Below are 54,648 nucleotides of genomic sequence, written 5' to 3' on the forward strand. Positions count from 1 at the left end.
CCTCACGCTGGATGATGCCGCTAGGGGGGCTGGGCATGGCGCTGCTGGCCGGTTTCGTGCTGAACAGCGAGACCTTTCGCGACGAGCTGAATCTCGGCCCGCGCTGGTATGCCCTGTGGCTGTTCATGGTGCGCTACGTGAGCCCGCTCGGCATCCTGTTGGTCTTCGTCGATGCCCTGGGCATCGCGCGTATCGAGTTCGGTGCCCATTGGCCGTGGCTGTTGGCGCTCCTGGTAGCGACCACCGTGATTGGAGAGTGGGTCAGCCCGCGTTTGAGACGCCAACTGGCTGGTTGAGCATCGCTGCGTGTGCTTGCCGATACGCCAGGCCTTGGTGACAGCACCAACCGCTCCGCCATCCGGCCAGTAACGCCAGGGATGCCGTTGAGCGGCAGTGGGGTCAGGGATGAGGCTCGGGGCGGCGGGACCAGCGGCGATATTCTCGGGTCCAGCGGGACAGCAGGGCCTCGCGCTTGAGCTCGTCGAGGGTGGCGAGCAGCCCCGGGCCAAGAGCGATGGGGCGCAGGGCATCGCCCAGCCGTTCGCGCAGCGCGGTGGCAGTGCCGGGGCCGTCGAGTGCTGGATGCAGGGCGCCGAGCTGGGTGCGTTCGGCGATCGTGCGCTGGCCGGTCTCGCCGATCAGGTAGTCGAGAAACCGCTGGGCCGTTTCCGGGTGAGGTGCCTGGCGGGGGATGAATGCCAGGCGTTGGGTCACCAGGGTGTAGTCCTCGGGCATCACGATGGAGAGGTCGGGATGGTCCGCCACCTCGTCGCGCACATAGCTGCCCAGCAGGTTGTAGCCTACCAGATAGCGACCGGATTCGAGCCCATCGAGCATCTCGCCGGTGGTGTCGGCGAGCGCCGTGCGCGCCTGGCCCAGAGCGGCCACCAGATCCCAGTAGCGCGGTGAAAGACGCGATTCCTCGATGGCGTAGGTGTAGCCCGCCCCGCTGCGCTCGGGGTCGTAGGTGATCACGCGGCCGGCCAGCTCGCGCGGGTGATCGGCGAGGAGTTCGAGTAGATCGCCGTGGCTTTCGAGCTCGCCGAAGCGTTCTCTGAAGTCGCGGTGCACCACCATGACGATGGGTTCGAAGGTGAAGGCGAAGAGCTCGTATCGCCAGCGTGCCCAGCCAGGCCAGGTACGGGCTGCTCGGCTGTCGAGCGGCTGGGCGTGGCCGTCGTTGGCCAGACGATACTGCCAGGGCATGGCCGAGGAGAGAATCACGTCGGCGGCGTCAGGCGCGTCGAGGAAACGCTGGTGAAGTTCGAGCGTGGTCAGGTTGCGATAGGTGAGTTCGACGTGTGGATGGCGACGGTGAAAATCCTCGAGCAGCGGGCGTGCCTGGGGCAAATCCAGGGCCGCATGGATGACCAGCGGTCGTGCCTGTCCCGCATCGGGTTCGGCGGGCAAGTGCAGGGTTTCTTCGCCGCTCGCTGTGAGGCTCCACCAGGTGAGTAGCAGGGCGCTCGTCAAATGCCGCAGGGCCGTGGCGGTCATGGGGCCTCCCGGGGAAAGATCAGCGATACGATCAAGCCATGCCCTCCTTGTCCGTCGGTCAAGCGTAGCCGGGCGCCATGGGTGCGGGCGATGCCGTCGACGATGGCCAGGCCCAGGCCGGAGCCCTCGCTGTCATGCTGACCGCGGTGAAAAGGGCGTAGCACCAGCAGGCGGCGCGATTCGGGGATGCCGGGGCCGTCGTCCTCGACTTCCAGTGTGGGCGGCTGGGCCCGGGTGCGTACGGTGACGTGCCGGGCGCCGTAGCGCCGGGCGTTGTCGATCAGATTGCCCAGCGCTTCGTCGAGCTGCCACGTGACACCGTGAACCGGTATCGGCCCGCTGTCGCCTTCAAGGCCCAGGTCGATGCCGTCCCGGTGGCAGTGTGCCCAGTGGTCGCGCACCGCCTGGCGAGCCATGGCGGCGAGGTCGAGTTCGCTGAGTTCGGGCGTGTACTCGGGATTGTCCAGCCGGGTCAACGATAGCAGCTGCATGGCGAGCCGCGCGGTACGTGCGCTGGTGGCCTGCATGGTGACGAGTGCCTCCCGCCAGCGTCGTGGATCGTCGTGGCGTAGCGCCAGCTCGGCATGAGCCGAGAGCCCGGCCAGTGGCGTGCGCAATTGGTGGGAGGCATCGCCGATGAAGCGTTCCTGGTTGGCGCGCACCCGGCGCATGCGGGCCAAGAGGTCGTTGAGGGTTTCGCGCAATTCGGCGAGCTCGCGGGGCAGCGTCAGGTCGAGTGGTGCCAGCGTGCGCGGATCGCGGGTGCGGATGGCGCGCCGCAGTCGCGTCAGAGGCGTCAGCGCGGCGCGAATGGCTAGCAGCAGTACGACCACGGCGAGTGCCGCCATGGCCAGGATATAGGCGAGATTGCCACGTAACAGTTCGTGAGCCAGGGCATTGCGTCCTTCGCGGCTGTGCGCCACGCGAACTTCGAAAGGTTCGCTCTGCCGCCAGTCCTCCAGCTGCGAGCGGCGTATGCCCTGACGTAACGTCAGCCCTTGCCACTCCAGGTTTCGAAAGAGCAGGGTATCGTCGCTCTCGCGGTTGCTTCGAGGGTCGTCGGGCAGTTCGGCGTTGCCGGTGATGAAACGCCCTTTGCGATCCACCAGACTGTAGAACACTCGTTCTTCGGCATCGGTGGCGAGCATTTCCAGGGCGGCCGGGGGCAGGTCGAGCCACAGGCGCTCGTCCTGCCACTGCACCTGCTCGGCAATGGCCAGACTGGCAGCTTCGAGCAGCCGGTCGAAGGCTCGGTCGGCGGTACGCCGTGCTTCCAGCCAGGCCTGTGCCACCATCAGGCCTCCCAGAATGAGTACGGGCACCAGCAGCCAGGTGAGCAGCCGGCGATAGAGGCTGTCAGCGGGCTTCACATGCCCTCCAGCAGATAACCCAGGCCGCGCACCGTGCGCAGCGCTACCCCGCTGTCGGCGAGACGCTTGCGCAGGCGGTGCACGTAGACCTCGATGGCATTGTCGCCCATGGGTTCGCCCTGAAAGGCCTCTTCGGCCAGACGGGTCTTGTCCACCGGTTCGCTGGCGTGGCGCATCAGGCAGGCCAGCAGGCGCTGTTCGCGGGGAGGCAGGGAGAGCGAGTCGCCGTCGAGGGTGAAGCGCTGGGCCAGGCCGTCGAAGGTCAGCGGCCCGACCTGCAATATCTGGCCCCGCTCGCGGCGGCGTAGCAGGGCGCGCACCCGCGCCTCGAGTTCGTCGAGCGCGAAGGGTTTGGCCAGGTAGTCGTCGGCGCCCAGGTCGAGGCCTTGCACGCGGTCTTCTATGGCCCCTCGTGCGGTGAGAATCAGCACCGGAGTGTCGCGGTCGTGGCCACGCAGTGCGGCCAGGACTTCCAGGCCACCGACGCCGGGCAGGTTGAGGTCGAGCAGTATCAGCTCATGGCCGTGCTCGCGCCGCAGGAGCCGCCGATGGGCGGTGTGGCCGTCGGCCCAGTGCGTGACGGTATAACCGGCCAGCGTCAGGGCATCCACCAGCGTCTCGGCCAGCAGCGGATCGTCTTCCACCAGCAGCAGGTTCATGTCGTGGCCTCGGCGACGGGCGTCTCGCCAGGATGGGCGATCAGTGCCCGCTCGGCAGCCGTCAGAGCGATGGTGGCTTGTTCGGCCACCAGACGCCCGGCCGGGCCGGAGAGCGCCAGCCAGCGCGATGGTTCGCCGGGCGGCATGGCCAGCCTTTGCACGATCATGGTGCCGCCGGGTAGGTCGGGGCAGGGGGTTGACTCGTCGAGCAGCGGCCAGCGGCTGCCGGGGCGCAGGTCATGGCGCAAGGGGGTGTCGGGCAGTGCGGCGAGACGGACTTCGACGTGCCCACCCAGGGCTTCGAGCAGGGCGGCAGTCTCGCCCGTCGTGGCGGCCAGACGGTCGAGCAGTGGTTGCACTCGTGCCGCGAGATGACGGCTGGGCGGATGGCGGCGTGCCAGGCGCAACGGCGTGGGGCCGAGTTGCCAGCGGCCGTCGGCCGCACGCTGCACGTAGTCGAAGCGGGCGAGCGAGCCGAGCAGTCGCAGCAGGGTGCTCTTGTAGAAGCCGGTAGTCTGGGCCAGCTCGGCCAGGCTGAAGGTTTCCTGGGGAGAGTCGAAGGTGTCGAGCACCGTGAGTGCCCGTTCCACGGCTTCCACGCGATCCTGTGCCATGGCGTGTCGTGTCTCCTGCGGGTGAAGAAGCAGCGTTGAACTTTCGTCGCAATTTACGGCAGGGGCGTTGACGCTGGTGAGCCCGGCGCCTAGCTTTCCATCCTGAAGAACGTTGTTCTGCCTTACAGAATTGTAAGGTAGGTGACAGCGACCCGCAAGTCGAATCTTGCATTTCATCACGACCGACCAAGAGGACGACAACAATGTCCATGAGAACGCCGCTCAAACTGATCGCCATTGCGACCCTCACCGTGAGTGCCGGCACGGCCGTGGCTTTCGAGCCCCAGGGCAAAGTGGAGTGTCTGGCACCCGCCGATCCGGGCGGTGGCTGGGACTTCACCTGCCGTAGCGTGGGCAAGGTGATGGAAGACCTCGACATCGTGCCGCGCAGCGTGCAGACCGTGAACATGGCCGGTGCGGGTGGCGGCGTGGCCTACGGCCATACCGTCAGCAAGCGAGCTGGCGACGAGCAACTGCTGGTGGCGGCATCCACGGCCACCACCACGCGTCTGGCCCAGGGGCAGTTTCCGGACATGACCGCCGACATGGTCAACTGGATCGGTGCTCTGGGAGCGGACTACGGCGTGATCGCCGTGGCCGCCGATTCCGAGTACGACGATCTGCCCGAACTGATGGAGGCGCTGCAGGACGATCCGCGTAGCGTCAAGTTCGCCGGTGGCAGTGCCAAGGGCGGCTGGGATCACCTCAAGGTGCTGATCGCGGCGGATGCCGCCGGGGTCGAGAACCTGCCACGCATTCCCTATCTCTCCTACAACAACGGTGGCGAAGCCATGACCCAGGTGGTCGGTGGCCACGTGGATGCCTTTACCGGCGATATCAGCGAGGCCCAGGGTTTCATGGACTCCGGCGACTTGCGCGTGCTGGCCGTGCTTTCCGAGGAGCGTCTGCCGGGTGAGTTCAACGAGATTCCCACCGCCATGGAACAGGGCATCGAGGCGCTGGGCCCCAACTGGCGCGGCTTCTACATGCCGGCGGAGATCTCCGACGAGGCCAAGCAGTACTGGATCGACGCCATGGACACCATCTACCAGAGCGAAGAGTGGCAGGAGGTGATGACCAACAACGGCTTGATGCCGTTCCACATGAGTGCCGGTGAGTTCGAGACCTTCGTGACCGAGCAGATCGAAGACATCGAAACCCTCTCCAAGGACATCGGGCTGATCCAGTGATGACCTTCAACGACCGCATCTTCGGGGTGCTGATGCTCGTCCTGGCCGTCGCGTACGGCTGGGGCGCCAGCCAGTTTCCCGAGCCGTTCGGCGGGGCCGAGAGCATTGGCCCCGAAACCTTTCCCTATCTGCTGGCTGTGGTATTGGGCCTATCCAGCCTCTATATGATGGTGCGTCCCGACCCGGATAACGCCTGGCCGTGGAGCCGTACCGGCCTGGAGTTGGTCGTCGCCGTGGTGGTGCTGCTGCTCTATGCGGGGCTGCTTCAGCCGCTGGGCTTCATCGTCAGTACGGCGCTGGCCGTGGGTACCCTGTGCTGGCGCATGGGGGCGGCTCCGCTCAAGGCCTATGCCACGGGCTTGGTGTCCGGCGTGGTGGTGTTCCTGTTGTTCAGCTTCGCCCTCGACCTCTCGTTGCCGCTGGGTGTGCTCTCGTTCTTGGAGGTGAGCTGATGGAAACCCTGGGCTTTCTGATCGACGGCTTTGGCGTGGCGCTCGCTCCGCACAACCTGATGTTCGCTCTGATGGGCGCTTTTCTCGGCACTCTTATCGGGGCACTGCCAGGGCTCGGGCCGGCCAACGGCGTGGCCATACTGATCCCGCTGGCCTTCACCCTGGGGCTTGCTCCGGAAACCGCGCTGATCATGCTTACCGCGGTCTACGCCGGGGCCATGTACGGCGGACGCATCTCATCGATTTTGTTGAACATCCCCGGTGATGAACCGGCGATGATGACCTGTCTCGACGGCTATCCCATGGCGCAGCAGGGCAAGGCCTCCGAAGCGCTGGCCATCTCTGCCGTGGCTTCCTTCATCGGCAGCTTGGTCGCCACCATCGGGTTGATTCTGCTGGCGCCGCTGCTGGCAGATTTCGCCCTGACCTTCGGCCCGGCCGAGTATTTCGCGCTCTTCCTGCTGGCCTTCGCCACCCTGGGCGGCATCACCGGCAAGAATCCCATGAAGACCGTGGTGGCGGCCGCCATCGGCCTGATGATTTCCACCGTGGGCATCGACTCCACGGGTGTGCAGCGCTATACCTTTGGCACCATGGAGCTCTACGAGGGCATCGACTTCATCATCGCCATCGTTGGGCTCTTCGCCATTTCCGAGCTGCTGTTCTTCATCGAGGAGAAGGCCGGGGGCGGGAAGGAGAAGATGGCCGTCAACAAGCTTTCGCTCACCTGGAGGGACATTCGCAACATCCTGCCGTCCAGCTTCCGGGGTGGCGTGCTGGGCTTCATCGCGGGGGTACTCCCTGGCGCTGGGGCTTCGCTGGGGAGCTTCATCGGCTATACCCTGGAGAAGAAGGTGGTCGGCAATAAGGGATACTTCGGCAAGGGCGATCCGCGCGGCGTGGCCGGCCCCGAGGCGGGCAACAACGGTGCTTCGAGTGGGGCGCTGGTACCCATGCTGACGCTGGGCGTGCCGGGCAGCGGCACCACCGCGGTGCTGCTGGCGCTGCTGATCTCGCTGAACATCACGCCCGGGCCGCTGATGTTCACTCAGAACGCCGACATCGTCTGGGGCGTGATCGCGGCACTGCTGATCGGCAACTTCCTGCTACTGGTCCTCAACATTCCGCTGGTGGGCATCTTCGTCAAGCTGCTGTCGGTGCCGCCGATGTACCTGCTGCCGATCGTCACCATGATCGCCTTCGTGGGCATCTATTCGATCAGCAACACCGTGTTCGATCTGTACTTCATGGTGGCATTCGGCGTTGCCGGGTACATCTTCCGCAAGTTGGAGATTCCGCTGGTGCCGATCATTCTCGGGCTGCTGCTGGGGCCGGAGATGGAGAAGAATCTGCGCCATGCCATGGACATCTCCGACGGTGACTGGACCATTCTGTGGAACAGCGGCCTGGCCATCGGGTTGTGGGTCTTCGCGGGGCTGGGGCTGATCCTGCCCTATATCGTGGGGCCCATCCTGCGTCGGCGTATGCGCGTCGCCACGGGCGCGGGCAGTTCCGGAAGCGATTGACCTCACGGCATGGCGACCCACTTGGGGAGCGTCGAGGCGATCGACGCTCCCCACTTTTTTTGCAGGCGTCAGGGCGGTGCATCCGGAACGGCATGGTGCGATGCCATGGTGCGAGTCGCGTCGGGTAGGGCGTTTTTTTGCACTGTGGGCGTGCGTCGGGCGGCGGGCCGACGATCGTGCGATTTTCCAGTACGTTGATGAAAAATGACTTTTACCTCCTCGTTGGAGCTGGTGGCGCAAACCTTGCAGTTGCCTGGGTGCAGTTCTGCGTTCGGTTCGTCGCGTCGACGTTTAGGACGCCATCACCACAACGAGCCCCTTCTTCGAGGAGGGAGCAAGGAGGTCCAAGTGATCACTTCCCATCGCAAGACACACCCTTCTCTCTGGTTTGCTGCTTCCCTGCTGAGCCTCGGCGTCGCTTCTCCTGCGCTGGCGCAGGAGGACGACCCGATCAAGGTCGGCGTTCTGCACTCCCTATCCGGGACCATGGCGATCAGCGAAACGGTCTTGAAGGACACCGTGGAGATGTTGATCGAACAGCAGAATGCCGAAGGCGGTCTGCTGGGCCGGCAGTTGGAGGCAGTGGTGGTCGACCCGGCTTCGGACTGGCCGCTGTTCGCCGAGCGGGCCCGCGAGCTGCTGGCCCAGGAGGAGGTCGACGTCATCTTCGGCAACTGGACCTCGGTGTCGCGCAAGTCGGTGCTACCGGTCGTCGAGGAGCTCAACGGCCTGCTGTTCTACCCGGTGCAGTACGAGGGCGAGGAGTCCTCCGAGAACGTCTTCTACACCGGCGCCGCACCCAACCAGCAGTCGATTCCCGCCATCAACTATCTCCACGATCAGGTGGGCGTGGAGCGTTGGGTGCTGGCCGGCACCGACTATGTGTTCCCGCGGACCACCAATCGCATTCTCTCCGCCTATCTCCAGGATGAGTTCGGCGTGGCGGAAGCGGACATCATGGTCAACTACACGCCCTTCGGTCACTCCGACTGGCAGAACATCGTCTCCGACATTCGCCGCTTCGGCAGCGAAGGCAAGAAGACCGCGGTGGTTTCCACCATCAACGGCGATGCCAACGTGCCGTTCTACACCGAACTGGCCAACCAGGGCGTGGATGCCGCCGATATCCCGGTGGTCGCCTTCTCGGTGGGCGAACAGGAGCTCACCGGAATCGATACCGGCCCGCTGGTGGGGCACCTAGCGGCGTGGAACTACTTCATGAGCGTCGACACCGATGCCAACTATGACTTCATCGACGCTTGGATCGAATACACCGACGATGAGATGGCGGTGACCAACGATCCCATGGAAGCCCACTACATCGGCTTCAACATGTGGACCGAGGCGGTCCGCAAGGCCGGCACGACCGATGTCGATGCGGTCAAGGATGCCATCATCGGCGTGACGGTGCCCAACCTCTCCGGCGGTTCTGCCGCGATGATGCCCAATCATCACATCACCAAGCCGGTGCTGATCGGCGAGATCCAGGATAACGGCCAGTTCGATATCGTCTGGCAGACTCCCTCTACGGTGGCTGGCGATGCCTGGTCCGACTACCTTCCCGGCTCGCGGGACCTCATCGCCGATTGGCGTGCACCGATGCGCTGCGGCAACTTCAACGTGGCCAACGGTTCTTGCGGTGGCAGCACAGCGGCCGAAGAAGCCGAAGCGGCCCTGGCGGAGTGATTGCCACCCCCTCGCTGCCCGGCCGGGCAGCGAGGGAGCACGCCTTCCCGACGATTTCAGAGGAAAGCCCGATGAGGAATTTCCCCTTGCCATGGGCGCCATCGACCCGAGCCGGTGGGGTGGTTGGCTGGCCCTGGCTGTTGCTCATGGGCCTGTTGTTGAGCGTTGTCCACTTCCCCGCAGCGCTGGCCCAGGAGACCGATGACCAGGCAGTGGCATTGCTCGAGGCGCTGGATGTGGATAGCTACGTTGCCAAGAGCGAGGCCGTCGAGGCCATCGTACGCAGCGATGACGAACGCGCCCGCGACTGGCTGCAAGCCCTGCTCGATGGACGCCTGCAGCGCTCCGATGGCGGACGCTTCGTGGTGGTGCTCGACAACCGCGGCCGTGACTGGCCAGTTGCGGATGCCCTGACCGGTGAAACGCTGGGCGAGATGTCGCGTCGCGAGCTGGATCGTATCGGTATCAACAATGCCCTGCGCAACCAACTGCGCAGTGCGCTGGCCGTGGTGGATCTCTACTCGCCGGATCTCGAGCGGCGCCGCGCTTCCGCCGAGCGCCTGCTGGGCGAGGTGGATGACGACCTGGCGGGGCCGTTGGCCGAGGTGATCGAGGAGGCCAGTGACGACCGGGTGCGTGAGCGCCTGAGCCTGGCGTTGGCGATCCATCGCCTCGAGCAGGGTGAGCTGGAAGCCGTCGCCGAACTCGAGGGTAGCCTGCATCCGCGGGTGCGGGTGGCACTCAATCGGGCTGCCACCGGCGACGATCCGCAAGTGGCCATAGCAGCCCGGGACGCGCTGGGCAGCATCGAGCAACAGCTCAAGCTCAACCGCGCGGCCGAAACCCTCTACTTCGGCCTCTCCATGGGCTCGGTGCTGGTGCTCGCCGCCATCGGCCTGGCCATCACGTTCGGGGTCATGGGCGTGATCAACATGGCCCACGGTGAGCTGATCATGCTGGGCGCCTATACCACCTGGGCGGTGCAGCAGCTGCTGCCCGGCCAGCCCGGGCTGGCGTTGATCCTCTCGATCCCCGCCGGTTTCCTGGTGTCGGCGTTGGCCGGCGTGGCCATCGAACGGGGGGTGATCCAGTTCCTCAAGGGGCGCCCACTCGAAACGCTGCTGGCTACCTTCGGCGTCAGCCTGATTCTTCAGCAACTGGTGCGCACGGTCATCTCGCCGCAGAACCGTACCGTGGTGACGCCGGAGTGGATGAGCGGTTCGCTGGCAGTCAACGATGCCCTGTCGCTGACCCTCAACCGGATGGTGGTGCTGGGCTTCGCGCTGCTGGTGTTCGTCGGCCTGATGCTGGTGATGCGCCGCACCCGGCTCGGCCTCGAGGTGCGCGCGGTGACTCAGAATCGTGCCATGGCTCGTTCCATGGGAATCCGCGCCACCCGTGTCGACATCCTGACCTTTGCGCTGGGGTCCGGGGTCGCGGGTCTGGCCGGCGTTGCGCTCTCCCAGCTCACCAACGTGGGGCCCAATCTCGGCCAGAACTACATCATCGACTCCTTCATGGTGGTGGTCTTCGGGGGCGTCGGTAACCTGTGGGGCACCCTGGTGGCGGGTCTGTCGCTGGGCGTGATCAACCAGATACTCGAACCCTGGGCGGGTGCCATGCTCGCCAAGATCATCGTGCTGGTCTTCATCATCCTGTTCATCCAGAAACGCCCCCGCGGACTCTTTCCGCAGAAGGGCCGTGCGGCGGAGGGCTGATCATGCAAGCGCGATCCTGGTTGCTGAGGCCCTTCAGCGAGCGCTCGACACAGCTGTTCTTCGGGGTACTCCTGGCGGCTCTGGTGTTGGTCACCGTGCTGCACTTGGCCGTACCGGCCGATCATCCCCTGCACGTCACGGCCTATACCGTCAATCTGTTCGGCAAGTATCTGAGCTATGCGCTGCTGGCCGTGGCGGTGGATCTGGTGTGGGGCTATCTGGGGATACTCAGCCTCGGGCACGGCGCCTTCTTCGCCCTGGGTGGGTATGCCATGGGCATGTACCTGATGCGTCAGATCGGCGATCGGGGCACCTACGGCGATCCGGTCCTGCCGGATTTCATGGTGTTCTTGAACTGGGAGAGCTTGCCCTGGTACTGGCAGGGCTTCGACATGGCCTGGTTCGCGTTCGTCATGGTGCTGCTGGCCCCGGGGGCGTTGGCACTGGTATTCGGTTGGCTGGCCTTCCGCTCGCGAGTCACCGGGGTGTATCTCTCCATCATCACCCAGGCGATGACCTTCGCCCTGATGCTGGCTTTCTTTCGCAACGAGATGGGCTTCGGCGGCAACAACGGCCTGACCGACTTCCGCGATATCCTGGGCTTCAGTCTGCGCAGCGATGCCACGCGCCTGGGACTGTTCATCGCCACCGGCGTGGCTCTGGCGCTGGGCTACTTGCTCTGCCGAGCCATCGTCGTCAGCAAGCTCGGCCGAGTGTGCGTGGCCACCCGTGATGCCGAGGCGCGCACGCGCTTTCTCGGCTACCGGGTCGAGCGCTTCCAGCTCTTCGTCTTCGTGGTCTCGGCGATGCTTGCCGGGGTGGCCGGGGCGCTGTATGTGCCTCAGGTGGGCATCATCAACCCGAGCGAGTTCGAGCCGATCTTCTCCATCGAGATCGTACTGTGGGTGGCGCTGGGCGGTCGGGCGACCCTCTATGGCGCCGTGATCGGGGCGATTCTGGTCAACTATGCCAAGACGGTGTTCACCGGGGTCATGCCCGATGCCTGGCTGTTCGCTCTGGGGGGCATGTTCGTGCTGGTCACCGTGTTTCTACCCCAGGGTGTGGCGGGATTGCTCGCCTATCGAATCAGGCGTCAGCGCCGCTCATCCGACGAGACCGCGACTCCCCAGGAGGCAAGCGCATGAGTCTTCTACGCTCTCTGGCCGACCGGGACCGGGTCTTTGACTTCCTGGTGCCGGTGGCCTCACCCGTGGACGTGCGCCATGGGCCGATCCTCTATCTGGAGGACGTGACCGTCAGCTTCGATGGTTTCAAGGCCATCGATAATCTCAATCTGACCATCGACGATGGCGAACTGCGCTGCATCATCGGCCCCAATGGCGCCGGCAAGACCACCATGATGGACATCATCACCGGCAAGACGCGTCCCGATACCGGCAAGGTGTGGTTCGGCAGCCGTCACGATCTACTTGCCATGAACGAGCCGGAAATCGCCAGCCTGGGGATCGGTCGCAAGTTCCAGAAACCGACGGTGTTCGAGGCGCTCAACGTGTTCGAGAACCTCGAGCTGGCCATGGCCGCCGACAAGCGCATCCTGCCGACGTTGACCGCACGCATGACCGGCGAGGTTCGCGATCGCATCGATGAAGTGCTCGCCACCATCGGACTGGCCGGCTTGCGATACCGCCCGGCGGGAATTCTCTCCCACGGGCAGAAGCAGTGGCTGGAGATAGGCATGCTGCTGATGCAGCGGCCGCGCCTGCTGCTGGTCGACGAACCGGTGGCCGGCATGACCGAGCAGGAGATGGAGCGCACCGCCGAGCTTCTCACCGGCCTGGCCGGCGAGGGCAAGCAGTCGGTGGTGGTGGTCGAGCATGACATGGGCTTCGTGCGCTCCATCGCCCGTCAGGTGACGGTGCTGCACCAGGGCAGCGTGCTGGCCGAGGGCAGCATGGAGCGGGTATCGAGCGACCCCGATGTCATCGAGGTCTACCTGGGCGTCGAAGAGGAGGCCGCCTGATGCTCAGCGTCGATGCCCTCAACCAGTTTTACGGCGAGAGCCACACCCTCTGGGATCTCGATCTCGAGGTGCCAGAGGGCCAGTGCACCTGCGTGATGGGGCGCAACGGGGTGGGCAAGACCACCCTGATGAAGGCGATCATGGGCGAAGTCGCTGTGAGCTCTGGCAGGATCCGCTATGCCGGCGATGTCGAATTGACCCAACGGCCCGTGGAGGCGCGCTCGCGGCTGGGCATCGGCTACGTGCCCCAGGGAAGACAGGTTTTTCCGCTGCTCACCGTAGAAGAGAACCTGCGTACGGGGCTTGCCGCCCGTGGTGACGGCTGTGGCGGCATTCCCGAGCGGGTCTTCGAGCTCTTCCCGGTGCTCGCGGAAATGCGCCACCGCCGCGGGGGCGATCTCTCCGGCGGACAGCAGCAGCAACTGGCCATCGGCCGGGCCCTGGTGCTCGAGCCGCGTCTGCTGATTCTCGACGAACCGGGAGAAGGCATACAGCCCAATATCGTTACCCAGATCGGCGAGGTGATTCGCAAGCTCATCGTCGAGGATGGCCTTACCGTGCTGTTGGTGGAACAGAAGCTGCCTTTTGCTCGCAAGTACGCCGACCGTTTCGTGATCATGGATCGTGGCCGCCCGGTGGCCAGGGGAACCATCGGCGAGCTTTCCGACGTGCTGATCAAGGAGCATCTGACGGTCTAGCCTCTGGGGCTGCGGGCCAAGGACTTCGAGACATGAGCCGTGGGTCAGAAGCACACGTCTCGGTGTCCGCCGCGTTCCATGGCGGTGCGCACGCTGCTGTAGCGCACCCCAATGGTGCGTATACCTGCCCTTCAATGGCGCCGTTGGTGCGAACGGGATGTCGCACAGCACCTTGTGTACAAAATAGGTCACTGATAAATCGACTGTTTGTTGCTTTTTCACCAGATTGGTACACGGCTTGCTGAGGGAGGGTTAACACCCTCGAATGCACAGGTTTCTCGTCAATGACGGCCATTCCGCGCGCCATCCCCTCCGGTTTCGATTCGGGTCACCGCTTCGATGTCGGTCGACACTGGGCGGCCTCCCTCGAACTCGGTTTTGCCGCCCGCCAGGGCGTCACGCGGATGGTCGCCGCGCGTCACCGAGGCCCGCTGCGGGTACAGCGCCCCTTTCATCCCGAGGGCCGCGTGGGCACTTGTCATGTCTACCTGCTGCATCCGCCCGGTGGACTGGTCAGCGGCGATGCCCTGGCCATCTCGGCGCGAGTCGAGGCGGGGGCGCAGGCGTTGTTGACCACGCCGGCCGCCAGCAAGCTCTATCGCGCCGACAGCCATGGCGTGTCCTGGTCCCAGCACACGCGACTCAGCGTCGCCGATGGGGGGCAGCTGGAGTGGCTGCCGCAGGAGACGATCGCCTTCGACGGCTCCCGCGGCGAGCAGGTCACCACTATTGCTCTCGAAGGTGACGCCCGTTGTCTGGGCTGGGAGATGCTGGCGCTGGGGCGGCCGGCCAGCCAGCTGCCTTACGCGTCCGGGCGCATCGAGCAGCGCTTTCGCTTGATGCGCGACGGGGCGCCGCTGTGGCTGGAGCGTCAGCCTCTGGACCCGGCCCACCCGCGTTTCCTCGGGCGCTGGGGTCAGGGTGGGGCCAGCGTCCAGGCCACCCTCTGGGCGGTGGGACTCATCGACGAGACCGAAGCCATCGAGGCCCTGCGCGAAGCACTGCCCGCCAGCCCGTGCTGGGCGGTCACGATACGCCACGGTGTGATGCTGTTGCGCTATCTGGGTCTGGAGCGTAACGAGGCTTGGGACCTCTGTGAGAGCGCTTGGCAGGTGCTGCGACCGCGGCTGATCGGTCGCGAGGCCTGTGTGCCACGGATCTGGAGAACATGACGGCACTCGTGCCGGCTACGGGCGACGAGCCGCGGGCTTCGAGCATCATGCCGAAGCCCGAAGTGCCGTTCTTACATCTTGAGGAGACCGCTGTGGAACTGACCCCTAGAGACAAGGACAAGCTGCTGCTCTTCTCGGCGGCCCAGCTGGCCGAGCGTCGCTTGGCGCGCGGCCTCAAGCTCAACTATCCGGAGGCGGTGGCACTGATCAGCTTCGAGATTCTGGAAGGCGCCCGCGACGGCCAGAGCGTGGCCGAGCTAATGAGCCACGGGCGCGAGATCTTGACCCGCGATGACGTCATGGAGGGAGTGGCGGAAATGGTCGACGAGGTGCAAGTGGAGGCCACGTTTCCGGACGGCACGAAGCTGGTCACCGTTCACGAACCGATCGTCTAAAACAGCCATGAGCGAAGGGGGAAAGAGCTCGATGATTCCCGGTGAATATCAGTTGAAGGACGGCGAGATCGAACTCTGCGAAGGGCGCGAGCGGATCGCCGTCGAGGTCGCCAACACCGGCGACCGGCCGATCCAGGTGGGCTCCCACTACCACTTTGCCGAGACCAACCCGGCGCTGCGCTTCGACCGCGACGCGGCGCGTGGTTACCGCCTCGACGTAGCTGCCGGTACGGCGATTCGCTTCGAGCCCGGCCAGACGCGTCAGGTGACGCTGATTCCCTACGTCGGGCGACGCCATGTCTACGGCTTTCGCGGCGAGGTGATGGGGGCGCTCGACGCCCAGGGAGGCCAGTCATGAAGATCTCTCGTCAGGCCTATGCCGATATGTACGGTCCCACCGTGGGCGACCGGGTGCGCCTTGGCGACACCGAGCTGTGGATCGAGGTCGAACGCGATGCCACTCACTACGGCGACGAGGTGAAGTTCGGCGGCGGTAAGGTGATTCGCGACGGGATGGGACAGAGCCAGCGCCATAACGACAGCGTGATGGATACCGTGATCACCAACGCGCTGATCCTCGACTGGTGGGGCGTCGTCAAGGCCGACGTGGGCATCCGGGGCGGGCGGATCGAAGCCATCGGCAAGGCCGGTAACCCGGATACCCAACCGGACGTGGAGATCGTCATCGGCCCCGGCACCGAGGTGATCGCCGGGGAAGGCAAGATCCTCACCGCCGGGGGCCTGGACGCCCACATCCACTTCGTCTGCCCGCAACTGGTGGAAGAGGCACTGATGAGCGGGATCACTACCATGCTGGGTGGTGGCACCGGGCCGGCCACCGGCACCAACGCCACGACCTGCACGCCTGGCGAGTGGCACATCGGCAAGATGCTGCAGGCCGTCGATGACCTGCCGATGAACATCGGCTTCCTCGGCAAGGGCAACGCGAGCCTGCCCGAACCGCTGGAAGCGCAGCTCGAGGCCGGGGCCATGGGGCTCAAGTTGCACGAGGACTGGGGCACGACACCGGCGGCCATCGATAACTGCCTCGCCGTGGCCGAGCGCTACGATGTCCAGATCGCCATTCATACCGATACGCTGAACGAGTCGGGTTTCGTGGAGGATACGCTTGCCGCTTTCAAGGAGCGCGGCATTCATACCTACCACACCGAAGGAGCGGGCGGCGGCCATGCGCCGGACATCATCACCGCCTGTGCCAAGGCCTACGTGCTGCCGTCGTCCACCAACCCGACTCGGCCCTATACGGTCAACACCATCGACGAGCATCTCGACATGCTGATGGTGTGCCACCACCTGGACCCCAAGATTCCCGAGGATGTGGCCTTCGCCGACTCGCGCATCCGCCGCGAGACCATCGCCGCCGAGGACATTCTTCACGACCTGGGCGTGATCTCGATGATCGCTTCCGACTCCCAGGCCATGGGCCGCGTGGGGGAGGTGGTGTGCCGGACCTGGCAGACCGCTCACAAGATGAAGGTGCAGCGGGGACTGCTGCCCGAGGATGAAGCCCTCGGCGCTGACAACTTCCGCGCCAGGCGTTATATCGCCAAGTACACCATCAACCCGGCGATCACGCATGGCATCGCCCACGAGGTGGGCTCGGTGGAGGTGGGCAAGCTCGCCGATCTGGTGCTATGGAAGCCCGCTTTCTTCGGTACCAAGCCGGCCATGATCCTCAAGGGCGGCATGATCGCTGCCGCGCCCATGGGCGACCCTAACGCCTCGATTCCCACGCCCCAGCCGGTGCACTACCGACCCATGTTCGGCGCCTTCGGGCGTGCGGCGAGCCAGACGCGGCTGACCTTCGTCAGTCAGGCGGCGCTGGATGCCGACATCAAGGAGCGGTTGGGCCTGCAGAGCGGGCTGGCGGCATGCAAGAACGTGCGCGGCGTGCGCAAGGGCGACATGAAGCTCAACGACGCCTGCCCCGATCTCAGCGTCGATCCACAGACCTACGAGGTGCGCTGCGACGGCGAGCTGCTGACCTGTGAGCCGGCCACTGAGCTGCCATTGGCGCAGCGCTACCACTTGTTCTGAGCTACGGGCTACGGGCTACGGGCTACGAGCCCGAAGCTCGCGGCTCGAAGCCCGCGACTGAGGTTGAACCATGCTGAAACTGACCGAACGCCTGGGGCCCATCGAAGCGAGCCAGGAGGCCGACACCCTGACGCTGCCCTATGAGCGGCGTGTGCTGGGTCGTCTCAAGGCAGTGAGCGACGCCGGGCGCGAGCTAGGGCTGTTCCTCGACCGTGGCCCGGTGCTGCGCCACGGCGAGGGTCTACGTGCCGCGAGCGGCGAGGTAGTGGTCGTCAGGGCGGCCGACGAGCCTGTGGTCACCGCCCGCATCGCTACCGGCCTGCCACTGGCGCGGCTCGCCTACCACCTGGGCAATCGCCATGTGCAGCTGGCATTGGGCGAGGACGAGAAGGGTGGCTTCGTACGCTTTCCACCGGACCACGTGCTGGAAGCGCTGGCCGAGATGCTGGGAGCGAGTCTGGAACGGCACGAGGCTCCCTTCGATCCCGAGCCGGGCGCTTATAACCAGCTTGGCCATTCGCATTCACACGCCCATGGCCACGAGCATGACCATGACCACGGCCATGGACATCACCATGCCCACTGAGGCGCTCCCATCGGGCATGGCGCAAGGCGACGACCTGGCACTGCTGGGGCTGCTGCAACTGGTCAGCCCGGCGTTGCCCATCGGCGCTTTCGCCTTCTCCCAGGGCCTGGAGAGCGCTTTCGAGCTGGGCTGGGTCAGCGACGAAGCCAGCCTCGGCGAGTGGCTCGAAGGTGTGCTGGACGACGGCCTGACCCGTTGCGAGCTGCCGGTGCTGGCGCGGCTGCAGGCGGCCTGGGCGAGCGGCGATGGGCTGGCCGTGGCCGAGTGGGACGCCTGGCTTGCCGCCAACCGCGAGACCGCCGAGCTCACTGCCGAGGATGCCCGGCTCGGCGCATCGCTCGTGCGTTTGCTGGGCAGTCTGGCGCTGTTGCCCGAGGACCTTGCAGAGGGGGCGCCGGCGTTGCCCGACAGGACCGGTTACGTGACGGCTTTCGCCTGGGCCGCTCATCGTCGCGGCATTCCGGTTCGCCAGGCGCTGCTCGGCTTCGCCTGGACCTGGCTGGAGAACCAGTTGGCGGTGGCCTGCAAGGCGCTGCCATTGGGCCATACCGCCGCCCAGCGGCTCGTCGAACGGCTACGGCCGACTCTGGTGGTTGCGGTGGACGAGGCCCTGGCCCTGGGCGATCACGAGCTCGGACCGGCACTGCCTGGCCTGGCCTTGGCCAGTGCCCTGCACGAGACCCAGTATTCGCGGCTATTCAGGAGTTAGCGGGAAGAACGGCGCTACGCGCCTGAAGAGGGAAGACGTCGCTTCGCGACTTGAAGAAGGAAGGTCGAGAAGAAAGACGTCGTTCCGCGGCTTCGAGAATGAGGATATGAGCTCCCTTCTTACATCTTCCTTCTTCTTTTTTCTTCTCTCATTCATTTTTTGGATTTTGAGTTCGTGCAAGGAGAAAGAATATGACGCATTGCCTACGCGTCGGCGTCGGTGGCCCGGTGGGCTCCGGCAAGACGGCGCTGCTCAAGCAACTCTGCCTGGCCCTGCGCGACCACTACGACATTGCCGTGGTCACCAACGATATCTATACCCGCGAGGACGCCGATTTCCTGCTGCGCCACGAGGCGCTGCCTGCGGAACGCATTCTCGGTGTGGAGACCGGTGGCTGCCCGCACACGGCGATCCGCGAGGACGCCTCCATGAACCTGGCAGCCATCGACGAGCTCCAGGAGCGTCACCCGGGCCTCGAGCTGGTGCTGGTGGAGTCCGGCGGCGACAACCTCTCGGCCACCTTCAGTCCCGAACTCTCCGACCTGACCCTCTACGTGATCGACGTTTCCGCCGGCGACAAGATCCCGCGCAAGGGCGGGCCGGGCATCACCAAGTCCGACCTCTTGCTCATCAACAAGATCGACATCGCCGAGCAGGTGCACGCCTCGCTCGAGGTGATGGAACGCGACGCCAAGACGATGCGCGGCGAGCGCCCTTTCGTCTTCACCAACCTCTATGACGGCGTCGGGCTGGAAACCGTCATCCAGTTCATCCTCGACCGCGGCATGCTGCCGGAGCGCCGGCCTCAGAGTACCGGCACGGCCGGTGCCGGCGTCTGACCTTTTTGGCATTCGACAAGGAGTTCACCACCATGAGACTGCGTTATTCCACCACGACTCGTGCTGCCCTTGCGGCGGCTCCAGCCCTGCTGCTGGTCGCCGGCCTGAGCGTTGCCCATCCCGGTCACGATGCCGCCCACGGCGGCGGTTTCGCCGCGGGGCTGACCCATCCGTTGCTGGGACTCGACCACCTACTGGCCATGTTCGCCGTGGGACTGTGGAGCCTGCGCCAGGCCCGGTCTCTGAGGCTGATGGCACCCGTGCTCGCCATCGGCGGCATGCTGCTGGGAGCCACCTTCTCCTGGGCAGGCCTGCAGCTGCCCGGCGTGGAGTTCGGCATTGCCATGAGCGTACTGCTGGCCGGCGTGCTGGTCGCTGCCTTGGCGCGCGTACCGGCGGTGCTGGGAGGTGCCGCCGTGATGCTGTTCATGATCTTCCATGGCCATGCCCATGGCGGTGAAATGCCGCATGGCGTCAGTGCGTTGGCCTATTTGGTGGGGTTCAGCTTGGCGACCCTGGCCATTACCTTGACCGGCCGTCTCGTCGGCGACTGGCTGATGGCCCGTGAGCATCGCGTGTTGCGCGGCCTGGGTGCTGCGATCGCCGCCATGGGGGCGTTATTCGCCTTCGGCTGAATTTAGGACAGTCAGTCCTGAAGCAGTGCGCCCGGCTCCGACCGGGCGCACTACGTTAGGGCCCGCCTTCGGAGTATGCTGGCGATGGGAGGTAGGATGCGCGCGCAGGGAGTAGGGCGGTTGGCCAAGGCGAGGAGGCAAGGAATGTGGCTATGGATCGTGGCAGCGGTACTGGCGGCCTGGTGTGCCATGGGGGTCTGGCAGCGTTTCAAGCCGCTGCCGGAAAGCGTTGGCCGTGCCTGGCCTGAGCGTGCCGCCGAGCGGGTGCGTTTCCTGGCCGACGTGACCTGGTATGACGCTGAGGGCGAGCGCCACATCGATCAGACCATCTTCGACGAGATCCTCGCGCTGATCGGTCAGGCCCGGCGCCTGGTGCTGGTCGATATGTTCCTGTTCAACGATTTTGCCGGCAGCGCCGACGGCGCCGAGTTCCGCCCGCTCTCTCGGGAGCTGACCGGGGCCTTGGTAGCGGCGCGGCGGCGCCATCCCGACCTTGAGGTCGTGGTGATCAGCGACCCGCTGAACACCCTCTACGGGGGGCTCGAACTACCCCATTTCGAGCGGCTGCGCGAGGCTGGCGTGCGGGTGGTGGAAACGGACCTGAACCGGCTTCGGGCCTCCAACCCGCTGTGGTCGGGGCTGTGGCATCTGGGGCCGCGCTGGCTGGGCAATCGTGCCGATGCGGGCTGGCTGCCCAACCTCCTGGGGCCCGGCCGGGTGACGCTGCGGAGCTATCTCGCCATGCTCAATTTCAACGCCAATCATCGCAAGACGCTGGTGGTGGATCGGGGCGATGACTGGGTCGGGCTGGTCACTTCAGCCAATCCGCACGATGCCAGCAGCTTGCACGGTAACGTGGGGCTGAGGTTTTCGGGGCCAGCAGCCCATGACTTGCTGGCTTCCGAGTGGGCGGTGGCGGCCTGGTCGGGAGTTGATCCGTCCGAGTTTTCGCCCCCCGTGGCCGAAGGCGGCGAAGTGGCCGAAGCGCGTATTCAACTGCTCACCGAGGGGGCAATCCGCGATGCCACGATCGCGGCCATCCAGGCCGCCGGTACAGGCGACCGGCTCGACGTAGCGGTGTTCTATTTGGCCCATCGCGGGGTGATCCGGGCGCTCGAACGAGCGCAGGTCAGGGGCGTGGCGGTGCGCGTGCTGCTCGACTCCAACCAGGATGCCTTCGGGCTGGTGAAGGGCGGCATTCCCAATCGTCCGGTGGCCCATGAGCTTCACGAGGCCGGCATTCCCGTACGCTGGTGCGTCAGTCGTGGCGAACAGTGCCACTCCAAGCTGCTGCTGCGCTGGCCTGCCGATGACGATGCCGAGGCGGAGATGATCCTGGGCTCGGCGAACTTCACCCGGCGCAATCTGGACGACCTGAACCTGGAGACCAGCGTGCGCCTGGCGGGTGCAGTGGATACGCCGGCGCTGGCCGAGGCGGCGGCCTTCTTCGAGTCGCGCTGGGCCAGCACGCCGGAGCATACGACCAGCGAGCCCATCGCTGCGCATGACGACGTCAGCCGCTGGCAGCACCTACGCTACCGGATCATGGAGTCGAGCGGATTGTCGACCTTCTGAGGCGCTCAGTCGACGCGGGTCACGGCCTGGTGCCGAGGGTCGACGTACCAGGGCAGGCCGAGTCGGGCGTTACGCTCCAGTTCGGCGATCACCTGGGCGCCGAGCAACAGGATGATGGCGCCGACCTCCAGACTCAGCAGTACCACGATCAGGGTGGCCAGCGAGCCGTAGACGGCGTTGACGAAAGAGAGGTTGGCGAAATAGTAGACCAGCAGCAGTCGCACGCCTTCCCATAGCAGCGCTGCCACGAATCCTCCCACGATGGCTCGGCGAAGGGCGATGCGCACCACGGGCAGCACCTTGTAGATGGCGCTGAACAGCGCGAACACCCCGCCGAAGCTGAACAGGTTGAGCGCTGTCTCCGAGAGCCCGGCCAGGGGGAGTTCGCGGTCGAACAGGGCGAGCCACAGACTGTTCACGGCTCCCGCCAGGGTGACCAGTAGCGTCAGGGCCAGCAGGCCGGCACCGAGCAGCAGCATGAACAGATCAGGCAGCAATACCGAGACCCAGACGCTACGCCCGCTGTGAACGTCGGTTGCATGGAAGATGAGTGCCAGGGCGTCCTCCAGCATGCGAAAGGCGAAGGAACTGAAAATCAGCAGTACCAGGGTGCCGAACAGTCCGATGACCTCCGGTGAATCCAGCAGTGTACGTACGGCATCCAGCAGAACCTCGGCGTGCGCCGGTGCCAGGTGACGCGCCTGCACGGAGAGCACGTCGAACAGAGCCCGCTCGTCCACGATCTGTGTGAGCAGGACTACCAGTAGGGCGAATAGCGGCACGATGGAAAGCAGAATGTTGTAGCCGACCCCGCCAGCCAGAAGGATGCCGCGGTTGCGCAGGAATGCCGTCAGCACTCGCCACAGGAAGCTGGCCACCCTTGGCAGCAGGACGAAGGCCAGGCGACTGGAAAGGTTCGACGGACGAAAGGCCATGCGCTATCCCTGTCGGGGCTCTATACGGCATGATACGTGCAGTTCGACCTCGGCGGTCAAACGAAGCCGGCATTGTCGTCGGCCATCGTCATCCCTATCCCTACGAGGAGCCCGGCATGAGCGAGGCGCCGCTACCCGAAAAGTCCCAACCCGGTACTCCACGTAGTCGTCTCGAGCGGCGTTTCGAGCAGTTTCTCTGGCAGTCGCGGCTGCTGGTACTGCTGGCGGTGATTCCTGCTCTGCTTGGCGCTTTGATGCTTTTCGTGATCGCTAGCCTCGATATCCTTGGCGTGGTGGTCGATACTTGGCGGCACTACCTGGCGGGCGGACCCGACATCCATAAGAGCGTGGTCACCGATATCATCGTCGCCGTCGACATCTACCTCATCGCGCTGGTATTGATGATTTTCGGGCTCGGGGTCTATAAGCTCTTCGTGTCGCGGATCGAGCCTGCCGAGGGACGAGACCCTGCCCATCCTTTCAACGTCCAGTCGCTGGATCAACTCAAGGACAAGATCGCTCGCGTGGTGATCCTGGCGGTGATCATCGAGTTCTTCCGTGCCGTCGTGGACATCCAGTTCGATTCGCCGCTGGATGCGATCTACCTGGCGCTTTCGGTACTCGCCCTCGCGCTGGCGCTGTACCTCATGGCGCTGGCACACAAGGCGGAGTGAGCCGAGCCGGCAGGGGCCGCTCATCGACCATACTGCTTCGCATCGACGATGGCGGGGCCGCGCATGTTGCCGATCCGATCAAGGTGGAGAGTCCATTGCCGCTGCGTGATCTGGACGGCGTCGTTGGCGCTGCTGGCTGGTTGCACCGGTCGGCTGGTGCCGCCCGCCGAGGTGGCCGATCCGGTGGACGTCTACCTGCTCGACCATGGCCGTCATGCCAGCCTGGTGATGCCTCATCACGAGGGGGGCGTGGTGCGCTACAGCTACGGCGACTGGCAATGGTACGTGGAAGGACGGCGGCACCTGCTGTCAGGGGCGGCGGCGATGCTGTGGCCGACCGCCGGGGCATTGGGGCGGCGTATCGACGAGGGACTGGAGCTTCCCGCCCAGCTCTCGCGCCTGTCCCCCGAAGGGGTGGCGGCGAGCCATCCGCTGGTGGTCGAACGCTCGCGCGCCGGGGCATTGAGCCGACGGCTGGATGCGCGCTTTGCCGCTGCGGGACCTGGCGTCGAGAGCCCTGAGTTCAACCTCGTCTTCGTGCGCGATCCGCGTGACTACTGGCTGGCGCATCAGTCCAACCTGGTCGTGTCCGGCTGGCTAGATGAGCTGGGGGTGGAGGTGAGTGGACTTCCCTGGCTGTCCTGTTGGCGCATGATCCATTGAGCGTTGAAAGCCTGATGCGAGTCATCTCTCGGGCGTGCAAGACTGTGTAAACGTATCAGTGTGTGTATGCTGAAAGATCGACGGCACGTGCTTGTCGCCATGTCGCGGCAAGCGTCATCGATCAACTGGAGGGTACAGCGCATGTCGGATAACTCCAACAGTCCCTTGTTCAAGGACAATCGCGTCAGGGCACTGGCGGCCGTGGCCGTGGTGGCCATCATCTGGGCGATCTTTGCCCACACCAGCGGCAGTTCCTATCGCGAACACAGCGAGGCGCTCGAGTCACAACTCTCGAGCATGGAAGCCGAGAATCAGGAGCTAAGTAGCCAACTCGAGGAGCATGAGTCGCAGCTTGCCGAGCAGCAAGAGGCGGGTGAGGAGCTGGCTGCCCTCGAGTCGCAGATCGCCGAACTCGAGGAAGAGCGCGAGGCCATGCAGTCGTCCATGACCCAGGAGCGGGAAGCTACCGAGGGCGAGCTCGAGGCGCTTCAGGCCGAGGTCGAGGACACCGAGGCTGAACTGGCCGATCTACGCGAGCAGCAGGAGTCGTTGCAGGCCGATATCGAGGCTCGCCATGACGAGCTTGCCGAGGCCGAAGAGAGCCTGGCGACGCTGCGCCAAGAGCGGCAGTCCGCCGAGGAGGCGCTCGACGAGGCCGTGTCGGAACGTGCAGCGGCCGTGCAGGAGCGCGAAGCGGCGGAAGTGGCGCGCGATGACGCCATCGAGGCGCAAGAGAGCGCCGAGGCGGCGCGTCAGGAAGCCGAGGTCGCTCGGGATCTGGCCGACAATGAGCTGGCCGCCATCGAGGACGAGATCACCGCTGCTGAAGAACGACTGAACGCCCTCGAGGCAGAAATTGCCGAGCGCGAGACCATGCGCGAAGCGCTCGACAACGACATCGCTGCATTGGAGACCTGGCGTGATGAGGTGGCCAATGAGGTCGCCTCCGTTCGCGAGGAGCGTGACGCCCTCCAGTCCGAGGTGGAGCAGGCACGCATCGATCTCGACGATACTCTGGCTGCCATGGAGATCGGCCGTGAGGAGCTGGCCGATCTCGACGCCCAGGTGGAGCAGCGGGAATCGCAGCTCGAACGTCTCGAGTCGCAGCTGGACAGCTGGCGTGACGAACTGGAGCAGCTTCAGCAGCGTACGGCGTCGGCCGAGGAGGAAACCGAGGCACAATGAAGTGATCCTCCATCGATAACGACAAACGGCGAGCCTCGCTCGCCGTTCGTCGTTTCGGGCCACTGGAAGGGCACGTTATACTGCCTACGACGCTTACCGTTGCGGCGTTCGCCGCTTCGCCATCAGCACGAGGAGTCAATCGTGATCGAAGGGGTCAAGCATATCGTCGCCGTGGCATCCGGCAAGGGCGGCGTCGGCAAGTCGACCGTCACCGTCAACCTGGCGCTGGCGGCAGCCGCCGAAGGGTATCGCGTGGGCATTCTGGATGCCGACATTCACGGCCCCAGCCAGGCGCAGATGCTGGGCGTCGGCGAAGGCGTGCGCCCTCAAGCTGCCGGCGAGAACCGCATGCGTCCGCTCGAAGCTCACGGCATCCAGGCCATGTCCATGGCCTTCATGGTCGACATTCGCGAGCCCATGGTGTGGCGCGGGCCCATGGTGGCGGGTGCTTTCCAGCAGCTGCTCACCCAGACGGTCTGGGACGACGTGGATGTGCTGTTCATCGACATGCCGCCGGGAACCGGGGACATCCAGCTCACCCTGGCGCAGAAGGTGCCGGTGGACGGCGCAGTGATCGTGACCACGCCCCAGGACATCGCTCTGCTGGATGCCCGCAAGGGCATCGAGATGTTCCGCAAGGTGAACGTGCCGGTGCTCGGCGTGGTGGAGAACATGAGCCTGCACGTCTGCTCGCAGTGCGGCCACAGCGAGCCGATCTTCGGCGAGGGAGGCGGCGAACGCATCGCTGGCGAGTACGACACCCGGGTGCTGGGGCAGTTACCGCTGACCCTTGCGATTCGTGAGCAGGCCGACGGCGGCCGGCCCACCGTGGTGGCCGAACCGCAAAGCGACGTCACCGCTACCTTTCGCGACATGGCCCGCCAGGTCGTTGAGCAGTTGGCCGAGCAAGGCTCCGAGGGTCCTTCCATCTCCTTCAGCGATGACTGAGGCTCGGCCGTGACGCCCGGCGCCGGGGTCGCTATCATATCGGGCCAGTGCCGTGAGGCATGTCGCCAACTCAGCAGGAACCGTCCCGATGAGCATCAAGTCCGACAAGTGGATTCGTCGCATGGCCGATCAGCAGGGAATGATCGAGCCTTTCGAAGCCGATCAGGTGCGTTACGTGAACGATCAGCGGGTGATCTCCTACGGGACGTCCAGCTACGGCTACGACGTACGCTGTGCCGACGAGTTCAAGGTGTTCACCAACATCCATTCGGCGGTGGTCGACCCTAAGGGTTTCGACGAGAAGAGCTTCGTCGACATCAAGGGCGATGTGTGCGTGATTCCACCCAATTCGTTCGCCCTGGCGCGCACCGTGGAGTACTTCCGCATCCCGCGCAGCGTTCTGACCATCTGTCTGGGCAAGTCGACCTATGCGCGCTGCGGCATCATCGTCAACGTGACGCCGCTGGAGCCCGAGTGGGAAGGGCACGTGACTCTGGAGTTCTCCAACACCACCAATCTCCCGGCCAAGATCTACGCCCACGAGGGCGTGGCGCAGATGCTGTTCCTGGAGTCGGACGAAGTGTGCGAGACCTCCTACAAGGACCGCGGCGGTAAGTATATGGGGCAGCGAGGGGTGACCTTGCCAAGAACCTGACCCCGGGCTGCGCCCGGGAGCTTCCAGCTTACCGCTCCTGATCCTCGTCGAGTTCTTCGGCGGCGTCGGCGTGGGACATGCGCAGCCCGTGAGGCGGCAGTGCGACGCCGTCGAAGGTGGCGCCACCGTTGGCGAATTTCAGTCGGCCTTCCAGGCACCACTTAACGGCAATGGGGTAGATGAGGTGCTCGCGGGCATGCACCTTGGCCTTGAGGCTCTCTTCGGTCTCGTCCTCGGCCACCTCGACCACGGCCTGGAGCACTACGGGGCCGCCATCCAGCTCTTCGGTGACGAAGTGCACGCTGCAGCCGTGCTCGGACACGCCGTCGGCGAGTGCCCGGGCATGGGTGTTCAGCCCCTGGTAGGCGGGCAGCAGCGAGGGGTGGACGTTGAGCATCCGCCCCAGAAAGCGTTGCACGAAACGTGGCGTGAGGATGCGCATGAAACCGGCCAGCACGATCAGATCGGGCTCGTGACGTTCGATCACCTTGATCAGGGCGCCATCGTAGGCATCGCGGCTGTCGTACTCGCGATGCGGGAGGACCACTGCCTCGATGCCGGCTTGGTGGGCACGGTGAAGGCCGTAGGCGTCGGGCTCGTTGGCAATCACGGCGACGATGTCACCGCCCAGGCGGTCGTGGGCCTGTTCGTCGATCAGCGCCTGCAGGTTGCTGCCGTTGCCGGAGATCAGCACCACGACCCGGCGAGCTTCGGCGGGCTGGGGTGCCATGTCGTTGAGGGTGTCGCTGGCGTAGTCGGTGTCGCTCATGCCGTGAGGTTCTCCAGCCGGACGGCTTCCCCGTCGCCGCGAGTGACGATCTCACCGATACGCTGGACGCTCTCGCCCTGCGCCTGCAGGTGGGCGCGCGCCTGGTTGGCCTTGTCGGCCGGCACGACCACCACCATGCCGATACCGCAGTTGAGCACGCGGTGCAGCTCGTGCTCGGCGACGTTGCCTTCGCGCTTGAGCCAGTCGAAGATAGCCGGGCGCTCCCAACTGGTGACGTCGATGCGTGCTGCAAGCCCGTCCGGCAGCACCCGTGGCAGGTTCTCGGTGAGCCCCCCGCCGGTGATGTGCGATAGCGCATTGACGGTCACGCCGCTATCGCGGATCAGGGACAGCAGCGGTTTGACGTAGATCCGAGTGGGGGCGAGCAGGGCGTCGGCCAATGGCTGGCCGTCGACGGCGGTATTGAGGTCGGCGCCGCTGACCTCGAGGATCTTGCGGATCAATGAGTAGCCGTTGGAGTGCGGGCCGGAGGAGGCGATGCCCAGTAGGACATCGCCCTCGGCGACCCGGCTGCCGTCCAGGATCTCGCTCTTCTCCACCACGCCGACGCAGAAGCCGGCCAGGTCGTAGTCGCTGTCCTGGTACATGCCGGGCATCTCGGCGGTCTCGCCGCCCACCAGGGCACAGCCGGCCTGCTCGCAGCCCTCACCGATGCCGGTGACCACGTCGGCGGCGATGTCCACGTCGAGTCGGCCCGTGGCATAGTAGTCGAGAAAGAACAGTGGCTCGGCGCCGGCCACTATCAGGTCGTTGACGCACATGGCCACCAGGTCGATGCCGATGCTGTCATGGCGGCCAAGGTCCATCGCCAGGCGCAGCTTGGTGCCCACGCCGTCGGTGCCCGCAACCAGCACCGGCTCGCGGTAGCCGGAAGGCAATTGACACAAGGCGCCGAAGCCACCCAGGCCGCCCATCACTTCGGGGCGGGTGGTGCGCTTGACCACGCCCTTGATGCGGTCGACCAGGGCGTTGCCGGCGTCGATGTCGACACCGGCGTCCTTGTAGCTGAGCGAGGGGCGGGAAGAGGAATCGGTCATCTCGGGTCCTGTCGTGAGTCGTCGGCGTGCTGCGCCGTTCGCTGGGCGAGCCGATGCAGTGGGCAAGATCGGGGTCGAAATTGTAGCATCATGGCACGCGACTGGCAGCCGCTGGTGGTGCTTCGACACAGGGAGAGCGGGATGCGCAGAGAGTGGTGGATAGTCGTTGGCGTAGCCGGCCTGGCGCTGTGGTTTCTCGTTAGCATCGAGCCGGTGCTGATGCCCTTCTTCGCCAGCATGATCCTGGCGTACCTGGGCGATCCGCTGGCCGACCGACTGGAGGGATACGGGCTGTCGCGGCGCCTGGCCGTCACCGTGGTGTTCCTGCTGCTGACCCTGGTAATCGCTCTCACGTTGCTGCTTGTGGTTCCCATTCTTGGCCGACAGCTCGGCCAACTGGTCGATGCCTTGCCGACAATGCTCAACTGGGCCGAGGCGAGCCTGGTGCCACGAATCCAGGCGCTCACCGGCATGGACCTCTCCACCGATGTCGGTCAACTCCGTCAGACGGTGGTCGATAACTGGAGGGAAACCGGTTCCTTTGCCGCCACGCTGCTGGCCCAGGTATCGCGCTCCGGCCTGGCCCTGGTGGGGTGGATCGGTAGCCTGTCACTGATCCCGGTGGTCACCTTCTACCTGCTGCTGGACTGGGACGTTCTCGTCGAGAAGGTGCGTGGCACTCTGCCGCGCCGCTGGGAGCCCGACGCCGTCCGGTTGGCCAAGTCATGCGATGAAGTTCTTGCCTCTTTCTTACGGGGCCAACTGATCGTGATGCTGTGTCTGGGCGTCATCTATGCCATCGGCCTGACTCTGCTGGGCGTGCGTTTCGGCCTGCTGATCGGCCTGCTCTCGGGCCTGGCAAGCATCGTTCCTTACCTGGGTGTGATCGTGGGGATCAGCGTCGCCGGGCTGGTGGCGTTCTTCCAGTTCGGTGACTGGCTGATGCTGCTCGGCGTGGCGGCGGTATTCGCCTTCGGCCAGGTGGTGGAGAGCGTGGTATTGCAGCCCAAACTGCTTGGCGACCAGATCGGTCTGCATCCGGTGGCGGTGATCTTTGCCGTTCTGGCCGGCGGCAACCTCTTCGGTTTCACCGGCGTATTGCTGGCGCTGCCGGCGGCAGCAGTGATCATGGTACTCTTGCGGGAACTCAACGACCGTTACAAGCGCAGCCGCCTGTACGATGCCAGACGGTCGGAGCCCCCCCACGACGAGGAGTCGACATGAGTCGAGCACCCGCGCAGCTGCCGCTGGGCGTGGGGCTGCGCGATGATGCCACCTTCGCCAGCTTCCATGCCGGGCCCAATGCGAGCCTGGTCGATCGCCTCGTGCGCCAGCTCGATGACGGGGGAGAACCGTTTCTCTACCTGTGGGGGGCGGCGGGCACGGGGCGCAGTCACCTGCTGCAGGCGGCCTGCCATGCGGCCTCGGACCGGGACCGGCGCGCGCTTTACCTTCCGCTGCGCGAGCTGGGCCATTTTCCACCGCTCATGCTGGAGGAGATTGAGCGCTTGGATCTGGTAGCCATTGACGATCTGGAAACCGTGGTGGGCCGCCGGCGTTGGGAGGAGGGGCTGTTTCACGCCTTCAACCGGCTGCGCGATGCGGGTCGGCGTCTGGTGATAGCGGCCGATGCATCGCCACGTCAGCTGCCGGTCGAGCTGCCGGATCTCGCTTCTCGGCTCACCTGGGGAATGACCTTCCACGTCAAGTCGCTTGACGACGAGGAGCGACTGGCCGCCTTGCAGCTGCGTGCGCGGGTGCGCGGTATGCAGCTGTCCGGTGAGGTGGCACGCTATATCCTGCATCGTGGCCCGCGCGAGCTGGGTGACCTGTGCGAAGCGCTGGCGGTTCTCGACCGGGCTTCGCTTTCCGCTCAGCGCAAGCTGACGATTCCCTTCGTCAAGCAGGCGCTGGGGTGGTAGATCAGCGGCTCAACTCGACCTGAAGGTGCTGGCTCCGGCCGAGCGATACCTGGCGAATCACGATGCCGGGCTCTCCGCTGCGAGGGTTCTCGACGTTGCCCGAAACATAGAATTCGCCGGATGGCAGGCCGGAGAGTTCGAAGCGTCCGCTACCATCGGTGCGCGTGGTGTGAGTGTATTCACGGGCCCGTGGATCGGCCGGTTCCACGGCGATGCCGGCCAGCGCCTTTTCGGCCGCTTCGGCTGAGTAGGTGGTGACGGGGGCGACGGCAATGGCGGCCTGGGAAGCGGCCCTGCCGCCAACGGTCAGACGACCGCTGATCGATGCCGTTCCGCGCTTTTCCAGCCGGGCGTACTCGGACTCGGGAAAAGCGATCTCGCGGGCTACCCGGCCGGATGGGGGAGAGGGCCGGGGCTCGGCTTCGCGCGGGGCCGGCTCGCTGCGGTCGATCACCTCGATGCGTTCGGGAGAGGGGGTGGAGCGCGGCTCCATCATCTGGCAGCCGGCCAGCGTCAGACCCAGCAGCGTGGCGATGATCCAGGCTTTCATGGTGTGCGGTCCTCGTGATCGTTGGCCCCGTGCGTGCATCTCGAGGATAGCCGATGCACCTCCCTGGCCGACAGGCCTGGCGACCTTGAAAGCCACGAGAGAGGGCACGATGCTGCAGAGAGGACTTACCAATCCCTGCAAGGAGACGGTCATGAGTGAGCAGCGAATCGAACGTGACAGCATGGGCGAGCTGGCAGTGCCGCGTGACGCGCTCTATGGCGCCCAGACGCAGCGTGCCATCGACAACTTTCCCGTTTCCGGCCAGTCGATGCCGGCGTCGTTCATCCACGCCATCGCTCGCATCAAGCTCGCTGCGGCGCAGGTCAACGCCGAGCTCGGGCTGTTGGATGCCGAGCGTGCCGAGGCCATCGTCGCGGCGGCCCAGGCCATCGTCGATGGGCGGCACGACGATCAGTTTCCGGTCGACGTGTTTCAGACCGGCTCGGGGACCTCGAGCAACATGAACGTCAACGAGGTGATCGCCAATCTGGCCAGCCGCGACGGTCATCCGGTCGGGGCCAACGATCATGTCAACATGGGGCAGTCGAGCAACGACGTCATTCCCACGGCGCTTCACCTTTCCACGGCATTGGCGGTCACCGTGGCGCTGCGTCCAGCACTGGATCAGCTACGCCAGACCATCGATGCCCGTGCCGCCGAGCTCGACGGGGTGGTGAAAACGGGACGCACCCACCTGATGGATGCCATGCCACTGCGCATGAGCCAGGAACTGGGCGCCTGGTCGAGCCAGGTGGGGCAGGCGATCGAGCGCTTCGACGGCGCCATGCTGCGTCTGACACGCCTGGCACAGGGGGGCACGGCCGTGGGCACCGGCATCAATGCCCATCCCGAATTTGCCACGCGCATGGCGCAGAGGTTGAGCGACCAGACCGGCCTGGCCCTGCGCCCCAACGACAGCTTGTTTGCCAGCCTGGGCTCCCAGGATGCGGCGGTGGAGCTGTCGGGGCAGCTGCGGGGCCTGGCCTGCGCGATCATGAAGATAGCCAATGATCTGCGGTGGATGAATTCCGGGCCGCTGGCGGGGCTCGGCGAGATCGAGCTCGAGGCGCTGCAACCCGGCAGTTCGATCATGCCGGGCAAGGTCAACCCGGTGATTCCCGAGTCTGCCGCCCAGGCGGCAGCCCAGGTCATCGGTCTGGATACGGCCATTACCGTGGCCGGCCAGAGCGGCAACTTTCAGCTCAATGTGATGTTGCCGTTGATTGCCAATAACCTGCTCACCCAGATTACCCTGATGACCAATGCGTCGCGATTGCTCGCCGACCGAGCCATTGCCACCTTCCAGGTGCGCGAGGCGAATCTGGCGGAGCCTCTGTCGCGCAACCCCATCCTGGTGACGGCGCTCAACTCGGTGATTGGCTACGACGCGGCTGCCGCCATTGCCAAGTCGGCCTATCAGGCTGGGCGACCGATCATCGACGTCGCCGAAGAGCAGACGGACCTGTCGCGTCAGGAGCTCGAACGGCTGCTCGATCCCGCCGCTCTGACACGGGGCGGAATCCCGGAGTAGCCCTTGTCGGCCTCTCAGGCGGCGCGTTCGTGGCGCCGCCGCGCAAGGTAGGCGTCGACGCGCTCGCACTGAACCGGGGTCAGGCGCAGGCCGAGTTTGGTGCGACGCCACAGGATGTCGCTGGCTTCACGTGCCCATTCCCGGTCGATGAGATAGTCCACTTCGGCCCTTGTCAGGCCGGCTCCCAGAGATTCTCCGAGATCGTTCTGACAACGGGCATCGCCCAGGAAATGCAGGCACAGCGAGCCATAGGTGCGCGAAAAACGGCGAATCTGGTCTTCGCTCAAGAAAGGGTATTCGTGTCGCAGCCGCTGCTGGAAGGCCGCCTGGCTTTCGATGTCGCCTCCCGGCAAGGGGGTAGCGCTCGTCCAGGGGGCGCCCATGGCCGGCAAGTGCGGGGCCAGGCGCTCGAGCGCCGACTCGGCGAGCTTGCGGTAGGTGGTGATCTTGCCGCCGAATACCGACAGCAGCGGGGCGCCCTCGTCATCGAGATCCAGAGTGTAGTCGCGAGTCATGGCGGTGGGTTCGGCCGACTCGTCGTCGCACAGGGGGCGCACACCGGAGAACGTACGCAACACGTCGTCGCGCGTGAGCGGTATTCGGAAGTGATCGTTGACCACCGACAGCAGGTAATCGATCTCCACATCGCTGGCTGCGACACGCGCGGGATCGTCGTCATGGCGGCAGTCGGTCGTGCCGATGAGGCTGAAGTCGTCCTCGTAGGGCAGTACGAAGACGATACGCTTGTCGGTGTGCTGCAGGATGTAGGCGCGGGAGTCGGTGTTGCGGCGAGGCACGATGAGATGGCTGCCACGGATCATGCGTACCGTGTAGCGCGAGGGGCGGTGGGCCCGCTCGCGTACGACTCGGTCCACCCAGGGGCCGGCTGCATTGATCAGCACGCGGGCGTATCGGTGGGTCAGTTGGCCGCTGGCGACGTCTTCCAGCGCGATTTCCCAGCCCCCCTCGACCTCGCGAGCGTTCACGCAGCGGGTGCGCACCATGATATCGGCACCGTGCTGGCGGGCCTGTAGCGCATTGAGGACCACCAAGCGTGCATCATCCACCCAGCAGTCCGAGTATTCGAAGCCGCGGGTGATGTCCGTGGCCAGCCCTCGTTCATGACCCAGGCGGATCCCCCGGGAACCTGGAAGTCGCCGGCGCTTGCCCAGGTGGTCGTAGAGGAAGAGGCCGGCTCGCAGCATCCATGCCGGCCTCAGGTGGGGACGATGGGGCAGTATGAAGCGCAGCGGCCAGATGATATGCGGTGCCTTGGCCAGCAGCACCTCGCGTTCGCGCAGCGCTTCGCGTACCAGACGATATTCATGGTGCTCCAGGTAGCGCAGTCCGCCGTGGATCAGCTTGCTGCTGGCCGAAGAGGTTGCACCAGCCAGGTCGCCCTGCTCGCAGAGTGCCACTGCGAGGCCGCGCCCGGCAGCATCGTTGGCGATACCGGTGCCGTTGATGCCGCCGCCGATCACGAAGAGATCGAGCGGGCTGCTGGGGGTGTCGTTCATGTGCGCTCCCGAAACGGGCAGGCAGTGGATCGGAATCGATATGTTTGAAAACGAAAGTAGACGATAAAAAAGCGAACATCAAGCGGCAAAGCTACGCCCTGGCTAGATGCCTGGGGCGTGAACCGGGGGGTAGTCGGGCGTGTCGGAGAGGGTCAGGCGAGGTGCAAGGCGACGTCGTGCTGCTGCAGCAGGCGAAAGATGGCTTCGGGTGGCTCGCGGTCGGTGAACAGGGCATCCAACTGGGCGAGATTGCCTTGACGTACCACCGGGTTGCGCTGGAACTTGGAGTGGTCCGTGGCCAGGAAAACCTGTCGGGAGTTGCGGATGATGGCCTGTGCAACGCGCACTTCCTGATAGTCGAACTCGAGCAGCGAGCCATCCTCGTCGATGCCGCTGATGCCGATGATACCGAAATCCACTTTGAACTGGTTGATGAAGTCGATGGTGGCTTCCCCGATGATGCCGCCGTCCCGGGTGCGCACCTGGCCGCCGGCGACGATGACGTTGAAGTCCTCCTTGTGCTGGAGGATGGCCGCCACGTTCAGGTTGTTGGTGATGATCTCCAGTCCCTGATGATCGAGCAGGGCTTCGGCGATCACTTCGTTGCTGGTACCGATGTTGATAAACAGTGAAGCCTGGTCGGGGATGTGCCGGGCCACCAGGGCGGCGATGCGTTGCTTGGCATCCAAGTTGAGCGTCTTGCGCGTGGAATAGGCGGTGTTGACGGTGCTCGACTCAAGGCCGGCACCGCCGTGGACACGGCGAATCAGTCCTTCGGCGGACAACGCGTTGAGGTCGCGGCGGATGGTCTGCGGCGTGACCGTGAAGTGTTCGGTGAGCTGTTCGATGCTGGCATAGCCTTGACGACGCACCAACGCGATGATGGCGTCCTGGCGTTGTTGCTGATTCATGACGTCTCCCTGTGATTGGCGCCAGTGTAGGTGATACGCGAGGGGCAAGCAGCTCTCGAGCGATCGCTGCGACCATCGTCGTAGAGAATTCCGAACATTTTGCCGTACCCTGAATGATTATAAACGAACATGACGACAGGATCCCCATGGCCGACTATCTGCTAGCCATCGATCAGGGCACCACCAGCTCCCGCGCCATCCTGTTCGATAGGTACGGGAACGGCGTGGCTACCGCTCAGCGCGAGTTCAGCCAACACTATCCGCAAGACGGCTGGGTGGAGCACGATCCCGAGGCGATCTGGGAGAGCGTGGTGGCGACCTGCCGCGAGGTTCTCGAGCTTGCCGATGTCGATGCGGCCGCCGTGGCGGGTATCGGCATCACCAATCAACGCGAAACCACGCTGTTGTGGGACCGCACTACCGGCAAGCCGCTCTACAACGCCATCGTCTGGCAGGACCGGCGGACCGCGGAGAACTGTCGGGCGATGCGCGAGGCAGGCCATCTGGAAGACGTGCAGTCCCGCACCGGGCTGCTGATCGATCCCTATTTCTCGGCCACCAAGCTGGTCTGGTTGCTCGACAACGTGGCAGGGGCCCGTGAGCGTGCCGAACGTGGTGAGCTCGCCTTCGGTACGGTCGATACCTTCCTCATCTGGCGGCTTACCGGAGGGCGTGTGCATGCTACCGATGCCACCAATGCCTCGCGTACTGCCCTGTTCAACATCCATGAGCAGCATTGGGACCCGCAACTGCTGGCACTGTTCGACATTCCGGAGTCGCTGCTGCCCGATGTCAAGGATTCCAGTGACGACTTCGGCACCGTTGAGCCGCACTGGCTGGGAGGAGAGTTGCCCATTGCCGGCGTGGCGGGCGATCAGCAGGCGGCGCTGTTCGGTCAGGCCTGCTTTACTCCCGGCATGGGCAAGAGTACCTATGGCACCGGCTGTTTCATGATCGTCAATACGGGTGACAAGGCCGAACGCTCGCGCAACCGGTTGTTGACCACCGTCGCCTATCGCCTGAATGGCAAGCCCACCTACGCCATCGAAGGCAGCATCTTCGTTGCCGGGGCCACGGTACAGTGGCTGCGAGACGGGCTGCAGCTGTTCCGCGATGCCGCCGAGACGGAGGCCTTGGCGCGACAGACGCGCAGCGGCCACAGCGTCTATCTGGTGCCGGCTTTCACCGGCTTGGGCGCGCCACATTGGGATCCTCAGGCGCGAGGTGCCATCTTCGGCCTGACGCGGGATACCGGCATCGCCGAGATCGTTGCTGCCGGCTTGCAGGCGGTTTGCTACCAGACCCGCGACCTACAGGCGTGCATGAGCGACGACATGGACGCGAGGCCCGCTACCCTGCGTGTGGATGGTGGCATGGTGGCCAACAACTGGGTGATGCAGTTCCTGTCCGACATGCTCGGTGTGGGCGTGGATCGCCCGACGGTGTTGGAAACCACGGCACTGGGGGCGGCCTACCTGGCCGGTTTGCGTCTGGGGTGGTACCGCGATCTCGATGAGATCGCCGCGCTCTGGCAGTGCGAGAGGCGCTTCACGCCGCAGATGGAGGAGGGTGAGCGTGAACGGCTCTATGCTGGCTGGCAGGAGGCGGTGGAGCGGGTCAAAAGCGAGCGCTAGAGGCTTGCAAAATCCAGCGCAATCGGTAGTATGTGCATCCGTTGCCGCGGCGGTGAAGCCGTCGGGGCAGATTCGAGCGAATCGAGATGGCACTAGACAGGACCATAGCTCAGTTGGTTAGAGCGCCACGTTGACATCGTGGAGGTCGGCGGTTCAAATCCGCCTGGTCCTACCAGACTTGCGATATCGCTACCGACATTCAGGACCATAGCTCAGTTGGTTAGAGCGCCACGTTGACATCGTGGAGGTCGGCGGTTCAAATCCGCCTGGTCCTACCAGATTTCCGAAACGCCCCGCAGCCTCGAACTGACTGACAGTTCGCCGGCTATGGGGCGTTTCGCTATGTGAGATCGCTGCTTGCGACGAACACGGCCGTCAGGCGCTCGATGCCGGTCTGGTCTGCCTCGTTGAAGCGGTGTTTTAGGGGGCTATCCAGGTCGAGTACGCCCCACAGGCGGTTGGCGGTGACGATCGGAACCACCAGTTCGGCACTGGAGGCCGCATCGCAGGCGATATGATCGGCTACGGCGTGGACGTCGTCGATGCGCTGCGTTTGTCGCGAGCGTGCCGCTGCGCCGCATACCCCCTTGTCGAAGGGAATGGGATGGCAGGCCGGCTTGCCCTGGAAAGGGCCGAGCGAGAGCAGTTCGGGTTGGCGCTGCAGGTAGAAACCGACCCAGTTGAGGTCGGGAACTGCCTGCATGAGGAAGGCGCTGGTCTGGGCGCTGTTGGTGAGCCAGTCGCGCGTGTCGAGCAGCGCCTCGAGCTGGCGGGCGAGCAGGTCGTAGTCAGGTGTCATCTCGGCTCCTCGAACGCGCAGGGCCGGCACTGTGGCCGGCCCAAAGATTACACGCATCGTTGTGTCTCTCGGGGCTGATCCGTTGGCAAGCCTGCGAGGAGGCGCTGTCAATACTTCCCTGTACGCGACCGATTCCTTCCCTGGAATCGGACCTCCTCTGCGGCTTGCCTCCGGCGCCCCTCGTGGCGAGCAATCGGGCTGCAGTTACTTCCAGCCGGGAACTGCCTGTGCTCCAAACAGCTCCTCGGCCTTGGCCTCGACCGCTTCGGTCTGATAGGCATCGACCAGCTGCTGGATGGCTTCGCGATCCTCATCGCCGCCGCGCACGGCGATCAGGTTGACGTAGGGCGATTCCGGACCTTCCTTGATCAGGGCGTCGTCCAGGGTCAGGCCGGCGGGTTGGGCGAAGGTGTTGTTGATGAAGGCCATGTCCACGTCGGGCAGGACGCGCGGCAGCTGGGCGGCCTCGATCTCACGGAATTCGTAGTCGTTGGGGTTGGCCACGATATCCAGGGGCGTGGCTTCCAGGTTCTCCGGGTCGTCCAGCTCGATGAGCCCCTGGTTGTGCATCAGGATCAGCGCACGACCTTCGTTGGAGGGGTCGTTGGGTAGCGCGATGGTGGCACCGTTCGGCAGTGCGTCGATGCTGTCATGCTTCTCGGAGTAGGCGCCGATGGGGTAGACGAAGGTGTAGCCGGCCACTGCGAAGTCGTAGCCGCGATCCTCGACCATGGAGCGCATGTAGGGCTCGTGCTGGTAGGCGTTGGCATCGAGGCTGCCGTCGGCCAGGGCCGCGTTGGGGGTGACGTAGTCGGTGAACTCGATGATTTCCACCGTTAGACCGTATTCGCGTTCGGCGATCTCGGCAGCGACTTCCATCACCTCGGTCTCGGGACCGGCCACGGTGCCGACTTTGATGCCGTGCTCGTCGGCCAGGGCGGCACCGGCGCCCAGTGCCAGACTGGAAGCCAGCAGGGAATTCAGCAGTGTCTTGCGCATGTGTCGTAACCTCCTGTGATGATGATCCGATAATAACGGAATAAAAAGCACAAATTAAATAGCCAAAAGCTATTAATCAAGAGATTCCCTCTTCATTTGTGGTCGCTCTTGCGGACCAGATAATCCCCCAGGCTCTGGAAACCCTGCACCATCACCACCAGGATCGCTACGGTGATGAGCATGATGGTGGGGTTGAAGCGGTTGTAGCCGTAGCGGATGCCCAAGTCGCCCAGACCGCCGCCACCCACGGCGCCTGCCATGGCCGAGTAGCTCACCAGCGTCACCACCGTCACGGTCAATGCCGTGAAGATGCCGCCGCGTGCTTCGGGCAGCAGCACCTTGAAGATGATCTGCCAGGGGGTTGCCCCCATGGATTGTGCCGCTTCGACCAGGCCGGGGTTGATCTCGTTGAGCGCCCCCTCCACCAGACGGGCGATGAACGGAATGGCGGCGATGGTCAGCGGGACGGCGGCGGCATTGGTGCCGATGGAGGTGCCGACCAGCATCCGCGTGAAGGGAATGATCGCCACCATCAGAATGATGAAGGGGATCGAGCGACCGATGTTGGTGATCACGCCGAGCACGACATTGCTCACCGGCTGTGCCAGCACCTGGCCGGGGCGCGTCACATAGAGCAGCACTCCCAGCGGGATGCCGACCAGGGCGGCGATCACCCCGGAAATGGCCACCATGTACAGGGTGTCTAGGGTGGCCTGGAAGATCAGGTCAATCATTGCGCTGGACATGGCCGAGCACCTCCACGTGCAGATCATGGGATTCGAGGTAGTCGAGGGCCTCGCGGGTCTTGTCCGGTGTGCCCATCAGTTCGGCGATCATCAGCCCCAGGGTGCGTTCCTGTATGGATTCCACCTTGGCCTGGAGAATGCTGACATCGACGCTGCACTCCCTTGCCAGTCGAGAAATCAGGGGGGTGGAGACGGCATCGCCGGAGAAGGCCAGGCGCACCACCGGGTGGTTGTTCCGGCTGGGGGTGTCTTCGAGGCGGTCGATCAGGGCGCGCGGCGGTTCGAGCTTGAGGAAATCGTTGAGGAAATCGCGACCTAACCGGGTTTGCGGCGCCGTGAAGAAATCCCCCACCTCGGCTTCTTCCACCAGTTCGCCGTCGGAGATCAGGCTCACCCGGTGACAGATCGACTTGACCACTTCCATCTCGTGAGTGATCAGCAGGATGGTCAGTCCCAGCTTGTGATTGATGTCGCGCAGCAGTGCCAGTATCGAAGCGGTGGTCTGTGGGTCCAGGGCGGACGTCGCCTCGTCGCACAGCAGCACCTTGGGGCGGCTGGCCAGTGCCCGGGCGATGGCCACTCGCTGTTTCTGACCGCCCGAGAGCTGGGCCGGGTATTGAGAAGCCTTGTCGTCGAGGCCCACCAGCTCCAGCAGGGGAGTGACGCGCTCGCGGATCGCGCTGCGCGGCATGCCCATCAGTTCCAGGGGCAGCGCCACGTTGGCGAACACGGTGCGATTGGTCAGCAGATTGAAGTGCTGAAAGATCATGCCGATGCCGTGGCGCGCCTCGTTGAGCGCTGGTCCCGACAGGGCGGTGAGCTCCTGGCCATTGACGGTCACGGTGCCGGTGGTGGGACGCTCGAGCAGGTTGACGCAGCGGATCAGGGTGGACTTACCGGCGCCGGAGAGGCCGATGACGCCATGGATCCGTCCCGCTGGAACATGGAAGTCGATGTGCTTCAGGGCCTGGATCGTTCGCGGAGAGCCGTTATCATCGCGACGCCCCTTGAGCGTATAGGTCTTGGAAACGTTGTGGAGTCGAATCATGAGTGCCACCGCAGGTGGGCGCCGGGCGGGCGAGTGCGGCGGGCGAAAAAAGGCCACCCTGTCGGGTGGCCATCAACGCTGGACACACCCTTTTAGCTGCACTTCACACCGAGGCGAACCTCGGCGCAGGCGCCCGCAATCCGGGTACAAATCGGCGCCAAAATGTAGCGAAAAATGCTAAGACAAAAGGCTGAAGCTGTCAACGACCGCTGGGTTAGATTGGTGGCGGTCTGCATCACGGCAGGAAAAAAAACCATTGATTGGTGTTAAAACGACGAAATGCTCCATGGCTGTGAGGATGGGATGTCCTGGTGGATGGACGCCGGAGCCACGACTTTCTACACTGCGCCTCTCGTTTTCATCTTCCCGTACCCGGGAGCAGCGTGAGGATTGCCCATGTTCACAGGCATCGTGCAGGGAATGGCGGAAGTGGTTGCCGTCCAGGAGGCCGAGGCGTTTCGCACGCATGTGGTGGTGTTGCCGCAAGCGCTGCGCGAAGGGCTCGAGACCGGCGCGTCGGTGGCTCACAATGGCGTCTGCCTGACGGTGACCGCCATCGAGGGTGAGCGGGTCAGTTTCGATCTGATGCGCGAGACGCTGGCGGTGACCAACCTTGGTGCGCTGGCGGTGGGCGATCGCGTCAATGTCGAGCGTGCGGCGAGGTTCGGCGACGAGATCGGCGGTCATGCGATGTCGGGCCACGTCATGGCAATGGCAGACGTGGTGGAGCTCGACGAGGCGCCCAACAATCGCCGGCTGTGGTTCGAGCTTCCGGAGGCGTTGGCGCGGTTCGTGTTCGTCAAGGGCTACATCGGGGTCGACGGGATCAGCTTGACCGTCGGGGCGGTACGTCCGGGGCAGGGCGGACAGGGCGCGCGCTTTGCCGTCGACCTGATTCCCGAGACGCTGTCCCGTACTACGCTGGGCGAGCGCGTGCCCGGTGCGCGCGTCAACGTCGAGATCGATCCGCAGACTCAGGCCATCGTCGAGACGGTGGAGCGCGTACTGGCGTCGCGGTCGTCTGACTGAAACATCCGTCGCGCCTGCGTTGGTTGCCGAGCTGGCGTATGGCCCACACTTTGCTTATACAGAGCGAACCGTGCCGCCACGGGTGACCCTGATCCAGTCGCCTCGCATCGCGAGGCCCCTTTGGGTACCATGAGCGGCTTTTCTCGCACCCTGGTCGATGACCAGCCTTAGCGCGCAGGAATGCCACCATGCTGAATCGCCTGATCGACAACCAGTTCAAGCTCACCGAGCACAATACCAGTGTGAAGACCGAGGTCATCGCCGGGATCACCACGTTCCTGACCATGGCCTACATCATCTTCGTCAACCCGAGCATCCTGTCCCAGACCGGCATGGATTCGGGGGCCGTCTTCGTCGCCACCTGTCTGGCAGCGGCCTTCGGCTGTTTGATCATGGGGCTGTGGGCCAATTACCCGATCGCCCAGGCGCCGGGCATGGGGCTCAATGCTTTCTTCACCTATGGTGTGGTGATGGGCATGGGTTACAGCTGGGAGGCGGCGCTGGGCGCCGTGTTCTTTTCCGGTTTCATCTTCTTTCTGCTCAGCGTGTTCAAGGTGCGTGAGTGGATCATTCATTCCATTCCGCTCTCCCTGCGGCTGGGCATCGCCGCCGGCATCGGCCTTTTCCTGGCGATGATCGCACTGCAGAACGCCGGGATCGTGGTGGCCAACGATGCCACTTTCGTGGCGCTGGGCGACCTCTCGGAGCCGGCCGCCATCTATGCGCTTCTGGGCTTCTTCGCCATCACGGCCATGGCCTACCTCAAGGTCACCGGCGCGGTGATGATCGGCATATTGGCCATCAGCGTGCTGGGGATGCTGCTGGGCCACAACGAGTTCGGTGGCCTGATGTCCATGCCGCCTTCCATCGCTCCCACCTTCATGGCGCTGGATCTCACCGGGGCACTGGACGTCGCCATGCTCAGCGTCATCTTCGCCTTTCTGTTCGTCGATCTCTTCGATACGTCAGGCACCCTGGTGGGCGTCGCCCAGCGTGGCGGTCTGCTCGACAAGGACGGCAAGCTGCCGCGACTCAATCGTGCCATGATGTCCGATAGCAGTGCCTCCATGGCTGGCGCACTGCTGGGCACCTCGACCACGACCAGCTACATCGAGTCGGCGTCGGGCATCGCCTCCGGCGGGCGTACCGGTCTGACTGCCGTGGTGGTGGCGATCCTCTTCCTGGTGAGCTTGTTCTTCGCGCCGCTGGCCGGATCCATACCTGCCTATGCCACCGCCGGAGCCTTGCTTTACGTGGCGGTGCTGATGGCCGGCAGCCTGGCCCACGCCAACTGGGAAGATCCTACCGACGCGGCTCCGGTACTGATTGCCGCCCTGGCCATGCCGCTGACCTTTTCCATTGCCGAGGGCATTGCCCTGGGCTTCATCAGTTATGCAGCGATCAAGGCACTCTCCGGGCGCTTCCGCGACCTCAATCCCGCCGTGGTCGTGCTGGCGGTGCTGTTCGTGCTGAAATTCCTGTTCCTTGATTGATCACCCATCACCGAGACCTGCGATGAGCATCTACGGCGACTACATCAAGTCCGTGATTCGAACCGTCCCCGACTGGCCTCAGCCGGGGGTCAATTTTCGCGACATCACGCCACTGCTTCAGAACAGTGCGGCGTTTCGCAAGCTGATCGACAGCTTCGTGCACCGTTACCAGGAAATGGAGATCGATGCCGTTGCCGCCATCGACGCCCGCGGCTTCATCATCGGGGCGCCGCTGGCCTACGAGCTGGGCTGCAGCTTCGTGCCGGTGCGCAAGAAGGGCAAGCTGCCGTTTCGCACCATCAGCGAAACCTATACCCTGGAATACGGCGAGGCCGAGGTGGAACTGCATTCCGACGCCTTTCGCGAAGGGGATCGAATCCTGGTCGTCGATGATCTCATCGCTACTGGAGGAACCATGATGGCAGCGGCCAAGCTGATCAGCCGGAGCGGCGGTCAGGTGGTGGAAACCGCCACCATCATCGACCTGCCCGATATCGGTGGGTCGCAGAAGATTCGCGAGGCCGGTTTCGGCGTCTTCGCCGTCTGTTCCTTCACCGAGGATGAGTGACGCCGCCATGAGTACCCACCGCTATCACCAGCACTTCACCGTCTCCTGGGATCAGCTGCACCGCGACGTGCGTGAGCTGTGTCACCGGCTGATCGAACGCGATTTCGACGGCATCGTGGCGATCACCCGCGGGGGGCTGATTCCAGCGGCGCTCATTGCCCGCGAGCTCAATGTGCGTCTGATCGATACCGTGTGCATCAAGAGCTACGATCACATGGATCAGGGCGGCCTGCAGGTGCTCAAGGGCATCGATCATGACGGCGAGGGCTGGCTGCTTGTCGACGACCTGGTGGACACCGGCAAGACGGCGCGCAAGGTGCGCGAGATGCTGCCCAAGGCGCATTTCGTCACCGTCTACGCCAAGCCCGAAGGCAAACCCCTGGTGGACCAGTACCTCACCGAAGTGGCTCAGGACTGCTGGATCCAGTTTCCCTGGGACATGGGGGTGGCCTACGTGGAGCCCCTGGCCGACCAAGTCAAGCGCTGAACGATGAGCATGCCGCTTCCCGACAGCTGGCAGCAGTGGCTGGGGGCCGAGTTCCAGACTCCCTACATGCAGTCGCTGCGCGATTTCCTGGCCGCCGAGAAGGCGGCCAGGAAGGTGATCTATCCTCACTCCTCCCACTGGTTTCGCGCTTTCGAGCTCACGCCCCTCGATCGGGTCAAGGTCGTGATCCTCGGCCAGGATCCCTATCACGGCCCCGGCCAGGCCCATGGCCTGTGCTTTTCGGTGCGCCCGGGCGTGGCGATCCCTCCGTCGCTGGTCAACATCTACAAGGAGCTGGCCGCCGATGTCGGCTTCAAGCCGGTGGGCCACGGTTGCCTGGAGCACTGGGCGCGCCAGGGCGTGCTGCTGCTCAACACCTCGCTGACCGTGGAGCGGGGCAACGCCGGCGCGCATCGCGGCAAGGGCTGGGAGACCTTCACTGACCGGGCCATCGAGACCGTCAACGCTCATGCCGAGCCGTCGGTGTTCCTGTTGTGGGGCAGCCATGCCCGCCAGAAGAAGGCGCTGGTGGATACGTCCCGCCATCTGGTGTTGGAGTCGCCGCATCCCTCGCCGTTATCCGCTCATCGCGGCTTCTTCGGCAATCATCACTTTTCGCGAGCCAATGCATTCCTCGAGCAGCACGGTCGCGAACCCGTCGACTGGCAGCTGCCGGAAGATCCCGGCTACGCGCCTTAACCTCAACGGGGGATGCGGGTAGAATGGCGCGCAATTTGTCGGTGCCGTCCATCCGACGAAGGTCGTTCCTGCCCACTCCGTCGTAATGAGGTCACCCATGAGCGTACACGCCATCCAGCACCCCTTGGTCCAGCACAAGTTGGGACTGATGCGCGAAGCCGGCATCAGCACCAAGAGCTTTCGCGAGTTGGCCGGCGAGGTGGCCAAGCTGTTGACCTACGAGGCGACCCAGGATCTGGAACTCCAGACCCAGGATATCGATGGCTGGAGCGGTGAGAAAATTCCCGTGCAGCTGCTCAAAGGCAAGAAGGTCACCATCGTGCCGATTCTACGCGCCGGTCTCGGCATGCTCGACGGGGTTACCGACCTGATACCCAGTGCGCGCATCAGCGTGGTGGGGCTCTATCGCGACGAAGAGACGCTGGAGCCGGTTCCCTACTTCGCCAAGTTCGCCAACGATCTCGACGAGCGCCTGGCCATCGTCATCGATCCCATGCTGGCTACCGGTGGCACCATGGTCGCGACCCTCGACATGCTGCGCGAGCGCGGCTGCCAGCACATGAAGGTGATCGTGCTGGTAGCGGCGCCCGAGGGCATCAAGCGCGTTCAGGATGCCTACCCCGATATCGAGATCTATACGGCCGGGGTGGACGATCATCTCGATGAGAACGGCTACATCGTGCCGGGGCTGGGCGATGCGGGGGACAAGATCTTCGGCACTCGCTGACGGCTCTATGCCTGACGGCTCTCTCGGCGGCTCGTGTTCATCCGTGAATACGAGCCGCCGTTTTTTTACGGCATTGAGCGGTTTCGATACTGCGCTGCGATCTGCAGCTAAAGTATAATCGATATTTTATTGCTTTTTATTCAGTGGATTACCGCTCATTAGGCGGATCTGGATAGCCGATCTCGTATTTTCGTTAAGCAACATGCGTGTCAAGGAATCGCGCCTGATCTATGCTGGCTGGACGTCGATTCTGATCGTCGCATCACCATAACGAACAATCGAGATCCGTCATGTCACTCACTCTGGAAGACATCGACCTCAGCGTCGGAGGCGAGCCCTATATCTCGGGCGTCAGCCTGGAACTGCAGCCCGGTTCTTTCAACGTTCTGCTCGGGCGCACCCTGGCCGGCAAGACCACACTGATGCGGCTGATGGCGGGCCTAGACAGCCCGAGCGGCGGGCGGGTGCTAATGAACGGCCAAGACGTCACCGGCGTATCGGTGCGCCACCGCAACGTTTCCATGGTCTACCAGCAGTTCATCAACTACCCCTCCTTGAGCGTCTACGACAACATCGCTTCGCCGCTGAAGCTGGCCGGCGTCGCACGGCGCGAGATCGACCGTCGCGTTCGTGAAACCGCCGAAATGTTGCATATCGAACATTTGCTGGAGCGTCTGCCTCTGGAGCTCTCCGGTGGACAGCAGCAGCGCACCGCCATGGGCCGGGCGCTGGTCAAGGACGCCGACATCGTGCTCTTCGACGAGCCGCTGGTGAACCTCGACTACAAGCTGCGCGAGGAGTTTCGCGAGGAACTGCGGGCGCTGTTCAACGAGCGCCACTGCATCGCCGTCTACGCCACCACCGAGCCATCCGAGGCACTGGCCCTCGGCGGTCATACGGCGGTGCTCCACGAAGGCCGGTTACTGCAGTATGGCCGCAGCGAGGACGTTTACCATCGGCCGCTCACGCTGCAGACCGCAGAGCTGTTTTCCGAGCCGCCGATCAACGTGCTGCACGGCATCGTGTCCGGCAACGAGGTGACTTTCGACCGTCAGGTGCACTTCCCCTTGAGCGACGAGCTGAGCCGGCTGATGCCGGGAGAGTACCGTTTCGGCGTGCGTCCGGCCCATGTTTCGCTGACGCGCCGTGCCGACGACGACATCGAGGTGACCATGGCGGTCGACATGGCTGAGATCAGCGGCTCGGAAACCTTTCTTCACGTGGCTGACGAGCGCTTCCATCTCACCGTGCATCTCGAGGGGGTGCACGAGTTCGAGCCTGGCCAGACGGTGACGCTCTACATCCCCGCTCACAAGGTCTATGCCTTCGATCGGCAGGGTGCCGTGGTGCATATCCCGGTTCATGCGGGGAGGGCTTGACATGGCGGAGATCACCTTGAAGGGGCTGGCTCATTCCTACCTGCCCGACCCCCAAAGCCCGGAAGACTACGCGATTCGCGAGATGGATCACGTCTGGCACCAGGGTGGCGCCTTCGCACTTCTGGGTCCCTCGGGGTGCGGCAAGTCGACCCTGCTCAACATCATTTCCGGCCTGCTCGAGCCCTCCGGTGGTGAGGTTCTGTTCGATGGCGAGAAGGTGAACTCGCTGTCGCCCGAGGCCCGCAACATCGCGCAGGTGTTCCAGTTCCCGGTGGTGTACGACACCATGACGGTCTACGACAATCTGGCCTTTCCGCTGCGCAACGTCGGTACCGCGGCCGGCAGGGTCCATGAGCGGGTGATGGAGGTGGCCGAAGTGCTGGAGCTGACTCCCCAGCTCAAGCGCAAGGCCAAGAACCTCACCGCCGATGAGAAGCAGAAAGTCTCCATGGGTCGCGGTCTGGTGCGTGAAGATGTCTCGGCGATTCTTTTCGATGAGCCGCTCACCGTCATCGACCCTCAACTGAAATGGAAGCTGCGCCGCAAGCTCAAGGAGATCCATCGGCGCTTCAACATCACCATGGTCTACGTGACCCATGATCAGCTCGAGGCATCCACCTTCGCTGACAAGATTGCGGTGATGTATGAGGGGCAGGTGGTCCAGTTCGGTACCCCACGCGAGCTCTTCGAGGCTCCCAACCATACTTTCGTCGGCTATTTCATCGGCAGTCCCGGCATGAACTTCCTGCCGGTGGCCATGGAAGGCGGCCGAGTGATGTGCGGCGAGGCTCCGCTGGTGGTCGGTGAAGCGTTCGAGAAAGCGCTGCAAGCGACGAGCTCTGAAAACGTCAAGCTGGGGATTCGCCCCGAGTTCGTCGAGGCCCATGCCACCGAGGTGAAAGGAGCCACGGAGGCCGAGGTGGTCGATATCCAGGATCTTGGCACCTACGCCATCCTCTCTCTGCGCCTGGGCGGGATCCTCCTCAAGGCACGCCTCGACGAGGACGAGCCGAGGCCCCGAGTTCGGGCCTGGCTGCGTTTCCCGGTCGGGCGGCTGGGGCTCTATGTCGACGAATTCCGTGTAGAGGTGCCTCATGAATAACAAGGTTTACAACAATCGGGCATGGTGGCTGATTCTGCCCATGCTGCTGCTGGTGGCATTCTCCGCCATCATCCCCCTGATGACGGTGGTCAACTACTCCGTCCAGGATGTCTTCGATGCGCATACGCGTTTCTTCACCGGCACCGAGTGGTTCCGCGAGACTCTCAACGACCCGACCTTGCAGATGGCGTTGCTGCGTCAGTTCGCTTTCTCCTTCACGGTGTTGGCCATCGAGGTACCGCTCGGCATTGGCATCGCCCTGTTGATGCCCAAACGCGGTTGGCAGGCCTCGGCGGTGCTGATACTGGTGACCATGCCGCTGCTGATTCCCTGGAACGTGGTCGGTAGCATCTGGCAGATCTTCACCCGAGGCGATATCGGCTTGATGGGCTGGAGCCTGCGGGAGCTGGGCTATGGTTACAACATCACCCGCAGCGCCACCGACGCTTGGGGCACCATCGTTCTGATGGATGTCTGGCACTGGACGCCTCTGATCGCACTGCTCAGCTACAGCGGGCTGCGCTCGATACCTGACGCGTATTACCAGGCAGCGCGCATCGATCGTGCCTCGCAGTGGGCGGTGTTTCGCTACATCCAGTTGCCGAAGCTCACCAACGTGCTGGTCATCGGCGTGCTGCTGCGGTTCATGCACTCCTTCATGATCTATGCCGAGCCCTTCGTGCTTACCGGTGGCGGGCCGGGCAGTTCCACCACCTTCCTAAGCCAGTCTCTCACCACCATGGCCATCGGCCAGCAGGATCTGGGCCCCTCGGCGGCGTTCTCGATCATCTACTTCCTGATCATCCTGCTGGTCTGCTGGGTGTTCTACACCGCGATCATGAATCTTCAGAAAGACAAGCAGGAAAGGGGGGTGTGACATGAACAGGGAACTGCCCACCACCCCGGAAGCCGTTCGCGAGCGTGCCGCCCGGGCCAACGATCGGCGCCGCCGTCGCGCACGGCCCGCCTCGCGTCAGTGGCGTCGGCGCGGTCTGATGACCGCCTATCTCGTCTTCGTGCTTCTGCCGATCTATTGGCTGCTCAACATGTCGTTCCAGGCCAACAGCGAGATCCTCGGGGCCCTGACGCTATGGCCCCAGGATTTCACCCTGGAGCACTATGCCAGGATCCTCACCCAGTCGAGCTGGTACATGGGCTACGTCAACTCCATTGCCTATGTGCTGATGAACATGCTGATCAGCATCAGTGTGGCATTGCCGGCAGCCTATGCGTTCAGCCGCTACCGGTTCATCGGCGACAAGCATCTGTTCTTCTGGCTGTTGACCAACCTGATGGCGCCGCCGGCAGTCTTCCTGCTGCCCTATTTCCAGCTCTACTACACCGTGGGCCTGTTCGATACTCATGTGGCCGTGGCGCTGGCCCACTGTCTGTTCAACATCCCCCTGGCCGTATGGATCCTCGAAGGCTTCATGAGCAGCGTGCCCAAGGAGATCGACGAGACCGCGTTCATCGACGGCTACGGCTTTCCGCGCTTCTTCGTCAGGATCTTCATTCCGATGATCAGCTCCGGCATCGGCGTGACCCTGTTCTTCCTGTTCATGTTCTCCTGGGTCGAGTTGCTGCTGGCCAGCACTCTGACCTCGACCGGTGCCCAGCCCATCGGTTCGGTGATGACCCAGACCAAGGGTGCCTCGGGCATCGACTGGGGAGCGCTCTCGGCAGCGGGAGTGCTGACCATCCTGCCCGGCATCCTGGTCGTCTACTTCGTGCGCAATCATATCGCCAAGGGCTTCGCCCTGGGCCGGACCTGAGGAGGACGCGGCATGGAATGGATGGTCTGGACGACTCCTACGGCGATCTTCTTCGCGGCCATCGCCGCCATCCTGCTGGGGATGACTGCCTGGGAGATCGCCTCGCCCACGGTGGAGCGCAAGGGGTTCCTGCCGATCGCCACCACTCGCGGCGATCGGCTCTTCATCGGCCTGCTCAGCGCGGCCTACATTCACCTGGCGGTGGTGGGCTTCACCCCGCTCAGCCTCTGGCTGGCCCTGGGCATCTCGATCCTGTGGCTCATGATCCTGATGCGCTGGGGCTGACAGACCCTCTGGACCGACCGTCCAGGGAACAACCACAACAACTCGAGAGGTCAACATGAAACCGATCACCACGCGTCTCTCACTGATCGCCGCCGGCGTGCTGCTGGCCAGCGGCCCGCTGCACGCCGACGACCACGATGCCCGGGCCATTGCCGAGCGGCTGGTGGACGAACACTTCCAGGATTCCACGCTCTCGCGAGAGGAGCAGATCGAGGAACTACTGTGGTTCGCCAAGGCCGCCGAGCCGTTCCGGGACATGGAGATCAACACCGTCGCCGAAGGCCTGACCACGCACATCTACGAGCGTGACGTCCTGGCGGAGGCCTTCACCGAGCTCACCGGCATCGAGGTGACGCACAACATCATCGGCGAGGGCGACGTCGTCAACAACATGCAGACCCAGATGCAGTCGGGGCGCAACATCTATGACGGCTACGTCAACGATTCCGATGCCATCGGCACCCATATCCGCTATGGCACCACCATCAACCTCAGCGAGGCAATGGACAACGAGTGGGCCGACTATACGCTGCCGACCCTGGACCTCGACGACTTCATCGGTCTGCAGTACGGCACCGGGCCGGATGGCAGCCTCTACCAGTTGCCCGACCAGCAGTTCGCCAACCTCTACTGGTTCCGCTACGACTGGTTCCAGCGTGAAGATTTCCAGGAGCAGTTCCGCGAGACCTACGGCTACGATCTCGGAGTGCCGACCAACTGGACCGCCTACGAGGACATCGCCGAGTTCTTCACCGAACACGTTGGCGAGATCGATGGCGAGACGGTCTACGGACACATGGACTATGGCCGTCGCGATCCGTCGCTGGGCTGGCGCTTTCACGACTCCTGGCTCTCCATGGCGGGCATGGGCAGCCCCGGGGTGCCCTTCGGCAATCCGGTGGACGACTGGGGCATTCGCGTCAACGAGGAGAGCGAGCCGGTGGGCGCCAGCGTCAGCCGCGGCGGCGCTACCAACTCCCCGGCCTCGGTGTATGCCGTCACCAAGATGGTGGATTGGCTCGGCAAGTATGCGCCGCCCGAGGCCCAGGGCATGACCTTCGGCGAAGCCGGGCCGGTGCCGGCCCAGGGCAACATCGCTCAGCAGATATTCTGGTATACCGCCTTCACCGCCGACATGACCGACCCGGACCTGCCGGTCACCGATGACGAGGGCAACCCCAAATGGCGCATGGCGCCGTCGCCCACCGGTCCCTACTGGGAGGAAGGCATGAAGGTGGGATACCAGGACGTGGGCTCCTGGACCTTCTTCGACTCCACCCCGGAGGATCGTCGCACCGCGGCTTGGTTGTTCGCCCAGTTCACCGTGTCCAAGACGGTGTCCCTGGAGAAGCTGATGGCCGGTCTCACCCCGATCCGCGAATCGGACGTCTTCTCCGACCAGATGTCCGAGATGGCACCCAAGCTCGGCGGCCTGGTGGAGTTCTACCGCAGCCCCAATGAGTCCAACTGGACGCCGTCTTCCACCAACGTGCCGGACTATCCGCGCATGGCACCGCTGTGGTGGCAGAATCTGGCGCCGGCAGTGAGCGGAGAGATTTCGCCACAGGAGGCGCTCGACAACCTGGCTGGCGACCTCGACAGCGTCATGGCAAGGCTGTCCCGTGCCGGTGTGTTTACGGTCTATGCGCCCAACCTCAATGACGAGCGTGACCCTCAAGAGTGGCTCGACGAGCCGGGTGCGCCCAAGGCCAAACTCGATGACGAGCGGCCCCAAGGCGAAACCGTGCCCTACGACGATATGATGGAGGCCTGGATGGCCGCCGGTACTCGCTGAGTCGTCAGGGTGGACGGTGGGTCGTTCACCCGGGTCGACCTCGGTCTCAGGCATACCAAGCCGAGTCACTTTCCACTGACGGCCGGGCCCCGTACGGTTGGCGCCGTGCGGGGCCCTTTGCATTCCAGGGGCAAGAGATGCAACTCAGAGAGATCCATCTACGCAAGCTGCCCGACGGCTGCCACGATGTACTGGTGGTCGGCGGTGGTATCAATGGTGCGTCGGCGGCCGCGGCCCTGAGTGGCAAGGGTGTCAAAGTGGCCCTCATCGACAAGGGCGACTTTGCCGGCAGCACCAGCATGCATTCGTCCAATCTGGTGTGGGGCGGCATCAAGTACATGGAGAGCGGCGAGTTCTCCCTGGTGCGCAAGCTTTGCCGAAGCCGCAATCACCTGATCAGGAGCTACCCCTCTTCGGTGCAGGAGATTCGTTTTCTCACCACCATACACCATGGGTTCCGCCATCATCCGTTGGTGCCCTGGGCCGGCACCTGGCTCTACTGGCTGATGGGCAATGCCTTCACGCGGCGTCCTCACTACATGCGGCCTTCCGCTCTCAAGGCGAGGGAGCCGATCATCGATACCTCGAACGCGATGGGCGGCTTCGAATACTCCGACGCTTACCTGCATGACAACGACGCCCGTTTCGTTTTCAACTTCGTCCGCCGAGCGCTGGACTTCGGTGCCTTGGCCGCCAACTACGTGGAGTATCTCTCTTCCCGCCGCGAGGAGGGCGTTTGGATCACCCAGGCCCGCGATGTGATGACTGGCGACACCTTCGAAATTCGCTCACGCGTGTTGATCAACGCCGCCGGCCCCTGGGTCGACGATCTCAACCGCCGTGCCGGACAGCGTACCGAGCACCATCATGTCTTCTCCAAGGGGATACATCTGATCGTGCCGCGGCTCACCGAAGCACGGCGGGTACTGGCATTCTTCGCCGACGACGGCCGCCTCTTCTTCGTCATTCCCATGGGGCCCCGCACCTGCATCGGCACCACCGACACCCGGGTCGAGAGTCCGGCGGTGACGGTCACATCGCAGGACGTAGCCTTCGTGCTCGACAACATCAACAAGCGCCTGACCCTGGAGCGCCCCCTCGTCGAGGCCGACATCATCGCCACTCGCTGCGGCGTGCGGCCGCTGGCGATCAAGCCCACCGGCGGAGGGGAGCGGGATTTCCTCAATCTGTCACGCAAGCACGCCATCGACCTCGACCGCGAGCGGGCGCACCTCAGCATCTTCGGTGGCAAGCTCACCGACTGCATCAACGTCGGTGAGGAGGTCGTCGAGACGGTGAAGGGGCTCGGCATTGCCGTCCCCGACGAGGACTGCCGCTGGTATGGAGAGCCCGATGGCTCGGTGCGCGATGCCTTCCTGCAGGAGGCGCGACGGATGAAGCTCGATGACCTGACCGCGGCGCACGCCTCGGAGCCGATCAGCCAACGCCTGTGGCGTCGTTACGCCGATAAAGCCTTCGGCATGTTGGAAGAACTGCGGCGGGACGAACGTCAGGCCGAGGTGTTGATCGAGGACACGGAGTACCTGCGGGTCGAGCTCGTGCAGGCGCGGGATCGCGAGATGGTCACGCGTCTCGAGGATTTGCTGCGGCGACGTTCGAAGATCTCGCTGGTGGTTCCCGAAGCGTCGATTGGCCGATCCGCGGGGCTGAGGGAAGCGTGCGATGTGCTGTTCGGTGATGCGGCGGAGCGGCGTCTCGCCGAGTACCTGGAAGCGCTGTCGGTGGAGCAGCGTGAGCGAAGAGTGGAGGAGGGCGATGATGGCGGCGTCGTGCCGGGAGCGTGAGGCTGCTAGAATGCCGCGCGATTCCCGCCCACTCAGCCCAGGAGCCCTGTCATGACCGATACCGCGGCCGTTCAGCGACCCGCCGACTCCCTGCCACGCACTCTGCTCACCGGGGCCCAGATGCTGTTCGTGGCTTTCGGGGCGCTGGTGCTGGTGCCTCTGCTGACCGGCCTCGATCCCAGTGTCGCCTTGTTCACTGCCGGCATTGGCACCCTCATCTTTCACGGGGTGACTCGCGCCAGCGTACCGGTCTTTCTCGCCTCTTCCTTTGCGTTCATCGCCCCCATTCAGGGCTCGGTGGCGAACTTCGGCGTTTCCGCCACCCTAGGAGGTCTGCTGGCAGCGGGGCTCGTCTACGTGGTGATCGCTCAGTTCGTGCGCCTCAAGGGCACCACTTGGTTGCATCGGCTGCTGCCGCCGGTGGTGGTGGGGCCGGTGATCATGGTGATCGGCCTCGCCCTGGCGCCGGTGGCCGTGGAGATGGCCACCGGCGAGACCAGTGAACACATCGGTTACGGGCGGGCAATCGTGCTCTCCATGGCGAGCCTGCTGGTGACGCTGGTACTGGCGGTATTCGGGCGAGGCCTGCTGCGCCTGGTGCCCATCATGGGGGGCATCGTCACCGGCTATGCGCTGGCCCTGATCATGGGTGCGGTCGACTTTACGCCGGTTCGCGACTCGGCCTGGCTGTCGCTGCCGAGTTTTACGGCGCCAAGCTTTCATTGGGCGGCGATCCTGTTCATGATTCCAGTGGCCATCGCCCCGGCGGTGGAACACATCGGCGACATGATTGCCATCGGTTCCGTGACCCGCAAGAACTACCTGGACAAGCCCGGTCTGCATCGCACACTACTCGGTGACGGTCTGGCCACTTCCGCAGCGGCACTGTTCGGTGGCCCACCCAACACCACCTATTCCGAAGTGACCGGTGCCGTGACCCTGACTCGCGCCTTCAATCCCAAGTTCATGATCGTGGCCGCCTGCCTGGCGGTGTTCCTGGCCTTCGTCGCCAAGCTCGGCGCCTTGCTGCAGACCATCCCCGGGCCGGTCATGGGCGGCATCATGACGTTGTTGTTCGGCTCCATCGCCGTGGTGGGCATGAATACCCTGGTACGTGCCGGCCACTCGCTCACCGCGCCGCGCAATCTGGTGGTGGTCTCGCTGATCCTGGTGTTCGGTATCGGCGGCATGCAGTTCGGTGGTGGTCAGTTCACCCTGCAGGGGGTGAGTCTCGCCGCCGTGGTTGGCATCGTGCTCAACTGGGTGCTGCCCGGAGCCGAAGAGGATGTCCCGCGCGCTCAGGCGTGATGCTGCTCTCGACCGCCCTCGGCGAAGGAGGGCGGCGAGTTGGCGCTGACGATCACGCACTCTTCGCTGCCCCGGTTGCGAAAGCGATGGGGCAGCCGTGAGTCGAAATAGTAGGCGTCGCCGGGCCCGAGCTCCTCGACTTCATCCCCGACGGTGAGCTCTATCCGCCCGGCGATCACCACGCCGCCTTCCTCGCCTTCGTGTTCGAGCATCTCTTCGCCGCTGTCGGCGCCGGGCGGGTAGCGCTCGTGGATGATCGACATGCGACGGTCCGGGCGGCGTGCCGCCACGAGCC

The 54,648-nt window shown here is 64.3% G+C and carries 56 protein-coding genes and 2 tRNA genes (2 of these 58 cut by a window edge); 43 read left to right on the top strand and 15 right to left on the bottom strand.

What is annotated here, in order from left to right; translation table 11 throughout:
- Positions 1-296: the final stretch of a sodium-dependent transporter gene (locus GFD32_RS01150; RefSeq protein WP_163574503.1), read on the top strand. 1,165 nt of this gene lie to the left of the window's left edge; only the last 296 of its 1,461 coding nucleotides appear in the window; its start codon lies beyond the left edge, outside the window; it ends in the stop codon at positions 294-296.
- Positions 297-399: 103 nt separating this feature from the next.
- Here GFD32_RS01150 and GFD32_RS01155 read toward each other — a convergent pair whose 3' ends face one another.
- The 4 genes from GFD32_RS01155 to GFD32_RS01170 are packed head-to-tail and all read right to left on the bottom strand — an operon-like array spanning position 400 to position 4,140.
- Positions 400-1,497, bottom strand: coding sequence for an ABC transporter substrate-binding protein (locus tag GFD32_RS01155; protein ID WP_163574505.1), 1,098 nt, complete (start codon positions 1,495-1,497; stop codon positions 400-402).
- Positions 1,494-2,867 carry a sensor histidine kinase gene (locus tag GFD32_RS01160; RefSeq protein ID WP_163574507.1) on the bottom strand — a complete coding sequence of 458 codons (1,374 nt, stop codon included), beginning with the start codon at positions 2,865-2,867 and terminating at the stop codon, positions 1,494-1,496. The genes GFD32_RS01155 and GFD32_RS01160 overlap by 4 nt, the downstream gene beginning before the upstream one ends.
- Complete coding sequence (locus GFD32_RS01165; RefSeq protein ID WP_163574509.1) at positions 2,864-3,526, bottom strand: response regulator transcription factor; 663 nt, start codon at positions 3,524-3,526, stop codon at positions 2,864-2,866. Before GFD32_RS01165 ends, GFD32_RS01160 begins: the two co-directional genes overlap by 4 nt.
- A complete protein-coding gene (locus GFD32_RS01170) occupies positions 3,523-4,140 on the bottom strand; it encodes a helix-turn-helix domain-containing protein (protein WP_163574511.1) in 618 nt (205 codons plus the stop codon). Before GFD32_RS01170 ends, GFD32_RS01165 begins: the two co-directional genes overlap by 4 nt.
- A 203-nt stretch (positions 4,141-4,343) precedes the next feature.
- On the opposite strand from GFD32_RS01170, the gene GFD32_RS01175 reads away from it, so the two are divergent.
- The 17 genes from GFD32_RS01175 to GFD32_RS01255 all read left to right on the top strand — a co-directional run bounded on the left by GFD32_RS01175 (position 4,344) and on the right by GFD32_RS01255 (position 21,360).
- Entirely contained in the window at positions 4,344-5,330 is a 987-nt protein-coding gene (locus tag GFD32_RS01175; RefSeq protein WP_163574513.1) for a Bug family tripartite tricarboxylate transporter substrate binding protein, read from the top strand.
- Positions 5,330-5,782: a tripartite tricarboxylate transporter TctB family protein gene (locus GFD32_RS01180; RefSeq protein ID WP_163574515.1), complete on the top strand. Its 453-nt coding sequence runs from the start codon at positions 5,330-5,332 to the stop codon at positions 5,780-5,782. The genes GFD32_RS01175 and GFD32_RS01180 overlap by 1 nt, the downstream gene beginning before the upstream one ends.
- Entirely contained in the window at positions 5,782-7,308 is a 1,527-nt protein-coding gene (locus GFD32_RS01185) for a tripartite tricarboxylate transporter permease (RefSeq protein ID WP_163574516.1), read from the top strand. The genes GFD32_RS01180 and GFD32_RS01185 overlap by 1 nt, the downstream gene beginning before the upstream one ends.
- Before the next feature lie 348 nt (positions 7,309-7,656).
- Positions 7,657-8,994 (top strand): urea ABC transporter substrate-binding protein, encoded by a 1,338-nt coding sequence (urtA, locus tag GFD32_RS01190; protein ID WP_163574518.1) that lies wholly within the window; start codon positions 7,657-7,659, stop codon positions 8,992-8,994.
- A 146-nt stretch (positions 8,995-9,140) separates the two neighbouring features.
- The gene (urtB, locus tag GFD32_RS01195) at positions 9,141-10,712 is read left to right on the top strand and encodes an urea ABC transporter permease subunit UrtB (RefSeq protein WP_163574732.1); all 1,572 of its coding nucleotides are present in this window, start codon (positions 9,141-9,143) and stop codon (positions 10,710-10,712) included.
- A 2-nt stretch (positions 10,713-10,714) separates the two neighbouring features.
- Entirely contained in the window at positions 10,715-11,857 is a 1,143-nt protein-coding gene (urtC, locus tag GFD32_RS01200; RefSeq protein WP_163574520.1) for an urea ABC transporter permease subunit UrtC, read from the top strand.
- Positions 11,854-12,693, top strand: a complete 840-nt coding sequence (gene urtD, locus GFD32_RS01205) for an urea ABC transporter ATP-binding protein UrtD (protein WP_163574521.1) — start codon at positions 11,854-11,856, stop codon at positions 12,691-12,693. Before urtC ends, urtD begins: the two co-directional genes overlap by 4 nt.
- Complete coding sequence (gene urtE / locus GFD32_RS01210; RefSeq protein WP_163574523.1) at positions 12,693-13,391, top strand: urea ABC transporter ATP-binding subunit UrtE; 699 nt, start codon at positions 12,693-12,695, stop codon at positions 13,389-13,391. The genes urtD and urtE overlap by 1 nt, the downstream gene beginning before the upstream one ends.
- A gap of 284 nt (positions 13,392-13,675) precedes the next feature.
- The gene (locus tag GFD32_RS01215) at positions 13,676-14,563 is read left to right on the top strand and encodes an urease accessory protein UreD (protein ID WP_163574525.1); all 888 of its coding nucleotides are present in this window, start codon (positions 13,676-13,678) and stop codon (positions 14,561-14,563) included.
- 92 nt (positions 14,564-14,655) lie between these two features.
- Positions 14,656-14,958, top strand: coding sequence for an urease subunit gamma (locus GFD32_RS01220; protein WP_163574527.1), 303 nt, complete (start codon positions 14,656-14,658; stop codon positions 14,956-14,958).
- Positions 14,959-14,989: 31 nt separating this feature from the next.
- A complete protein-coding gene (locus tag GFD32_RS01225) occupies positions 14,990-15,316 on the top strand; it encodes an urease subunit beta (RefSeq protein ID WP_163574529.1) in 327 nt (108 codons plus the stop codon).
- A complete protein-coding gene (gene ureC / locus GFD32_RS01230) occupies positions 15,313-17,016 on the top strand; it encodes an urease subunit alpha (RefSeq protein WP_163574531.1) in 1,704 nt (567 codons plus the stop codon). Before GFD32_RS01225 ends, ureC begins: the two co-directional genes overlap by 4 nt.
- A gap of 70 nt (positions 17,017-17,086) precedes the next feature.
- The gene (gene ureE / locus GFD32_RS01235) at positions 17,087-17,602 is read left to right on the top strand and encodes an urease accessory protein UreE (protein ID WP_163574533.1); all 516 of its coding nucleotides are present in this window, start codon (positions 17,087-17,089) and stop codon (positions 17,600-17,602) included.
- On the top strand, positions 17,592-18,311 hold the full coding sequence (locus GFD32_RS01240; protein ID WP_163574734.1) for an urease accessory protein UreF: 720 nt from the start codon (positions 17,592-17,594) through the stop codon (positions 18,309-18,311). The genes ureE and GFD32_RS01240 overlap by 11 nt, the downstream gene beginning before the upstream one ends.
- Before the next feature lie 191 nt (positions 18,312-18,502).
- Complete coding sequence (ureG, locus tag GFD32_RS01245; protein WP_163574535.1) at positions 18,503-19,150, top strand: urease accessory protein UreG; 648 nt, start codon at positions 18,503-18,505, stop codon at positions 19,148-19,150.
- 32 nt (positions 19,151-19,182) lie between these two features.
- Positions 19,183-19,785: a HupE/UreJ family protein gene (locus GFD32_RS01250; protein ID WP_163574537.1), complete on the top strand. Its 603-nt coding sequence runs from the start codon at positions 19,183-19,185 to the stop codon at positions 19,783-19,785.
- A 144-nt stretch (positions 19,786-19,929) separates the two neighbouring features.
- Positions 19,930-21,360, top strand: a complete 1,431-nt coding sequence (locus tag GFD32_RS01255) for a phospholipase D-like domain-containing protein (RefSeq protein ID WP_163574539.1) — start codon at positions 19,930-19,932, stop codon at positions 21,358-21,360.
- Between the two features lie 5 nt (positions 21,361-21,365).
- On the opposite strand, the gene GFD32_RS01260 is transcribed toward GFD32_RS01255, so the two are convergent.
- Positions 21,366-22,295, bottom strand: a complete 930-nt coding sequence (locus tag GFD32_RS01260) for a YihY/virulence factor BrkB family protein (protein ID WP_163574541.1) — start codon at positions 22,293-22,295, stop codon at positions 21,366-21,368.
- Positions 22,296-22,411: 116 nt separating this feature from the next.
- On the opposite strand from GFD32_RS01260, the gene GFD32_RS01265 reads away from it, so the two are divergent.
- From GFD32_RS01265 to dcd, 5 genes are all read left to right on the top strand, one after another.
- Positions 22,412-22,969, top strand: a complete 558-nt coding sequence (locus GFD32_RS01265) for a YqhA family protein (protein ID WP_163574543.1) — start codon at positions 22,412-22,414, stop codon at positions 22,967-22,969.
- Positions 22,970-23,092: 123 nt separating this feature from the next.
- Positions 23,093-23,632 carry a hypothetical protein gene (locus GFD32_RS01270; protein ID WP_163574545.1) on the top strand — a complete coding sequence of 180 codons (540 nt, stop codon included), beginning with the start codon at positions 23,093-23,095 and terminating at the stop codon, positions 23,630-23,632.
- A gap of 141 nt (positions 23,633-23,773) precedes the next feature.
- Positions 23,774-24,817 carry a coiled-coil domain-containing protein gene (locus tag GFD32_RS01275; RefSeq protein WP_163574547.1) on the top strand — a complete coding sequence of 348 codons (1,044 nt, stop codon included), beginning with the start codon at positions 23,774-23,776 and terminating at the stop codon, positions 24,815-24,817.
- A 144-nt stretch (positions 24,818-24,961) separates the two neighbouring features.
- Positions 24,962-25,765 (top strand): iron-sulfur cluster carrier protein ApbC, encoded by an 804-nt coding sequence (gene apbC / locus GFD32_RS01280; RefSeq protein WP_205599001.1) that lies wholly within the window; start codon positions 24,962-24,964, stop codon positions 25,763-25,765.
- A gap of 88 nt (positions 25,766-25,853) precedes the next feature.
- On the top strand, positions 25,854-26,420 hold the full coding sequence (dcd, locus tag GFD32_RS01285) for a dCTP deaminase (RefSeq protein ID WP_163574551.1): 567 nt from the start codon (positions 25,854-25,856) through the stop codon (positions 26,418-26,420).
- Between the two features lie 28 nt (positions 26,421-26,448).
- Here the strand turns inward: dcd and purN are convergent, their stop codons facing one another.
- Together purN and purM are read right to left on the bottom strand one after the other, a co-directional pair.
- Positions 26,449-27,189 (bottom strand): phosphoribosylglycinamide formyltransferase, encoded by a 741-nt coding sequence (purN, locus tag GFD32_RS01290; RefSeq protein WP_163574553.1) that lies wholly within the window; start codon positions 27,187-27,189, stop codon positions 26,449-26,451.
- Positions 27,186-28,247, bottom strand: a complete 1,062-nt coding sequence (purM, locus tag GFD32_RS01295; RefSeq protein ID WP_163574555.1) for a phosphoribosylformylglycinamidine cyclo-ligase — start codon at positions 28,245-28,247, stop codon at positions 27,186-27,188. Before purM ends, purN begins: the two co-directional genes overlap by 4 nt.
- Before the next feature lie 141 nt (positions 28,248-28,388).
- On the opposite strand from purM, the gene GFD32_RS01300 reads away from it, so the two are divergent.
- Positions 28,389-29,471 (top strand): AI-2E family transporter, encoded by a 1,083-nt coding sequence (locus GFD32_RS01300; RefSeq protein ID WP_163574556.1) that lies wholly within the window; start codon positions 28,389-28,391, stop codon positions 29,469-29,471.
- Entirely contained in the window at positions 29,468-30,169 is a 702-nt protein-coding gene (gene hda / locus GFD32_RS01305; RefSeq protein WP_163574558.1) for a DnaA regulatory inactivator Hda, read from the top strand. Before GFD32_RS01300 ends, hda begins: the two co-directional genes overlap by 4 nt.
- Before the next feature lies 1 nt (position 30,170).
- On the opposite strand, the gene GFD32_RS01310 is transcribed toward hda, so the two are convergent.
- Complete coding sequence (locus tag GFD32_RS01310; protein ID WP_163574560.1) at positions 30,171-30,719, bottom strand: hypothetical protein; 549 nt, start codon at positions 30,717-30,719, stop codon at positions 30,171-30,173.
- 151 nt (positions 30,720-30,870) lie between these two features.
- Here GFD32_RS01310 and GFD32_RS01315 point away from each other — a divergent pair, with 151 nt between their 5' ends.
- Positions 30,871-32,250 carry a class II fumarate hydratase gene (locus GFD32_RS01315; RefSeq protein ID WP_163574562.1) on the top strand — a complete coding sequence of 460 codons (1,380 nt, stop codon included), beginning with the start codon at positions 30,871-30,873 and terminating at the stop codon, positions 32,248-32,250.
- 14 nt (positions 32,251-32,264) lie between these two features.
- Here GFD32_RS01315 and glpD read toward each other — a convergent pair whose 3' ends face one another.
- Both glpD and GFD32_RS01325 read right to left on the bottom strand, forming a co-directional pair.
- On the bottom strand, positions 32,265-33,767 hold the full coding sequence (gene glpD / locus GFD32_RS01320; RefSeq protein WP_163574564.1) for a glycerol-3-phosphate dehydrogenase: 1,503 nt from the start codon (positions 33,765-33,767) through the stop codon (positions 32,265-32,267).
- A 152-nt stretch (positions 33,768-33,919) separates the two neighbouring features.
- Entirely contained in the window at positions 33,920-34,678 is a 759-nt protein-coding gene (locus GFD32_RS01325; RefSeq protein WP_163574566.1) for a DeoR/GlpR family transcriptional regulator, read from the bottom strand.
- A 146-nt stretch (positions 34,679-34,824) separates the two neighbouring features.
- Here GFD32_RS01325 and glpK point away from each other — a divergent pair, with 146 nt between their 5' ends.
- The 3 genes from glpK (at position 34,825) to GFD32_RS01340 (ending at position 36,590) form a co-directional block, all read left to right on the top strand.
- On the top strand, positions 34,825-36,312 hold the full coding sequence (gene glpK, locus GFD32_RS01330; protein WP_163574568.1) for a glycerol kinase GlpK: 1,488 nt from the start codon (positions 34,825-34,827) through the stop codon (positions 36,310-36,312).
- 98 nt (positions 36,313-36,410) lie between these two features.
- Positions 36,411-36,487 (top strand) — tRNA-Val (locus GFD32_RS01335).
- Positions 36,488-36,513: 26 nt separating this feature from the next.
- Positions 36,514-36,590 (top strand) — tRNA-Val (locus GFD32_RS01340).
- A 62-nt stretch (positions 36,591-36,652) separates the two neighbouring features.
- Here the strand turns inward: GFD32_RS01340 and GFD32_RS01345 are convergent.
- From GFD32_RS01345 to GFD32_RS01360, 4 genes are all read right to left on the bottom strand, one after another.
- Entirely contained in the window at positions 36,653-37,111 is a 459-nt protein-coding gene (locus GFD32_RS01345; RefSeq protein ID WP_163574570.1) for a GAF domain-containing protein, read from the bottom strand.
- 204 nt (positions 37,112-37,315) lie between these two features.
- On the bottom strand, positions 37,316-38,110 hold the full coding sequence (locus GFD32_RS01350) for a MetQ/NlpA family ABC transporter substrate-binding protein (RefSeq protein WP_163574572.1): 795 nt from the start codon (positions 38,108-38,110) through the stop codon (positions 37,316-37,318).
- Between the two features lie 92 nt (positions 38,111-38,202).
- On the bottom strand, positions 38,203-38,856 hold the full coding sequence (locus GFD32_RS01355; protein WP_163574574.1) for a methionine ABC transporter permease: 654 nt from the start codon (positions 38,854-38,856) through the stop codon (positions 38,203-38,205).
- Positions 38,837-39,904: a methionine ABC transporter ATP-binding protein gene (locus GFD32_RS01360; RefSeq protein ID WP_163574575.1), complete on the bottom strand. Its 1,068-nt coding sequence runs from the start codon at positions 39,902-39,904 to the stop codon at positions 38,837-38,839. Before GFD32_RS01360 ends, GFD32_RS01355 begins: the two co-directional genes overlap by 20 nt.
- 396 nt (positions 39,905-40,300) lie before the next feature.
- Here GFD32_RS01360 and GFD32_RS01365 point away from each other — a divergent pair, with 396 nt between their 5' ends.
- The 14 genes from GFD32_RS01365 (at position 40,301) to GFD32_RS01430 (ending at position 54,353) form a co-directional block, all read left to right on the top strand.
- Positions 40,301-40,933 (top strand): riboflavin synthase subunit alpha, encoded by a 633-nt coding sequence (locus GFD32_RS01365; RefSeq protein WP_163574577.1) that lies wholly within the window; start codon positions 40,301-40,303, stop codon positions 40,931-40,933.
- 188 nt (positions 40,934-41,121) lie between these two features.
- Positions 41,122-42,426, top strand: coding sequence for an NCS2 family permease (locus GFD32_RS01370; protein ID WP_163574579.1), 1,305 nt, complete (start codon positions 41,122-41,124; stop codon positions 42,424-42,426).
- Positions 42,427-42,448: 22 nt separating this feature from the next.
- A complete protein-coding gene (locus GFD32_RS01375) occupies positions 42,449-42,994 on the top strand; it encodes an adenine phosphoribosyltransferase (protein ID WP_163574581.1) in 546 nt (181 codons plus the stop codon).
- A gap of 7 nt (positions 42,995-43,001) precedes the next feature.
- Positions 43,002-43,481, top strand: coding sequence for a xanthine phosphoribosyltransferase (gene gpt, locus GFD32_RS01380; protein ID WP_089685405.1), 480 nt, complete (start codon positions 43,002-43,004; stop codon positions 43,479-43,481).
- A gap of 3 nt (positions 43,482-43,484) precedes the next feature.
- On the top strand, positions 43,485-44,180 hold the full coding sequence (gene ung / locus GFD32_RS01385) for a uracil-DNA glycosylase (protein WP_163574583.1): 696 nt from the start codon (positions 43,485-43,487) through the stop codon (positions 44,178-44,180).
- Positions 44,181-44,277: 97 nt separating this feature from the next.
- Positions 44,278-44,907 (top strand): uracil phosphoribosyltransferase, encoded by a 630-nt coding sequence (gene upp, locus GFD32_RS01390; RefSeq protein ID WP_163574585.1) that lies wholly within the window; start codon positions 44,278-44,280, stop codon positions 44,905-44,907.
- Between the two features lie 290 nt (positions 44,908-45,197).
- Positions 45,198-46,286 carry an ABC transporter ATP-binding protein gene (locus GFD32_RS01395; RefSeq protein WP_163574587.1) on the top strand — a complete coding sequence of 363 codons (1,089 nt, stop codon included), beginning with the start codon at positions 45,198-45,200 and terminating at the stop codon, positions 46,284-46,286.
- Between the two features lies 1 nt (position 46,287).
- Entirely contained in the window at positions 46,288-47,388 is a 1,101-nt protein-coding gene (locus GFD32_RS01400) for an ABC transporter ATP-binding protein (protein WP_163574589.1), read from the top strand.
- Positions 47,381-48,265 carry a carbohydrate ABC transporter permease gene (locus GFD32_RS01405; protein ID WP_163574591.1) on the top strand — a complete coding sequence of 295 codons (885 nt, stop codon included), beginning with the start codon at positions 47,381-47,383 and terminating at the stop codon, positions 48,263-48,265. Before GFD32_RS01400 ends, GFD32_RS01405 begins: the two co-directional genes overlap by 8 nt.
- A 1-nt stretch (position 48,266) precedes the next feature.
- Positions 48,267-49,160, top strand: coding sequence for a carbohydrate ABC transporter permease (locus GFD32_RS01410; protein WP_240455507.1), 894 nt, complete (start codon positions 48,267-48,269; stop codon positions 49,158-49,160).
- Between the two features lie 12 nt (positions 49,161-49,172).
- A complete protein-coding gene (locus tag GFD32_RS01415) occupies positions 49,173-49,445 on the top strand; it encodes a DUF2160 domain-containing protein (RefSeq protein ID WP_163574595.1) in 273 nt (90 codons plus the stop codon).
- A gap of 55 nt (positions 49,446-49,500) precedes the next feature.
- Complete coding sequence (locus GFD32_RS01420) at positions 49,501-51,240, top strand: ABC transporter substrate-binding protein (RefSeq protein WP_163574596.1); 1,740 nt, start codon at positions 49,501-49,503, stop codon at positions 51,238-51,240.
- Between the two features lie 137 nt (positions 51,241-51,377).
- Positions 51,378-53,045: a glycerol-3-phosphate dehydrogenase/oxidase gene (locus GFD32_RS01425; RefSeq protein WP_163574598.1), complete on the top strand. Its 1,668-nt coding sequence runs from the start codon at positions 51,378-51,380 to the stop codon at positions 53,043-53,045.
- 51 nt (positions 53,046-53,096) lie between these two features.
- Positions 53,097-54,353, top strand: a complete 1,257-nt coding sequence (locus tag GFD32_RS01430) for a uracil-xanthine permease family protein (RefSeq protein ID WP_163574600.1) — start codon at positions 53,097-53,099, stop codon at positions 54,351-54,353.
- Here GFD32_RS01430 and GFD32_RS01435 read toward each other — a convergent pair.
- Positions 54,344-54,648: the 3' portion of a cupin domain-containing protein gene (locus GFD32_RS01435; RefSeq protein ID WP_163574602.1), read on the bottom strand. It continues 277 nt past the right edge of the window; 305 of the gene's 582 nt are visible here — the last part of the coding sequence; the start codon falls outside the window, past its right edge; its stop codon occupies positions 54,344-54,346. The two genes, GFD32_RS01430 and GFD32_RS01435, sit on opposite strands and share 10 nt — an antisense overlap.

Source organism: Halomonas faecis (genome assembly GCF_010993975.1).
Classification (GTDB): Bacteria; Pseudomonadota; Gammaproteobacteria; order Pseudomonadales; family Halomonadaceae; genus Halomonas; species Halomonas faecis.

What these genes read in the sequence shown, in the direction of transcription:
- GFD32_RS01155 (WP_163574505.1), bottom strand. Translation starts at nt 1,497, where the DNA reads ATGACCGCCACGGCCCTGCGGCATTTGACGAGCGCCCTGCTACTCACC.
- GFD32_RS01165 (WP_163574509.1), bottom strand. Translation starts at nt 3,526, where the DNA reads ATGAACCTGCTGCTGGTGGAAGACGATCCGCTGCTGGCCGAGACGCTG.
- GFD32_RS01170 (WP_163574511.1), bottom strand. Translation starts at nt 4,140, where the DNA reads ATGGCACAGGATCGCGTGGAAGCCGTGGAACGGGCACTCACGGTGCTC.
- GFD32_RS01175 (WP_163574513.1), top strand. Translation starts at nt 4,344, where the DNA reads ATGTCCATGAGAACGCCGCTCAAACTGATCGCCATTGCGACCCTCACC.
- GFD32_RS01180 (WP_163574515.1), top strand. Translation starts at nt 5,330, where the DNA reads ATGACCTTCAACGACCGCATCTTCGGGGTGCTGATGCTCGTCCTGGCC.
- GFD32_RS01185 (WP_163574516.1), top strand. Translation starts at nt 5,782, where the DNA reads ATGGAAACCCTGGGCTTTCTGATCGACGGCTTTGGCGTGGCGCTCGCT.
- urtB (WP_163574732.1), top strand. Translation starts at nt 9,141, where the DNA reads ATGGGCCTGTTGTTGAGCGTTGTCCACTTCCCCGCAGCGCTGGCCCAG.
- urtC (WP_163574520.1), top strand. Translation starts at nt 10,715, where the DNA reads ATGCAAGCGCGATCCTGGTTGCTGAGGCCCTTCAGCGAGCGCTCGACA.
- urtD (WP_163574521.1), top strand. Translation starts at nt 11,854, where the DNA reads ATGAGTCTTCTACGCTCTCTGGCCGACCGGGACCGGGTCTTTGACTTC.
- urtE (WP_163574523.1), top strand. Translation starts at nt 12,693, where the DNA reads ATGCTCAGCGTCGATGCCCTCAACCAGTTTTACGGCGAGAGCCACACC.
- GFD32_RS01215 (WP_163574525.1), top strand. Translation starts at nt 13,676, where the DNA reads ATGACGGCCATTCCGCGCGCCATCCCCTCCGGTTTCGATTCGGGTCAC.
- GFD32_RS01225 (WP_163574529.1), top strand. Translation starts at nt 14,990, where the DNA reads ATGATTCCCGGTGAATATCAGTTGAAGGACGGCGAGATCGAACTCTGC.
- ureC (WP_163574531.1), top strand. Translation starts at nt 15,313, where the DNA reads ATGAAGATCTCTCGTCAGGCCTATGCCGATATGTACGGTCCCACCGTG.
- ureE (WP_163574533.1), top strand. Translation starts at nt 17,087, where the DNA reads ATGCTGAAACTGACCGAACGCCTGGGGCCCATCGAAGCGAGCCAGGAG.
- GFD32_RS01240 (WP_163574734.1), top strand. Translation starts at nt 17,592, where the DNA reads ATGCCCACTGAGGCGCTCCCATCGGGCATGGCGCAAGGCGACGACCTG.
- ureG (WP_163574535.1), top strand. Translation starts at nt 18,503, where the DNA reads ATGACGCATTGCCTACGCGTCGGCGTCGGTGGCCCGGTGGGCTCCGGC.
- GFD32_RS01250 (WP_163574537.1), top strand. Translation starts at nt 19,183, where the DNA reads ATGAGACTGCGTTATTCCACCACGACTCGTGCTGCCCTTGCGGCGGCT.
- GFD32_RS01255 (WP_163574539.1), top strand. Translation starts at nt 19,930, where the DNA reads ATGTGGCTATGGATCGTGGCAGCGGTACTGGCGGCCTGGTGTGCCATG.
- GFD32_RS01260 (WP_163574541.1), bottom strand. Translation starts at nt 22,295, where the DNA reads ATGGCCTTTCGTCCGTCGAACCTTTCCAGTCGCCTGGCCTTCGTCCTG.
- GFD32_RS01265 (WP_163574543.1), top strand. Translation starts at nt 22,412, where the DNA reads ATGAGCGAGGCGCCGCTACCCGAAAAGTCCCAACCCGGTACTCCACGT.
- GFD32_RS01275 (WP_163574547.1), top strand. Translation starts at nt 23,774, where the DNA reads ATGTCGGATAACTCCAACAGTCCCTTGTTCAAGGACAATCGCGTCAGG.
- dcd (WP_163574551.1), top strand. Translation starts at nt 25,854, where the DNA reads ATGAGCATCAAGTCCGACAAGTGGATTCGTCGCATGGCCGATCAGCAG.
- purN (WP_163574553.1), bottom strand. Translation starts at nt 27,189, where the DNA reads ATGAGCGACACCGACTACGCCAGCGACACCCTCAACGACATGGCACCC.
- purM (WP_163574555.1), bottom strand. Translation starts at nt 28,247, where the DNA reads ATGACCGATTCCTCTTCCCGCCCCTCGCTCAGCTACAAGGACGCCGGT.
- GFD32_RS01300 (WP_163574556.1), top strand. Translation starts at nt 28,389, where the DNA reads ATGCGCAGAGAGTGGTGGATAGTCGTTGGCGTAGCCGGCCTGGCGCTG.
- hda (WP_163574558.1), top strand. Translation starts at nt 29,468, where the DNA reads ATGAGTCGAGCACCCGCGCAGCTGCCGCTGGGCGTGGGGCTGCGCGAT.
- GFD32_RS01310 (WP_163574560.1), bottom strand. Translation starts at nt 30,719, where the DNA reads ATGAAAGCCTGGATCATCGCCACGCTGCTGGGTCTGACGCTGGCCGGC.
- GFD32_RS01315 (WP_163574562.1), top strand. Translation starts at nt 30,871, where the DNA reads ATGAGTGAGCAGCGAATCGAACGTGACAGCATGGGCGAGCTGGCAGTG.
- glpD (WP_163574564.1), bottom strand. Translation starts at nt 33,767, where the DNA reads ATGAACGACACCCCCAGCAGCCCGCTCGATCTCTTCGTGATCGGCGGC.
- GFD32_RS01325 (WP_163574566.1), bottom strand. Translation starts at nt 34,678, where the DNA reads ATGAATCAGCAACAACGCCAGGACGCCATCATCGCGTTGGTGCGTCGT.
- glpK (WP_163574568.1), top strand. Translation starts at nt 34,825, where the DNA reads ATGGCCGACTATCTGCTAGCCATCGATCAGGGCACCACCAGCTCCCGC.
- GFD32_RS01345 (WP_163574570.1), bottom strand. Translation starts at nt 37,111, where the DNA reads ATGACACCTGACTACGACCTGCTCGCCCGCCAGCTCGAGGCGCTGCTC.
- GFD32_RS01350 (WP_163574572.1), bottom strand. Translation starts at nt 38,110, where the DNA reads ATGCGCAAGACACTGCTGAATTCCCTGCTGGCTTCCAGTCTGGCACTG.
- GFD32_RS01355 (WP_163574574.1), bottom strand. Translation starts at nt 38,856, where the DNA reads ATGTCCAGCGCAATGATTGACCTGATCTTCCAGGCCACCCTAGACACC.
- GFD32_RS01360 (WP_163574575.1), bottom strand. Translation starts at nt 39,904, where the DNA reads ATGATTCGACTCCACAACGTTTCCAAGACCTATACGCTCAAGGGGCGT.
- GFD32_RS01365 (WP_163574577.1), top strand. Translation starts at nt 40,301, where the DNA reads ATGTTCACAGGCATCGTGCAGGGAATGGCGGAAGTGGTTGCCGTCCAG.
- GFD32_RS01370 (WP_163574579.1), top strand. Translation starts at nt 41,122, where the DNA reads ATGCTGAATCGCCTGATCGACAACCAGTTCAAGCTCACCGAGCACAAT.
- GFD32_RS01375 (WP_163574581.1), top strand. Translation starts at nt 42,449, where the DNA reads ATGAGCATCTACGGCGACTACATCAAGTCCGTGATTCGAACCGTCCCC.
- gpt (WP_089685405.1), top strand. Translation starts at nt 43,002, where the DNA reads ATGAGTACCCACCGCTATCACCAGCACTTCACCGTCTCCTGGGATCAG.
- ung (WP_163574583.1), top strand. Translation starts at nt 43,485, where the DNA reads ATGAGCATGCCGCTTCCCGACAGCTGGCAGCAGTGGCTGGGGGCCGAG.
- upp (WP_163574585.1), top strand. Translation starts at nt 44,278, where the DNA reads ATGAGCGTACACGCCATCCAGCACCCCTTGGTCCAGCACAAGTTGGGA.
- GFD32_RS01395 (WP_163574587.1), top strand. Translation starts at nt 45,198, where the DNA reads ATGTCACTCACTCTGGAAGACATCGACCTCAGCGTCGGAGGCGAGCCC.
- GFD32_RS01400 (WP_163574589.1), top strand. Translation starts at nt 46,288, where the DNA reads ATGGCGGAGATCACCTTGAAGGGGCTGGCTCATTCCTACCTGCCCGAC.
- GFD32_RS01405 (WP_163574591.1), top strand. Translation starts at nt 47,381, where the DNA reads ATGAATAACAAGGTTTACAACAATCGGGCATGGTGGCTGATTCTGCCC.
- GFD32_RS01410 (WP_240455507.1), top strand. Translation starts at nt 48,267, where the DNA reads ATGAACAGGGAACTGCCCACCACCCCGGAAGCCGTTCGCGAGCGTGCC.
- GFD32_RS01415 (WP_163574595.1), top strand. Translation starts at nt 49,173, where the DNA reads ATGGAATGGATGGTCTGGACGACTCCTACGGCGATCTTCTTCGCGGCC.
- GFD32_RS01420 (WP_163574596.1), top strand. Translation starts at nt 49,501, where the DNA reads ATGAAACCGATCACCACGCGTCTCTCACTGATCGCCGCCGGCGTGCTG.
- GFD32_RS01425 (WP_163574598.1), top strand. Translation starts at nt 51,378, where the DNA reads ATGCAACTCAGAGAGATCCATCTACGCAAGCTGCCCGACGGCTGCCAC.
- GFD32_RS01430 (WP_163574600.1), top strand. Translation starts at nt 53,097, where the DNA reads ATGACCGATACCGCGGCCGTTCAGCGACCCGCCGACTCCCTGCCACGC.